52 protein-coding genes and 1 riboswitch are annotated in these 55,897 nt (G+C 35.1%); of the genes, 11 read left to right on the top strand and 41 right to left on the bottom strand.

Annotated features, from left to right (window positions below):
* Window positions 1-221 precede the first annotated feature (221 nt).
* Window positions 222-827 (top strand): metallophosphoesterase family protein, encoded by a 606-nt coding sequence (locus ACLTBU_RS15650; protein WP_177672076.1) that lies wholly within the window; start codon window positions 222-224, stop codon window positions 825-827.
* A 43-nt stretch (window positions 828-870) separates the two neighbouring features.
* Here the strand turns inward: ACLTBU_RS15650 and ACLTBU_RS15645 are convergent, their stop codons facing one another.
* The 3 genes from ACLTBU_RS15645 to ACLTBU_RS15635 form a co-directional block, all read right to left on the bottom strand.
* A complete protein-coding gene (locus tag ACLTBU_RS15645; RefSeq protein WP_412219857.1) occupies window positions 871-2,838 on the bottom strand; it encodes a BMP family ABC transporter substrate-binding protein in 1,968 nt (655 codons plus the stop codon).
* A 97-nt stretch (window positions 2,839-2,935) separates the two neighbouring features.
* Window positions 2,936-3,292, bottom strand: a complete 357-nt coding sequence (locus ACLTBU_RS15640) for a hypothetical protein (RefSeq protein WP_249334589.1) — start codon at window positions 3,290-3,292, stop codon at window positions 2,936-2,938.
* Window positions 3,293-3,391: 99 nt separating this feature from the next.
* A complete protein-coding gene (locus ACLTBU_RS15635) occupies window positions 3,392-4,162 on the bottom strand; it encodes a DUF3298 and DUF4163 domain-containing protein (RefSeq protein WP_249334591.1) in 771 nt (256 codons plus the stop codon).
* A gap of 204 nt (window positions 4,163-4,366) precedes the next feature.
* On the opposite strand from ACLTBU_RS15635, the gene ACLTBU_RS15630 reads away from it, so the two are divergent.
* Window positions 4,367-5,734, top strand: coding sequence for an aldehyde dehydrogenase family protein (locus ACLTBU_RS15630; RefSeq protein WP_412219855.1), 1,368 nt, complete (start codon window positions 4,367-4,369; stop codon window positions 5,732-5,734).
* 45 nt (window positions 5,735-5,779) lie between these two features.
* Here ACLTBU_RS15630 and ACLTBU_RS15625 read toward each other — a convergent pair whose 3' ends face one another.
* From ACLTBU_RS15625 to ACLTBU_RS15465, 33 genes are all read right to left on the bottom strand, one after another.
* Window positions 5,780-6,022 carry a hypothetical protein gene (locus ACLTBU_RS15625; protein WP_412219853.1) on the bottom strand — a complete coding sequence of 81 codons (243 nt, stop codon included), beginning with the start codon at window positions 6,020-6,022 and terminating at the stop codon, window positions 5,780-5,782.
* Window positions 6,023-6,078: 56 nt separating this feature from the next.
* Window positions 6,079-7,044 carry a tyrosine-type recombinase/integrase gene (locus ACLTBU_RS15620; protein ID WP_412219851.1) on the bottom strand — a complete coding sequence of 322 codons (966 nt, stop codon included), beginning with the start codon at window positions 7,042-7,044 and terminating at the stop codon, window positions 6,079-6,081.
* 74 nt (window positions 7,045-7,118) lie between these two features.
* Window positions 7,119-7,952 (bottom strand): formate/nitrite transporter family protein, encoded by an 834-nt coding sequence (locus ACLTBU_RS15615; RefSeq protein WP_412219850.1) that lies wholly within the window; start codon window positions 7,950-7,952, stop codon window positions 7,119-7,121.
* A 58-nt stretch (window positions 7,953-8,010) separates the two neighbouring features.
* Window positions 8,011-8,856, bottom strand: coding sequence for a hypothetical protein (locus ACLTBU_RS15610; protein ID WP_412219848.1), 846 nt, complete (start codon window positions 8,854-8,856; stop codon window positions 8,011-8,013).
* Between the two features lie 902 nt (window positions 8,857-9,758).
* On the bottom strand, window positions 9,759-11,003 hold the full coding sequence (locus ACLTBU_RS15605) for a dicarboxylate/amino acid:cation symporter (protein WP_249333584.1): 1,245 nt from the start codon (window positions 11,001-11,003) through the stop codon (window positions 9,759-9,761).
* Window positions 11,004-11,116: 113 nt separating this feature from the next.
* Window positions 11,117-12,349 carry an NAD(P)/FAD-dependent oxidoreductase gene (locus ACLTBU_RS15600; RefSeq protein WP_412219846.1) on the bottom strand — a complete coding sequence of 411 codons (1,233 nt, stop codon included), beginning with the start codon at window positions 12,347-12,349 and terminating at the stop codon, window positions 11,117-11,119.
* Between the two features lie 119 nt (window positions 12,350-12,468).
* Window positions 12,469-13,029, bottom strand: coding sequence for a CDP-diacylglycerol--glycerol-3-phosphate 3-phosphatidyltransferase (gene pgsA / locus ACLTBU_RS15595; RefSeq protein ID WP_177672087.1), 561 nt, complete (start codon window positions 13,027-13,029; stop codon window positions 12,469-12,471).
* 29 nt (window positions 13,030-13,058) lie between these two features.
* Entirely contained in the window at window positions 13,059-14,393 is a 1,335-nt protein-coding gene (rimO, locus tag ACLTBU_RS15590) for a 30S ribosomal protein S12 methylthiotransferase RimO (RefSeq protein WP_283246246.1), read from the bottom strand.
* A gap of 14 nt (window positions 14,394-14,407) precedes the next feature.
* Window positions 14,408-15,250 carry a bifunctional methylenetetrahydrofolate dehydrogenase/methenyltetrahydrofolate cyclohydrolase FolD gene (folD, locus tag ACLTBU_RS15585; RefSeq protein ID WP_177672089.1) on the bottom strand — a complete coding sequence of 281 codons (843 nt, stop codon included), beginning with the start codon at window positions 15,248-15,250 and terminating at the stop codon, window positions 14,408-14,410.
* Window positions 15,251-15,270: 20 nt separating this feature from the next.
* On the bottom strand, window positions 15,271-16,941 hold the full coding sequence (locus ACLTBU_RS15580) for a formate--tetrahydrofolate ligase (RefSeq protein ID WP_177672303.1): 1,671 nt from the start codon (window positions 16,939-16,941) through the stop codon (window positions 15,271-15,273).
* The gene (locus ACLTBU_RS15575) at window positions 16,941-19,253 is read right to left on the bottom strand and encodes an FtsK/SpoIIIE family DNA translocase (protein ID WP_177672090.1); all 2,313 of its coding nucleotides are present in this window, start codon (window positions 19,251-19,253) and stop codon (window positions 16,941-16,943) included. Before ACLTBU_RS15575 ends, ACLTBU_RS15580 begins: the two co-directional genes overlap by 1 nt.
* A 99-nt stretch (window positions 19,254-19,352) precedes the next feature.
* Window positions 19,353-19,571 (bottom strand): YlzJ-like family protein, encoded by a 219-nt coding sequence (locus ACLTBU_RS15570; protein WP_249333581.1) that lies wholly within the window; start codon window positions 19,569-19,571, stop codon window positions 19,353-19,355.
* The gene (locus ACLTBU_RS15565; protein ID WP_330597744.1) at window positions 19,572-20,315 is read right to left on the bottom strand and encodes an ATP-dependent Clp protease proteolytic subunit; all 744 of its coding nucleotides are present in this window, start codon (window positions 20,313-20,315) and stop codon (window positions 19,572-19,574) included.
* Window positions 20,316-20,378: 63 nt separating this feature from the next.
* Window positions 20,379-21,578, bottom strand: coding sequence for an aspartate kinase (gene dapG, locus ACLTBU_RS15560; protein ID WP_177672093.1), 1,200 nt, complete (start codon window positions 21,576-21,578; stop codon window positions 20,379-20,381).
* Between the two features lie 78 nt (window positions 21,579-21,656).
* Window positions 21,657-21,902, bottom strand: coding sequence for a TIGR03905 family TSCPD domain-containing protein (locus ACLTBU_RS15555; protein ID WP_249333580.1), 246 nt, complete (start codon window positions 21,900-21,902; stop codon window positions 21,657-21,659).
* A 285-nt stretch (window positions 21,903-22,187) separates the two neighbouring features.
* Window positions 22,188-22,907, bottom strand: coding sequence for a LytR/AlgR family response regulator transcription factor (locus ACLTBU_RS15550; RefSeq protein ID WP_177672095.1), 720 nt, complete (start codon window positions 22,905-22,907; stop codon window positions 22,188-22,190).
* Between the two features lie 81 nt (window positions 22,908-22,988).
* Window positions 22,989-23,183 (bottom strand): hypothetical protein, encoded by a 195-nt coding sequence (locus ACLTBU_RS15545; protein WP_177672096.1) that lies wholly within the window; start codon window positions 23,181-23,183, stop codon window positions 22,989-22,991.
* A gap of 61 nt (window positions 23,184-23,244) precedes the next feature.
* Window positions 23,245-23,808 carry a bifunctional adenosylcobinamide kinase/adenosylcobinamide-phosphate guanylyltransferase gene (gene cobU / locus ACLTBU_RS15540; protein WP_249333579.1) on the bottom strand — a complete coding sequence of 188 codons (564 nt, stop codon included), beginning with the start codon at window positions 23,806-23,808 and terminating at the stop codon, window positions 23,245-23,247.
* Window positions 23,809-23,827: 19 nt separating this feature from the next.
* The gene (locus ACLTBU_RS15535; protein WP_177672098.1) at window positions 23,828-24,595 is read right to left on the bottom strand and encodes an ABC transporter ATP-binding protein; all 768 of its coding nucleotides are present in this window, start codon (window positions 24,593-24,595) and stop codon (window positions 23,828-23,830) included.
* A complete protein-coding gene (locus tag ACLTBU_RS15530) occupies window positions 24,592-25,623 on the bottom strand; it encodes a FecCD family ABC transporter permease (protein WP_177672099.1) in 1,032 nt (343 codons plus the stop codon). Before ACLTBU_RS15530 ends, ACLTBU_RS15535 begins: the two co-directional genes overlap by 4 nt.
* A 3-nt stretch (window positions 25,624-25,626) precedes the next feature.
* Window positions 25,627-26,589, bottom strand: a complete 963-nt coding sequence (locus tag ACLTBU_RS15525) for an ABC transporter substrate-binding protein (protein ID WP_412219841.1) — start codon at window positions 26,587-26,589, stop codon at window positions 25,627-25,629.
* 16 nt (window positions 26,590-26,605) lie between these two features.
* Window positions 26,606-28,153, bottom strand: coding sequence for a cobyric acid synthase (locus ACLTBU_RS15520; RefSeq protein ID WP_412219840.1), 1,548 nt, complete (start codon window positions 28,151-28,153; stop codon window positions 26,606-26,608).
* Window positions 28,154-28,270: 117 nt separating this feature from the next.
* Window positions 28,271-28,447: riboswitch (cobalamin riboswitch) on the bottom strand.
* Between the two features lie 52 nt (window positions 28,448-28,499).
* The gene (locus tag ACLTBU_RS15515; RefSeq protein WP_177672101.1) at window positions 28,500-29,060 is read right to left on the bottom strand and encodes a CDP-alcohol phosphatidyltransferase family protein; all 561 of its coding nucleotides are present in this window, start codon (window positions 29,058-29,060) and stop codon (window positions 28,500-28,502) included.
* Between the two features lie 129 nt (window positions 29,061-29,189).
* The gene (locus tag ACLTBU_RS15510; protein WP_177672102.1) at window positions 29,190-29,510 is read right to left on the bottom strand and encodes a DUF1540 domain-containing protein; all 321 of its coding nucleotides are present in this window, start codon (window positions 29,508-29,510) and stop codon (window positions 29,190-29,192) included.
* Window positions 29,511-29,521: 11 nt separating this feature from the next.
* Window positions 29,522-30,064, bottom strand: a complete 543-nt coding sequence (locus ACLTBU_RS15505) for an NADH peroxidase (protein ID WP_177672103.1) — start codon at window positions 30,062-30,064, stop codon at window positions 29,522-29,524.
* Window positions 30,065-30,141: 77 nt separating this feature from the next.
* Complete coding sequence (locus ACLTBU_RS15500; protein WP_177672104.1) at window positions 30,142-30,492, bottom strand: single-stranded DNA-binding protein; 351 nt, start codon at window positions 30,490-30,492, stop codon at window positions 30,142-30,144.
* A gap of 124 nt (window positions 30,493-30,616) precedes the next feature.
* Window positions 30,617-31,990, bottom strand: coding sequence for a dihydropyrimidinase (gene hydA / locus ACLTBU_RS15495; RefSeq protein ID WP_412219837.1), 1,374 nt, complete (start codon window positions 31,988-31,990; stop codon window positions 30,617-30,619).
* Window positions 31,991-31,994: 4 nt separating this feature from the next.
* Window positions 31,995-32,957 (bottom strand): uracil-xanthine permease family protein, encoded by a 963-nt coding sequence (locus ACLTBU_RS15490; protein ID WP_412219835.1) that lies wholly within the window; start codon window positions 32,955-32,957, stop codon window positions 31,995-31,997.
* A gap of 24 nt (window positions 32,958-32,981) precedes the next feature.
* Window positions 32,982-33,920 carry a carbamate kinase gene (gene arcC, locus ACLTBU_RS15485; protein WP_334309110.1) on the bottom strand — a complete coding sequence of 313 codons (939 nt, stop codon included), beginning with the start codon at window positions 33,918-33,920 and terminating at the stop codon, window positions 32,982-32,984.
* Window positions 33,921-33,939: 19 nt separating this feature from the next.
* Window positions 33,940-35,133, bottom strand: coding sequence for a knotted carbamoyltransferase YgeW (ygeW, locus tag ACLTBU_RS15480; RefSeq protein WP_177672108.1), 1,194 nt, complete (start codon window positions 35,131-35,133; stop codon window positions 33,940-33,942).
* An 18-nt stretch (window positions 35,134-35,151) separates the two neighbouring features.
* On the bottom strand, window positions 35,152-36,351 hold the full coding sequence (locus tag ACLTBU_RS15475; protein ID WP_249333520.1) for a YgeY family selenium metabolism-linked hydrolase: 1,200 nt from the start codon (window positions 36,349-36,351) through the stop codon (window positions 35,152-35,154).
* A 13-nt stretch (window positions 36,352-36,364) separates the two neighbouring features.
* A complete protein-coding gene (dpaL, locus tag ACLTBU_RS15470) occupies window positions 36,365-37,567 on the bottom strand; it encodes a diaminopropionate ammonia-lyase (RefSeq protein ID WP_249333519.1) in 1,203 nt (400 codons plus the stop codon).
* A 12-nt stretch (window positions 37,568-37,579) separates the two neighbouring features.
* Window positions 37,580-38,227, bottom strand: a complete 648-nt coding sequence (locus ACLTBU_RS15465) for a transcriptional regulator (RefSeq protein ID WP_249333518.1) — start codon at window positions 38,225-38,227, stop codon at window positions 37,580-37,582.
* A 200-nt stretch (window positions 38,228-38,427) separates the two neighbouring features.
* On the opposite strand from ACLTBU_RS15465, the gene ssnA reads away from it, so the two are divergent.
* From ssnA to ACLTBU_RS15420, 9 genes are all read left to right on the top strand, one after another.
* Window positions 38,428-39,747 carry a putative aminohydrolase SsnA gene (gene ssnA / locus ACLTBU_RS15460; RefSeq protein ID WP_412219832.1) on the top strand — a complete coding sequence of 440 codons (1,320 nt, stop codon included), beginning with the start codon at window positions 38,428-38,430 and terminating at the stop codon, window positions 39,745-39,747.
* An 18-nt stretch (window positions 39,748-39,765) separates the two neighbouring features.
* Window positions 39,766-42,747: a putative selenate reductase subunit YgfK gene (ygfK, locus tag ACLTBU_RS15455; RefSeq protein WP_412219830.1), complete on the top strand. Its 2,982-nt coding sequence runs from the start codon at window positions 39,766-39,768 to the stop codon at window positions 42,745-42,747.
* A gap of 19 nt (window positions 42,748-42,766) precedes the next feature.
* Window positions 42,767-45,334 carry a selenium-dependent xanthine dehydrogenase gene (xdh, locus tag ACLTBU_RS15450; protein WP_412219828.1) on the top strand — a complete coding sequence of 856 codons (2,568 nt, stop codon included), beginning with the start codon at window positions 42,767-42,769 and terminating at the stop codon, window positions 45,332-45,334.
* Window positions 45,331-46,698, top strand: coding sequence for an 8-oxoguanine deaminase (locus tag ACLTBU_RS15445; RefSeq protein WP_412219825.1), 1,368 nt, complete (start codon window positions 45,331-45,333; stop codon window positions 46,696-46,698). The genes xdh and ACLTBU_RS15445 overlap by 4 nt, the downstream gene beginning before the upstream one ends.
* Window positions 46,695-48,980, top strand: a complete 2,286-nt coding sequence (gene xdhA, locus ACLTBU_RS15440; RefSeq protein WP_412219823.1) for a xanthine dehydrogenase subunit XdhA — start codon at window positions 46,695-46,697, stop codon at window positions 48,978-48,980. Before ACLTBU_RS15445 ends, xdhA begins: the two co-directional genes overlap by 4 nt.
* A gap of 12 nt (window positions 48,981-48,992) precedes the next feature.
* Window positions 48,993-49,880, top strand: a complete 888-nt coding sequence (gene xdhB / locus ACLTBU_RS15435) for a xanthine dehydrogenase subunit XdhB (RefSeq protein ID WP_412219820.1) — start codon at window positions 48,993-48,995, stop codon at window positions 49,878-49,880.
* Window positions 49,873-50,364 (top strand): xanthine dehydrogenase subunit XdhC, encoded by a 492-nt coding sequence (gene xdhC / locus ACLTBU_RS15430; protein ID WP_177672118.1) that lies wholly within the window; start codon window positions 49,873-49,875, stop codon window positions 50,362-50,364. Before xdhB ends, xdhC begins: the two co-directional genes overlap by 8 nt.
* A 673-nt stretch (window positions 50,365-51,037) precedes the next feature.
* Window positions 51,038-51,463 (top strand): dipicolinate synthase subunit A N-terminal domain-containing protein, encoded by a 426-nt coding sequence (locus tag ACLTBU_RS15425; protein WP_320650151.1) that lies wholly within the window; start codon window positions 51,038-51,040, stop codon window positions 51,461-51,463.
* A 56-nt stretch (window positions 51,464-51,519) separates the two neighbouring features.
* Window positions 51,520-51,666 carry a helix-turn-helix domain-containing protein gene (locus ACLTBU_RS15420; RefSeq protein WP_412219817.1) on the top strand — a complete coding sequence of 49 codons (147 nt, stop codon included), beginning with the start codon at window positions 51,520-51,522 and terminating at the stop codon, window positions 51,664-51,666.
* A 74-nt stretch (window positions 51,667-51,740) separates the two neighbouring features.
* On the opposite strand, the gene ACLTBU_RS15415 is transcribed toward ACLTBU_RS15420, so the two are convergent.
* The 5 genes from ACLTBU_RS15415 to ACLTBU_RS15395 form a co-directional block, all read right to left on the bottom strand.
* Window positions 51,741-51,905, bottom strand: a complete 165-nt coding sequence (locus ACLTBU_RS15415; protein ID WP_320650150.1) for a hypothetical protein — start codon at window positions 51,903-51,905, stop codon at window positions 51,741-51,743.
* 336 nt (window positions 51,906-52,241) lie between these two features.
* Window positions 52,242-53,426 (bottom strand): M20 metallopeptidase family protein, encoded by a 1,185-nt coding sequence (locus ACLTBU_RS15410; protein ID WP_412219815.1) that lies wholly within the window; start codon window positions 53,424-53,426, stop codon window positions 52,242-52,244.
* Window positions 53,427-54,303: 877 nt separating this feature from the next.
* A complete protein-coding gene (locus tag ACLTBU_RS15405; RefSeq protein ID WP_412219814.1) occupies window positions 54,304-55,173 on the bottom strand; it encodes a stalk domain-containing protein in 870 nt (289 codons plus the stop codon).
* Window positions 55,174-55,329: 156 nt separating this feature from the next.
* On the bottom strand, window positions 55,330-55,545 hold the full coding sequence (locus tag ACLTBU_RS15400) for a hypothetical protein (protein ID WP_412219812.1): 216 nt from the start codon (window positions 55,543-55,545) through the stop codon (window positions 55,330-55,332).
* A gap of 164 nt (window positions 55,546-55,709) precedes the next feature.
* Window positions 55,710-55,897: hypothetical protein (locus ACLTBU_RS15395; protein WP_412219810.1), on the bottom strand; the 188-nt coding region annotated here is incomplete at its 5' end.

Raw genomic sequence — 55,897 nt, 5'->3', positions numbered from 1 at the left:
GTAGTACTGACTTGTCACATAATGTGACTTTATGAATCGACTGGTTTAATGGTTATATTATTTAATTGTAAGTATACTTATCAAACAAGTACTCGTATATATTAGCAAGATAACTTTCTAATGTCAACACTCTTTTTCATATTTTCAATTTTTTGCACTTTAATATTTCATCTTTTTATAGTATAATTAAGACTGCACTCTTAAAACAAAGGATGAGTAGAATGAAGATATTAATAGTTTCAGATCAAGAAAATACATATATATGGGACCACTTCGATAAGGAAAAATTTAAAGATATAGAACTCATCATTTCTTGTGGTGATCTAAAAGCTTCATATTTATCTTTCCTTGTAACGATGATTCCAGTTCCTCTTTTATATGTACCTGGTAATCATGATATTAAATATTTACAAGCTCCGCCAGAAGGCTGTATTGATATTGACAATCAGATTATAACCTATAAAAATATAAAAATTGCTGGTCTTGGTGGCTGTATTGAATATACAGGAGGACCTTTCCAGTATACAGAAAATGCTATGCGCAAGCGCACTAAGAAACTTATACGTAGTTGTCAGCGCAAAGGTGGTTTAGATATTTTTGTCACCCATGCTCCTTCCTTAGGCGTAGGTGATGGAGATGATTGGGCACACAAAGGCTTTGAATGTTTTCATGATGTTTATAAAACACTTGCTCCATCATACCATCTGCATGGACATCAGCATCTTAACTATGGTGTAAATCAGAAACGCATTTTAACTGCGCAAGAAACAACTGTTATTAATGGTTTTTCTTATTACATATTAGACTATACGCCAAAAGAATCTTAATTCTAAAAAGGTGTCAGCCGCTCTGAAAACGTCTGACACCTTTTTAAATATCTGCTTTTACAATATTTTTCATATAAGAGAAAGGATCTGTAGGTTTTAAGTCCTCATTATTAGGAAGCTCTCCTTCTACACCATCTACTAACCAATCCATATTGATAATATCTTCATAATCACATTTCTCACCTGTTTTAACACGTAAAACTTTATTTTGATCATAGATAGGACCTGTGAAAATATCAAATTCATTGCGTATGATAGCACTTTTAATGCCTTCGATTAAATATTTCATTTGGCTATTCACATTTCTATTAGAATAAAGAATATCGACAATACCTGTATTCATACCTAACCAGAAATTAAGAGGACTTTGATCTCCTGATGAAATATCAGAAAGGGTTTTCCATGTTCCACTTAAAATATTGCGAATAACTTTTTCGTAAAATACACCCCAGTTCCAAATCGCCATGGCATAATGTTTCTTTTCTAATTCATCTTTTCCTACACAATAAACTCCATATTCTTTAGACATATCTTCAGGTACAGGCAAGTCTTCATTTGAAATAATATCTACTCCTGCTTCCATAAGATGTTTAGCAATGTCTTTTCCCTGTTCAGGATTATCCCATCTATAAGTCCACATCGCTTTAACTGTTGCATAAGGGTTAACCGCTCGTACACCTAGTGTAAAGGCATTAATACTTGAAATAACTTCAGAAATAGGATAAGGCGCAACATAACCTATAATATTGGTTTTTGTCATAGCACCTGCTATCATTCCAAGTAAATATCTTGGTTCATGTATACGTCCAAAGTATAAAGTAAGTGATTTGTAAGAATGTGTTCCTGCACAGTTAAAAAATTTAACATCTGGGTACTGCATAGCTGCTTTTAAAGCTGGTGCTACAAAAGTTGGGCTTGTTGTAAAAATAATATCATATTTTTCTTTTGCTAAACGTTCTAATATATTATAAGCTTCTGCACTTTCCGGTACATTAACGATTTTTTCTGTATGAATTTGATCTTTAAAAACATTATTTATATGCAATCTACCTAATTCATGGCTATAAGCCCATCCAGATGTTTCAGGTGCTTTAGCATAGACAAAAGCAATTTTAAGTGTTCGTTTTCCACTTAAACGGTCAGCAAGGGAACTAAAAACACGTTTTCTTCTACTTGGTGCTTCTATTGTATCTGTTTCTACATTAACCTCATCTTGCTCAATCACATCTAGTTCAGAAATAAGTTTTTGAATATATTCTTTATGTGTCTGAGGAGAAATAGTCTGAGGCAAACCATAAATTTTAAGGAAGTTAAGGAAAGCATCACCTGTTGTAAGCTTTAGGTGACTTCCTCCTTCTTTTAAATAGAGTGTACGAAATGGTCTATAAACCTCTGCTGTAAATTGCTTTTCTTTTGTATTATAAAAAGGCTTGTCAAATTTATATTTTTCAATAAACTCATATAATTCTTTAAATCGTCCTGATTGAGAGAACCAAATTGTATTAATCTGTGTCTTCTTATAAAAATCCATAAATTCATAATAGATGGTATTTGTTTTACTCGTCGGATCTTTTTTAGGTACCATTCGAATAACATAAGCATTAAAAGATATTGCTCCAACATATTTTAGTACACTTGCTCTTTTATTACCTTCTATTACAAAGAAACGATTTAAATATTCATAGACTTTAAGAGGTTCTCTAATGCCTTCTTGTACATGCGCATTATATAAATTCATCCATTTATTTGCAAATTCCGTATCTTTACTCATAAGTGGCATAAAATTATGTGCAAAAGAGATACTACGTGAATGGGTATAAGTACCTATAATTTTTTGAATAGGAATTTCTACTAGTCCTAATGAAACCTCTGAAAGAATTTCACTAGGCTGGACAATTCCATCTAACGAAGGCAGATAGCCCATTTCACCTTTGCTCGTCATTGTATTCCAAGATTGTTTAGCACTTTTTTGAGCCTGTTCATAAATTCCTTCAAGTTCTAATTGATTCATGTATACACCTCTTTAATCCTATTAATCAATATTATTTTATATTAATACAAAATAATAAACAAGTATAAGGATTTCTATTTAATTTATGTAAAGAACTTTATTTGCGTTTAAATATTTCTGCTTGCTCTTTAGATATCCCCCAATATAAAGAGCGTCCATCTAATTCATAATAGGTTTCAAATTCCTTATCTTCTACTGTATAAAGCATTTTATTAGGTGCAGTAACCTGAAATTTAGGTATATAAATTGCTTCATTAAGCGTTACTGTGCCATCTTCATTAAAAACAATTTCTTCAAGCGTCTCTGTAGAAATCCATTTTCCATGCAATTCTGGATTATTGTATTGTTCTACTGTATATAAACTACATGTACCAACCCCTATTAATAAAAGTGTACCTATAATCATACGGCTTAACGATTTGGGCGATTTTTTATTTCTTTTATACGTTGTCATTCTTTTTCCCCCTTTGAAGTATTTCAAATTATACTATAAATTACTGTATTTTTCAATGTACTTAATCTATGAAAAAAGCCTAATTATAAGCATTAGGCTTTAATTATAATCCACTCTATATCCCTTTAAGTCTTCTTTTTTAATAGTGAACTCTACAACGCCTGTTGAATAAGGTGCAATTTCATATACATTAAAGACAAGTACAAGATCCCCTGCAGGTGTTATATAAAAGTTCTGATTTTCTTCAATATGAATTAGATCATAGAAATCATCAAAAAATTTCTCTTTTTTATCCGTTCTCTTCTCAATTTGATTAGTAATGAGTTCTTTAAGCTCTGTTTTATAATCCATTTTTTCATCGAACAATTGATTAAGTGTGAGGACTTCATTCTGACTTAAGTCTAGGGTTATATAGCTTTGTTGAGGTAAGCCATGTGCACCACCTGTATAAATATAATCAAATAAGCCAATAACTAAATATTGTTTAAGACTTTCTTTAGTTTTATAATTACTAATTAATTCATATTTATATAAGGGTGTATCAGAGGCTTGTTCCTTATACTGTTTCTTTGCTTCTTTTTTAATCTCTTTTTGTAACTGTATAACATGATTTTCAAAATAATGATTCATCTTCTTTTGAAATTTTTTATCTAGTAATCCTTCTAATTGCGGATAATGAGTCTCTATATTAAGATAATTTCCTGTACTTTTATAATGCTGATCTTCTATATGAATTTCAGTAGGTACGGCCATAACAAATATAGCTGTACCTGGTGTTTCTTTTGTTTCTTGTTTAGTATTAGCATAAGTAAAACAAGGTGTGATAAAAAGTGTACTCATAAGAAAATATGCCATTATTTTTTTTATCATTATTTTATCCCCCTATTATCAATGAAGTTACATTTTTAGTATGTACTTATGAAAGCAGGTTTATAATAAGTAAACTTTTGCAGAACTGACTTGTATTTCTTTGTATAGCCACTTTCTAAGGTTTAACGTTATAAACTTGGATAAAGAATGTTTTGGTAGTATACTATGAAAGATAGAATAATTAAACTATTCGAGGTGTAATTCATGAAAGATATGACAGAACAAATCCAATCTATGCATCGCTTTTTTAAAACATATAAAACTTATGATGTTCATTTCAGATTATACTTTTTAAAAAAACTTAAAAAAAATCTTTTAGCTCACCAAGACCTCCTTGTTCAGGCACTTTATAAAGATTTTAAAAAGCCTTATTTTGAAACTTATACAACTGAAATTTATATGGTTCTTACCGAAATAGAGACTGCCATTCACAACCTTAAATATTGGACAAAACCTAAAACTTATAGTGCCCCCTTCCCTATATTAGCTGGATCAACTAAGGTTATACCTGAACCTTATGGTATAAGCCTTATTTTCGCTCCTTATAATTATCCTATCCAACTTGCGCTTTCTCCTTTAATTGGAGCCATTTCTGCTGGGAACTGTGTTGTTTTAAAGCCGTCCGAATATACACCCTATACCTCAAAAGCTCTTAAATGCTTACTAAGAGAAGTTTTCCCTACGCACTTAGTATGGGTTATTGATGGCGGTCCAGAAATTTGCCAATCCCTACTTAAACAACCTATTGACTACATCTTCTTTACAGGAAGTATTGAGACCGGCAAAAAGGTTATGGCAGAGGCTTCAAAAAATCTTATCCCTATCACTTTAGAATTAGGAGGAAAAAACCCAGCCATTGTTGATGCCAAATGTGACCTTCAGTTAGCAGCTAAACGTATTGCCTGGGGGAAATTTATGAATTCAGGCCAAACATGTGTAGCACCAGATTATGTGCTTGTACATGAAGATGTTGCGAAACACTTCTTAGGGTTACTCGCTAAAGAAACAGCTAAAATGTTTGAAAATCCTAGCCAATCTTCTAGACTGATTCATGAAAAACATTATGTTCAAGTATTAAAATATATTGATGAAGATAAAATTTATTATGGCGGTCATTTTGACCATGAAGACCTTTATATCGAACCTACTATTCTTTATCCAGTCAAGTTAAAAGATGAATGTATGCAGCAAGAGATTTTTGGACCTATACTTCCTGTTATCCCCTTTTCCAAACTTGCTTTAGCTATCGAAACAGTTCAACGTTTTCCAAAACCACTTGCTTGTTATATATTCAGTCATGATAAAAAGCGTATAAAACATCTGCTTAAACATCTCTCATTTGGTGGTGGGTGCATTAATGATACTATTATGCATCTTACTCATCCTAAAGCACCTTTTGGTGGTGTAGGTTATAGTGGTATGGGTGCCTATCACGGAAAATATTCTTTTGATACATTTAGCCACTACAAGACCGTATGCTATAGCTCTAGAGTAGAACTTCCTCTTCGTTACCCACCCTATGATAAAAAGCTTGAATTTATTAAGCGCTATATTGCTATGCGATTTAGATAAGTTAAAACAGCTATTCCTTCAGTTTTTTCAAGGAATAGCTGTTTTTTAATCATCTGTTTCATACCCTGTACAAATACAATCACAACCGGTCTTTCTTTTCACCTCTTCAAGATTATCTAAGAAGTGCTCCATCTCCCCTATTTCCATCCTATCATTACTACTTATGGTATAAATTTTTCCTTTATCAAAATTTCTTAAAGTATAAGTACATCCTTTAGTCGTATCCTTGTGTATGCATCTATACCCTTCCTCATATTTATCACTAAGCTGTTTGAAGTTTTCGTACATAAAAAAACCTCCTTTAGTATTATATTTATCATAACACTTTTAAGGAGATTTCATACCTATGAACGTTTATCAAAATTTAACTTTTTAATTTCATTTTGTTTTTGAGTAGACTCGATTTCATGTGTATAAATGGATAAGGTAATAGATGGATTACTATGCGAAATCAGAGATGATAAAGTGGTAATATCCATATTAGCTGCAATACAGTACGAAGCAAAGGTATGTCTAAACAAATGGGCATGTATATGTCTACCTAATACGCCTGAGAGTTTTAGCATTAAATCATGAAGCGTACGCGTTGCTAAATGCGCACCACTATCCTGTCTACTTGGGAACATATAAATAGACTCATCTATTACTTTAAGAATATCAACATTCTTTAATAATTGTATTTGTTCATCATAGCCTTTTAGCAAGGTTAAAAGTTCTGGATGAATAGGCACCACATTATATTTAAAGCCCTTTGCCAGTAATAGTATGGTATTATTTTTCATATTAATATCTGCCTTTTTTAAGCTTACAGCTTCATTAGCACGACAGCCTGTATAAAGCAAGATACCTACTATAAGTTTGTTACGGATCCAGCAGTAATATAAATAATCATAATGGTTACTTGTTCCTAAAAGTGCTTCATTTATAGCAATCTGTCCATCTATGTAATCAAAAAGTTCTTCAATCTCTTCCGTAGACAAGACTTCTTTAGGTGCCTTATGCTTTCTCATTTTGATTGGATCAATATAATCATAAAACTTTTCATCACAGAGCCTTTTTTCATAGCAAAAAGTAAGAAAACGATGTAAAACAACACGTTTACGTCTTAAACTTGTAGGCTTAAGCCCTGTAGATTGTAAATGCATTAAATACTCTTGCAAGACTTCAAAACTTAAGTCTTCTAATGATTCTACATTTACAAAGGCTTGCCACTGCGCTAAATCCTGCAAATAAGCTTTGATGGTATGAGACGAAAGCTGCATACTTTCTAAAGATGCTTTAAAATAATGAATACTCTTTTGTATAGTCATAAGGGTTCCTACCTTTTCTAGATTCAATAAAATAAGGCATGGGATCATCTCCCATGCCTCTATTATACTCAATTTTATTGTGCAGGTTTAGTAAATTTTTTAAAGATAAGATAATACATTACACCAATGATAACACCACCAATAAAGTTACCAAGTGTTACTGGAATAACATTGTTTGTAAAGAAGTTACCCCATGTTAAAGTATCTAACTTATCTGCAGCAACACCTGATAATTGTACAAGTTCAGGGTTGTTTTTAATAAACATACCAACTGGCACATAGTACATATTTGCTACGATATGCTCTGCACCACTAATAGCAAATGCAAAGATTGAGAAGAATCCAGCAAGGATTTTTCCTGTTACATCTTTTGCAGAGTACATCATCCAAATACCTGCACATACAAAGATATTACAAATAATTGCAAGACATAAAGCTTCTGTGAAAGGAAGATTTGCTTTTGAAATAGCTGTTTTTAAAGCATAAGCAGCAAAACCACCATCACTCATTCTAAAAAGACCTGTATTAGCTTGTAGGAAAGCAATGAAAAATGCACCTACACAGTTTCCTGCAAGAACAATTGCTAAATTCTTAAAGAATTCACTTACTTTATTACGTTTTTCAAGAGTTGATAAAACAATTAAACAGTTTCCTGTAAAAAGGTCTCCCCCGTTAAGTACTACAAACATAAGACCAATAGGGAATACTGCACCTGTTACTAATTTTGCTACACCTTTATCTGCAATTGCATGTGCTGCAGTTGATGAAGCAAGCCCTCCTAAAGCAACATACATACCAGCCATAACAGCCATAAGGAATACTGCCATTGCTGTACGGTTAACTTTTGCCTGACCGCCTTCGATTGTGTAATCTAAAATCTCATTTGGTGCTAAATAATTTTTCGCCATGAATATACACTCCTTTTCCAAGGACAGAGTATATCATTATATGACAAGTTTTTCAACACTATTTATTTTCCATTTTTATACCTAGAAGCAAATTTTGTATCTTGTTATTTAATTCCTGTTGCTCTTTATGTTGTTCTTCTTTTAACACTTCAATTTTATTCGTAAAAATGAGCTTCTGCTCTAATAAGCTATTTTGAAGTTCTAAATCATATTTTTCTTTAAGCGCAGTTAATTCTTTATTCTTCCCATCTTCCTCTTGTTTCAATGATTCTTTAAGCTTTTCAACCTCTCTTTGTGCAAACCATAATTCAGAAGATACTTCATCATTTCTAACTTTAAGACGTTCATTTTCCTCATTACGTTCTTCTATTTCAACTTCTAGGCGTTCCCACTTACTATTTTCCTCTTTAAGTCCTACAATTTGTTCTTCATATTTCTCGCATAGCGTATGATGTTGTTTAATTTGTATTTTCTGCTCACTGATTTGCTCTTCCAATTCACTATATGCTTTTTCTAAAGCCTCATATCGATCTTTAGCCTCCTCTTTTTCTTTTAATAAGTTATCTATTTTTTCTTCTAATAAGGACTTTTCCTTAATTAATGCTTCTTTTTCTTCTTCTTTCTGTACAACAACTGCCTCTACTTCTCCTATACGCTCTTCTACTATGAGACCGACACGCTCACTTACATTTAAATACATTGTTTGAATACGCTGGAGCAATCTTTGCAATTCATCTATATCCTTTACTAATAAATCTTCAGCTTGTTTCTTTTGCTCTAATTTATATGTAGTTAATAATAGCCCCATAAACTCTTTTCCTGTTAATTGGGTGCTTTTCATGATCTCTGCTAATTCATTTTTCATTTCTTCTGGAACTTTTACACCAAATGTTACATCTGCCATTATATTTCCTCCTGTAAGGTTAACCTTTTATATTACGGTTAACTTCTTTATTTTACTTGCATGTTAACCTTAGTTAACCTTTAATATATGTTAACACTAATTCCACAAACTAAGCAACCCACCACAGATAATTATGTATTATCTGTGGTAGGTTATGAATCAGTAAGAGGTAAATATATAGAAAAGTATTAAAAAAGAACCAAAAGTAAAATGGGGATAAATTAAGAGTATTTTTCAGTAGTGGTAAAAGTTTTCTGAAATCAACTTTTAATGTAGTGTGCAGAAAGCTGCATAGATTATAAATAAGTTAATATATACTTAGATTATCCCAAAATCCATATTATTAAATAGCTTATATACTAATAAAATTTATAGATGATTTCAAACAAAAAAAGATACATATCGCCCCTATACTCTGTAGAGGGAAAATAGAGTATCTACTAAAATAATTACTAGTTTGTTACATAAACTTGTCTTAAGATTTGATTCAAGCGTTAAAAAGCAGTAAATAGATAGATATGAAGCTGAAGCATATCTATCTATCAAAAATATATTTAAGGATACTGTTTGCATCTATGATTATCATAGATTAAAATGGTGATTTTACAGTATATACACCTTTCAACCACTATAGATTCCTACACAAGAGGTATAGTAGCCTATGCTATAGGTAATAGAAAGAATATCAAATTTGTTAAAAATTTTTTAGGTAATAGATCTATAGAGAGTTTCCATAGCTCACTTAAATAAGAATCACCTCGTAGTTATAAGCTGAATATAAATCACTGACTCAAAATTGGTTAGAAAACTATTCTATAAAAAGAGTAAAATAACAACAAAAAATAGACACGGTTTTCTTTTACCGTGCCTACTAAAAATGTAGCATTATCCTTTTTAACCTTTTATTCTATTTCTAAAGCACCACTTAAGTAATTCTCTTCTGTTACTTGTGCATCACAACTCGAAACGAATACGCAAGCTGATAAATCACCTGTTACATTAACAGAAGTTGTAATCATATCTAAGATACGATCCACCCCAGCAATTAAAGCAATGGCTTCTAATGGTAAGCCAATAGAAGTAAGTACCATTGTCATCATGACAATAACTGTTCCTGGAATAGCAGCAGCCCCTACAGAAGCAAGCGAAGCTGTAATAAGTAAAATAATAAGCTGTGTGAACGAAAGTTCAATACCATAAAGTTGAGCAATAAATACAGCACATGCTGATTGATAAATAGCACCGCCATCCATATTAATTGTAGAACCAATATTAAGTACAAATTGAGCAATTTCTTGTTTAATACCTAAATTTTCTTTAGCGCATTTAAGTGATACTGGTAAAGCTGCAGCACTACTTGCTGTAGAGAAGGAAATCATTTGAGCTGGTAGTACACTCTTAATAAATTGCATAGGATTCATACCTGCAAATATTTTTGCACTTCCTACATAAACCACTAGACATTGAATAAGACTTGCTACAAGAATCACAACAATAAGTTTGATAAGTGAAATAAGAATTCCCCATCCATTTGTTGCTACAACATCTGCAATTAAAGCACATACTGCAATAGGTGTTATTTTCATAATCATTTCTACAATTTTATACATTACATCTGCAAAATCATTAAAAACCGCTTTTGCATATTGAGCTTTATTTCCTAAACTATTAATAGCTATCCCCGTAAAGGCACCAAAAATAATAACTTGAAGTGTATTACCTTCTACTAAAGCTTTAAAAGGATTTGTTGGTACAATATCTACTAGCATTTGCATTAAAGGTGTAGCTTCTGGAATATTGGCTTGTCCTATTTCAAGCGTAATCCCCATACCTGGTTTAATAAAGAGTGCTAAACTCATTCCAATAAATGCCGCCATTAATGTCGTCCCCATATAATAGAGCAATGTCTTTTTACCTATAACGCCTAGTCTGTTCATATCTCCTACATGGGTCATACTAGATACTAATGTACATAAAATAAGTGGTACAATAACCATTTTCATTAAATTTAAGAATATAGTACCTGTAGGTTGAATGATATATGTAAGTAGTGCATTTAACTGCATAAATTGAATAACCATTCCTAAAAATACCCCTAATATTAGGCCGATAAAAATTTTACTTGATAATCCTAATTTGTTTTTCATCTGTCATTCTCCTCTTTCGGTATAATTGTATACAATTATACTTTATGTAGAAATATATAGCAAGCTATTTTTTAAAAAAAGATAAAAAAATAAGAAGTAATGATTTTTTATCATTACTTCTTATTTTTTGTAATACTTTTGGCACATAAATACCCCATAGAAAAAGCAGCCTGTATATTATAACCACCTGTATCTCCATCAATATCTAGTACTTCTCCAGCAAAATAAAGGCCTTTTTGTTTACGACTTTCCATAGTTGTAGGATTAACTTCTTTAAGAGTAATACCACCTGCTGTAACCATAGCTGAGTTCATACCACCTGTCCCTGATAAATTAAATTCACATTTAGTAAGTTTTGAAACTAAATCTTCTCTCTCTTTCTTTGAAAGACGTGCACAACTTTGTTCAGGTAACACCCCTATAGACTCACAAACAACTTCACAAAAACTTCTTGGTAAATTATAATTTTTAAGATAATTTACAACAGATTCCTTACCACGTACTGGAATTTCCTCAGCAAAACGCTTTCTAGCTTCTTCGTAGCTTAAAGGATAAAGATAATTAACAGTAATTTGATCACCTGGTACAATCCATCTAGTGGCATCAAGAATAACCGGACCTGATAGGCCCTTATGTGTAAAGAGTAAGCTTCCTATACGTTCTGTAATCTTCTTTTTCTCATGCCATAATGTAATTTGAGCATTTTTAAAGGATATCCCTGATAACTCACAAAAGTTTCTTTCATGTGTCGTTACATAGGTTAATGCTGGTCTAGGTTCCACAATAGTATGTCCAAAACTACTTGCTAGAACATAACCATCTCCTGTACAACCGAGATGAGGAAAAGATTTGCCTCCAGTAGCAATAATCACATTATCACTAAAGTAGCGATCTCCGGCCTCTGTTTCTAGAGTAAAAATACCATCATACACTTTAATCATTTTAACTGTTTGATTATATTTAATTAAAACATTATGCTTTTTACATGATTGAAGCAAAGCACCTCTTATATCTGCACTTTTATGACTTTTAGGAAAAACCTTATTATTTTCTTCTCTTACATAGGTTGCAACACCTTCATTTTCAAAGAAGTGAATAGTATCTTCATTAGTAAAAGTCAATAAAGCTTTTTTAATAAATTTACCATGCTCACCATAACGATCAAAGAAATCTGTAACTGAGCCACTATGTGTAAAGTTGCACTGTGCACCTCCTGAAACAAGCAATTTTCTGCCTGCTTCTTGATTCTTCTCAAGAACAAGTACTTTTTGATTCTGTTTCCCTAGCTCCTGTGCAGCAAATAGTCCTGCTGGACCCGCACCAATAATGATTGTATGATAATGCATAGTAACCTCCTTATAAATCAGTAACTTTTATATAATAGCAAGATTGTTCTAGAATTGCAACTTATATTTTTGTAAAAAAATCCAGGCTAATGCCTGGATTCTAAAATAGGTTCTTCTTATTATTGCTCTTTGAAAACTTGCTTATTCTGCCATAGATATTGAATGCCTGAAATAATAGTTAAAACTAATGCAACATAAGCAAGAATTAGCCCTAAATATTGCCATACTATATGTGAAACAGGTGTTAAATAAACAATAATCATGAGCATTTGTATAGTTGTCTTCCATTTACCTAGTGGATTGGCTGCAATAACAACCTGATTATTCGCTGCTAAAAGTCTTATACCTGATACAGCAAACTCTCTTAATAAAATAACAACAACAATCCATGCTGGTAAAACACCTGCAGGTAATACATGTGATAAATCTACAAGTGCAATCATTGCTGCTGTTACAAGCATTTTGTCTGCTAAAGGATCCATAAACTTTCCTAGATTTGTAACCAATTTATATTTTCTAGCTAAATAACCATCTAAAAAATCTGTCAAACTTGCAATAACAAAAATAGCAAGTGCAATCCATAGTGTTGTTTCTAAAGGAAGCCACGGATTCCATATAATACCCATAAATACAAATACTAGAAGAACTCTCCCTACAGTTAATTGATTAGCAATATTCATACCTTATATCCCCATTTCCTAAATAGCGCTTATACTAATTCACCTATAAGGTCATAGTCGCTTGCACCTGTAATTTTAACATCTACATAATCACCTGAAATTAATTCACCTTCATATTGAACAAATACTTGTCCATCGATATCTGGTGCATCTTGGTAAGTACGTGCAAGATAAACTGGTTCATTTGCAAGTTTACCTTCAATAAGTACACGCATTGTACGACCAATTTTCTCATGTGTTAAGACTTCTGAAATATCATGTTGCATGCTCATAATAATTTCTTTACGCTGCATTTTAACTTCTTCATCAATTTGATCTTTAAGTCTTGCTGCAGGTGTACCTTCTTCTTGTGAATAAGTAAATACACCTAAACGATCAAAACGCATTTCTTTTACAAAGTTGCAAAGTACTTCAAAGTCCTCTTCTGTCTCACCTGGGAATCCTACAATAAGTGTTGTACGAATTGCAATACCTGGTACTTCAGCTCTTAATTTATTCATTTTTTCAATAAGTTCAGCATGTGTACTCTTTCTTGCCATGCGTTTAAGAACTGGGTCTGCCGCATGTTGAATTGGAATATCTAAATACTTACATACTTTATCATTTGTCTTAATTTCTTCAATAAGTTCATCAGTAATATTTTCTGGATAGCAATAAAGAATACGAATCCACTCAATACCTTCTACACTTGAGAGCTCTCTTAACAGAGTAACAAGTGTAATATCACCTTCAAGGTCTGTTCCATATAATGTTGTATCCTGTGCAACTAAAATAAGTTCACTTACACCATCTTTTGCTAATTTTTCAGCTTCTTTTTTAAGCTGTTCAATTGGTCTACTTCTATATTTACCACGTAATGATGGAATGATACAATAAGTACATTTGTTATCGCAGCCTTCTGCTATTTTCATATAAGCGAAGTATCCTGCTGTTGTTAAGATACGAGGCATATTTTCTAAGTGCTCACGGTCAATGGTATCAAATTTAGAAACTCTCACGCCTTTAGCTTCTAAAGCTTCTGTTACTGTTTCTACAATTTTATCATAAGAAGTTGTTCCAACTACAGCATCTACTTCTGGCATCTCTTCTAAAATCTCTTCTTTATAGCGTTGCGCCATACATCCTGTTACAATAAGTGCTTTACACTTACCAATTTCTTTATATTTAGCAACTTCTAAAATCTGCTCAATACTTTCTCTTTTAGCATCTTCAATAAAACAGCATGTGTTTACTACGAGAACCTCTGCCTCAGATTCATCTCCTATAAGTGTAAAGCCTGCTTCATGTAAAAGGCCTAACATATGTTCGCTGTCTACTAAGTTTTTGTCACATCCTAAGGATACAAAGGCTATTGTATTTGTCAAAATAATTCTCCTTCCTAATGTGTTGCTGCAAGTACACAGTTGTACATCAGCATAGCAATGGTCATAGGCCCTACACCTTTAGGTACTGGTGTAATCAGACTCGCTATACCTTGAGCAGAATCAAAATCTACATCTCCACAAAGTTTGCCATTTTCATCTCTGTTCATTCCAACATCTATGACAACGGCTCCCTCTTTAAGCATATGTCCTTTAACAAATTTTGCTTTTCCAACTGCAACTACAACCACATCAGCTTGTTTAATTTCTTCTTCTAGATTTGTCGTCTTTGAATGACATATAGTTACTGTAGCATTTTCTCGTAATAAAAGCAAACTAATTGGTTTACCAACGATATTACTTCTTCCTACTACAACACACTTTTTACCTTCTAAAACTACCTCATAACGTCTTAAAAGTTCTATAATTCCTGCTGGTGTACAGCTTATAAAACCTGGAGCACCTACTAAAAGCGCTCCAGCATTTTCTATATGGAAACCATCAACGTCTTTATGAGGTGCAATGGCTTTAATAACTTTTTGCTCATCCATATGTCTTGGAAGTGGCATTTGAACAAGAATGCCATGAACTTTTTCATCTTGATTTAAAGTATCTATGAGTTCAAGCAAACTATCTTCGCTTGTATTTTCAGGGAGTTCATATGAAAAAGATTTAATCCCTACGTATTCACAAGCTTTTTTCTTATTACCTACATAAACTTTTGAAGCACTATTATCTCCAACTAAGACAACTGCAAGTCCAGGTGTAAGTCCCTTTTCTTTAAGGTCTTCTACTTGCTTTTTAAGATCCTCTTTAATTTCAGATGCGATCATTGCTCCATCAATAATTTTAGTTTGCATATACTCTCCCCTTTTCTTTATTAGAATAAGCCTGTAATTGTGCCTTTTGCATCAATATCAATAGCTTCCGCTGCAGGTTTTTTAGGTAGACCTGGCATAGTCATAACACTGCCTGTAAGGGCTACAATAAATCCTGCTCCTGCTGATATTCTAATTTCTCTTATTGTTGTTGTAAAGCCCTCTGGTCTACCTAAAGCTTTTGGATCATCAGAAAGAGAGTATTGGTTTTTAGCCATACATACTGGTAAATGGCTAAGTCCTAAACTATTAATTTTAGCAATAGCTTTTTTAGCATTTGGTTCGATATGAATATTTGCTGCACCATAAATTTCAGTTGCAATTGTGCGGATTTTTTCTTCAATGCTAAGTTCATCTTCATAGAGATAATGGAAATTACTTGTTTTATTTTCTAAAACATCCATTACTTTTTCAGCAAGCTGAAGGCCGCCTTCACCGCCATGCTCCCATACTGTAGCAGGTGCAAAATCACATCCTAATGCTTCACAGCTTTCTTTTACATAAGCAATCTCTGCATCTGTATCTGTAATGAACTGATTAAGTGTTACAATAACTGGCACACCGAATTTATGTACGTTCTCGATGTGTTTTTGAAGATTTGCAATACCTTTTGTAAGGGCTTCTACATTTTCTTCTTTTAAGTCTTCTTTTGCTACACCACCGTTGTATTTAAGTGCACGGATTGTTGTTACAAGAACAACTGCGTCTGGCTTTAAACCTGCTTTACGGCATTTAATATCAAAGAATTTTTCAGCACCAAGATCTGCTCCAAATCCAGCTTCTGTTACAACTACATCTCCAAGTTTAAGTGCTAGGTTAGTAGCTCGTACACTGTTGCAACCATGTGCAATATTAGCAAATGGCCCACCATGCATTACAACTGGTGTATTTTCAAGCGTTTGAACAAGGTTTGGCTTAATAGCGTCTTTAAGCATAGCTGCCATAGCACCTTGAGCATTTAAATCTCTTGCTGTCACAGGATTTCCTTCATAAGTATAACCAACAATAATATTTCCAATTCTTTCTTTTAAATCTACAAGATCAGTTGCTAAACATAAAATGGCCATAATTTCAGATGCAACTGTAATCATAAAACCATCTTCTCTTGGCACACCATTAAGCACCCCACCAAGTCCTACTACAATATCACGAAGCGCGCGGTCATTAAGGTCTACACAACGTTTCCATGTTAATGTTCTAGCATCAATATTAAGTGCATTACCTTGATGAATATGATTATCAATCATAGAAGCTAAAAGGTTGTTCGCTACTCCAATAGCATGAATATCACCTGTAAAGTGTAGGTTAATATCTTCCATTGGAACAACTTGTGCATAGCCACCACCAGCTGCACCACCTTTAATCCCCATACATGGTCCTAAAGAAGGCTCGCGAAGTGCAATAATAGCATTTTGTCCAAGTTTACAAAGTGCTTGTCCAAGTCCTACAGTAATAGTTGTTTTTCCTTCACCTGCTGGTGTTGGGTTAGTTGCTGTTACAAGAACAAGTTTACCATTTTTTTTATCTTTAACTGTTTCAAAAAGTTCATGTGTTAATTTTGCTTTGTAATTACCATAGAGCTCTACGCTCTCTTCAGGTATTCCTGCCTTTTTAGCTACCTCCATAATAGGTAACATTTTTGCCTCTTGTGCAATTTGGATGTCTGACTTAATCATAGTTCTTCTCCCTTACTAAGTTGATTTTGTTGTAATACTTTACGTGGTTTACTCCCTTCATCAGGACCTACAATGCCCCTTGCTTCCAACATTTCCATTAGTCTTGATGCTCTATTAAAGCCTATTCTAAAATATCTTTGTAACATAGATATAGAGAGTTTCTCTTTGCCACTTGCTAATTGAATCGCTTGTGTTAATAATTCATCTTCACCATCACCCTCAATGGCAATGGCCGGAGCATGGATACTTTCCATGACCGTTTCTTCATATTGCACTTCACCACTCATTTTAACAGCTTCTACAATAGCTTCTACTTCCTGATCTGAAACAAAGGCTCCTTGAATACGTAAAGGTTTAGATTCCCCTATTGGACAGAAAAGCATATCTCCTTTTCCAAGTAGTTTTTCTGCACCATTTGAATCTAAAATGGTTCTTGAGTCAATACCAGAAGAAACAGCAAAAGCAAGTCTTGATGGAATATTAGCCTTAATAACCCCTGTAATAACATCTACAGATGGTCTTTGGGTTGCAATAACAAGGTGAATCCCTGCTGCCCTTGCCATCTGAGCAAGACGACAAATTGCATCCTCTACTTCTTTTGCAGCTGTCATCATAAGGTCTGCAAGCTCGTCTATAATAATGATAATACTTGGCATTTTAAGATTTTCATCGGTTACTTTATTATTATAACCTTTCATATCTCTTACATTATTATCAGCAAATAGCTGATAACGTTTCGTCATTTCATTAACAGCCCAGCATAGAGCTCCTGCTGCTTTTTTAGGATCTGTTACAACTGGAATCATAAGATGTGGAATACCATTATACACATTTAATTCTACTACTTTAGGGTCTATCATAATCAGTTTAACTTCTTTTGGACTTGCTTTATATAAAATACTTGTAATCAAAGTATTGATGCAAACACTTTTCCCTGAGCCAGTTGCCCCAGCTATAAGTATATGTGGCATCTTTCCAATATCAGCTACAATAGGTTTACCTGCAATATCTTTTCCTAATGCAAAAGCAAGTTTAGAAGGAAATGCAGCAAATTGGTCAGATTCAATCACATCTCTTAAATAAACCATTTCACTTGTATCATTAGGCACTTCAATACCTACAGCAGCTTTTCCTGGAATAGGCGCTTCAATACGAATACCTGACGCTGCTAAATTTAAAGCAATATCATCTGCTAAATTAACAATTTTACTTACTTTAACACCTTGCTTAGGTTGCAATTCATATCTGGTTACTGTAGGCCCTTTATTAATTTGAGTCACCTTAGCTTCTACACCAAAGCTTAAAAGTGTATCTTCTAATTTTTTAGCATTGCTTAATGAAGCACGTGAGCTTGTCTTTTGAGAACTACCTTCACCTTTTTTAAGTAATTGAATAGAAGGGAATATGTAAGTATCATCTTGATGTATGGCTACATCTAGTTCTTCCTCTGCTTCAAAAACATTCATTTCAGCTGCTACAGGCTGATTTTTTGTATGTGTTTCTTGTGCACCTTGAGCTGCCTCTACTTCTACAGGAACTTGTTCGTCTAAAACAATAGGTGGATGTTCATAGAATGTTTCTACTTGCTCACTTGTTACAGCTACTTCTTCAAGAAGTTCCCTAGCAATAAGTTTTTCTTGGTTTATACTTTCCACTTCTAATTTTTTAGGTCTATGTACTTTTTCCTTACGTTGACTATTAAATTGCGCAAAAGCTTCTTTTAAGTGTTCTAAAAACCTTATGCCTATGTCACTTAACCATGCAAATATAGGAAATTTAGTAACTGCCAAAATCCATATACCTGCTAAAACAACTAGTATAATATAGCTTCCATATAAGCCTAGTAGCGTTAAAAGTAATTCTCCTACCAAGGCTCCTATTAGGCCACCATTTAAAAATGAAGGTTCTTTGAAAAAATCTAATCGCCACAAAGTAAAAAATTCATCTTTCCCAAATATCAGCAAATGACCAAAACTCATCAAGATTAATAGGAACGGAATGCTATACGCTAAAAATCTATAGAGCTCATTGATAGCATTTTTAAGGTAATAGTACCCTATTATAATAATAGCAAAAGGTAATAAATATCCTGCCATTCCAAAGCAACCTACAAATAAAGTTTTAATACCTGTACCTACTAATCCTGCTTGATCCGTAAAAAGGCTGACAAGAATGAGTAAGCTTATTCCAATCATGCTTATACCAATCATTTCGCTTATTAGGTCTACTCCCATTTTAGAAGTTTTTTTACTTCTAGTCTGTGTCTTCTTATTTTTTGTACTTTTATTTTTTGTTGTATTTTTTTTCATATGTAGAAAACCCCTTTATTATTTCACCTCAATCGTTCTCATGATAATGCTTTTTAAAAGACAATAGACGTATGCATGAAGCATACATCTATTATTATATCATCGAATAATTTTATTGATAAGATTATTTTGCAATAAAGTTCCTGGTTGTAAGGTATCAATCAGAAAATCACTTGGATTACTAGAATAAATTCTATCTAATATATAACCATTTTCCGTCTTACAAGCTAGCACTTGTAGCCCGTTATAATCAAGCATTTCATATTCTGGTGCCTGCTCATCAGGCATGTAAATAGGCAATATAGAATAGTATGCCATCTATACTTCACCTTCTTTAGCTAGAATCATTTCATGAAGCTTATGAAGTGCTTCCTTAAGCCCTCCTACTTCATGAATAATTTTTTCTTCTACAGCTTGTTTACCTACAAGAATAGTTCCCATATCTTTAGCAAGTTTACCTGTATCTAACATAAGTTCTCTAAAACGTTCTGGGGAAATACCTGAATTACTTGAAACAAACTCTACAATACGTTCTTGCATTTGATCAAAATATTCAAAAGTTTGGACGACACCTAATACTGTTCCATTCATTCTAACAGGATGAATCGTCATAGTTGCACTTGGTGTAATAAATGAATAGTCACTAGATACAGCAATAGGTACACCTATAGAATGTGCACCACCTAATACTAAGGATACAACAGGTTTCTCAAAAGATGCAATAAGCTCTGCAAGTGCTAGTCCTGCTTCTACGTCCCCTCCTACTGTATTTAAGATAACAAGTAAGCCCTTAATTTTAGGATCATCTGATAAGGCTACAAGTTGCGGAATAATATGTTCGTATTTAGTTGTTTTATTTTGAGGTGGCATACTTACATGACCTTCTACTTGGCCAATAATAGTAATACAATGTATGCCACTTCCTTCTTCTGTATTTACAGGTACTTGTCCAAACTCTTTAATTTGATTATTTTTTTCATTTTCTGACGGCATTGGATTCTTTGGTGCCTCTTCCTTATTAGGATTATCGTTATTTTGTACAGATTGTTTTAAATTAGTCATTTTAAGCCTCACTTTAATTTGCTTTTAAATTTAGTATGCAAAAAAAAGTGAGGCTTATACCTATTAAAGATTAAATTCTTGATGAAGTGCTGTAATGGCTTTTGAAACATGCACTTCACTTATAAGACATCCAATAGTTGTAAGAGAATCTGCTGTTTGGAGAACTTCTACACCTGCTTTATGGAAAGCCTTCATAATACGAGACATAACACCTGGTACACCTGTCATACGTTCACCAATAGCAGTAACTTTACAGCATCCTTCAAGAAGCGTATATTCATAATGATACATTTGAAGGAGCCTTTCAAGTTTTTCCTTATCTTCTTGATCAATGGTAAACACTTTATAAGTTGGGAAAATATTAATAAGGTCTATGCTAATTTGCTCTTCTGCAACACATTCTAATAAATCTTTTTCTTCTTGATCATTTTCCATAATCGTAAACTGTATACGACCTAATCGATGTGCTACACCTGTAATAACTTTTGTATCTTTTTCACTGCTTGTAAGCCCTTTTACACTTTGAACAATATACGTACCTTCTGCATTTGAGAAGGTATTTTTAATAACAAGAGGAATATTAGCACGCATAGCATACTCTACAGCTCGTGGATGAATAACCTTAGCACCACTATCTGCCATTTGGAATACCTCATTATAACTAATAGCTGGAATAATATGTGCTTGCTCACATACACGTGGGTCAGCTGTCATAATACCATCTACATCTGTAAAAATTTCAATACGATCAGCTTCTAACAGTCCACCTAACATAGCTGCTGTTGTATCGCTACCACCTCTCCCAAGTGTTGTAACCTCTCCCTCTATAGTCATCCCTTGAAATCCTGCTACAACAGGAATAATCTCTTTTTCTAAATAACGTTTAACAGCTTCTGTTTTACCATATAGCAAATCAGCTTTCTTATGTGCATTATCTGTAATAATACCACTTTGCCCTCCAGTAAGTGCTACAGCAGGGTAACCTTCATTTTGAAGCATAGTGGCAATAGTAACAGCTGATATAATTTCTCCACAAGATAATAAAAGATCATACTCCCTATCTTCTATCTCTCCTGCTTCTTCTTTGACAAATTGAAGAAGTGTATCTGTTGCATAAGGTGAAGGCATTCTACCCATAGCAGATACCACCACCACGGGTGCCTCTCCTTGACTTTTTGCCTCAATAATTTTATTTAAAACTTCTTTTCTTGCCCCGCTTGTTGCAACGGAGGTTCCTCCAAATTTTTGAATAATTATTTTCATATGCTTAATCCTTTCGAAACATCTAAGCTCACTTATATATATATTATAAACATAAAAAAAGTAGACTAAATCTACTTTTTATGCTTGTATGTATTCTTCTAAAGCTTTTGCAAGTTGATCTGGACAAGAAGTACCACGACCACGGCAATCAATACCTTTTAATCTTTTGATAGCTTCATGTACTTCCATCCCTTGGATTAAAGATGCTACACCTAAAGTATTCCCAGGGCATCCTCTAACAAAAGTTACTTCCTTAACAATGTTATCTTCTACCTCAAATAAAATTTCACTTGAACAGACACCTGATGTTGTATACTTTTCCATCTTCAACACTCCTTATATGTAATCATTTTGACTTTAGTAGTATATCATATTTACGGAGAGAACGAAATAAAAAACAGCTATAAATATAAACTTATAGCTGCTTACCCCTTATTTTATACGTTCATTGTGGACTCAAATAGCAATTTAAAATTTCCGTTCAACAATCTGCTGTTTCCCTTTTTGTTTGGATATCCGTAATTTGAATATATCATTCTTATCCATCTTCTTCAAGATTCTAAACATAACTGGACAAAAATATAACATAATTGGACATTTCCCTTTTACTTACATTCTAATCTCTAAACTCTTAGATAATCTTTCTCTTACTGCCTTTTGTTTATATTTACTCAAAAAGACTGAAGTGCCATCTTCTAAAATGACTTCAGAGTTTTTAATTTCTTTTACTTTTTTACTATTTACAATAAAACTTCGGTGGGTACGTATAAACCCCTCAAAAGCAAGCATTTCTTCTAATTTATTAATATTGTAGTGGCAGATGTAATCATGATCTTCCAAGTGTATCGTTGTTTTACGATGGTTACTTTCTACATAAAGAATATGACTAAGATCCAGTTTAACACTCCCTTGAGTTGTAGGGAAAATGTATATATTATTCTTTGAATAATGTGTTTCTAAATGTTTATAAATATCTTTTAGATTTAGATTAAAAGTTTCAGCATCAAGTGGTTTTAAAAGATAATCATAGACATGTACTTTATAACCCATTAAAGCATACTCCGTGGTGTGTGTTACAAATATAAGTGTTGCCTGCCTATTACATACTCTAACCTGCCTTGCCAATTCTATTCCTGAGCACTCTTTCATATCTACATCTAAAAAAACAATATGATAAGGATCTTCTTTGAGCTGTTCTAAAAAGGATTTCCCACTTTCATATTCATATATCTGAGCAGGTATCTCATATTTTTGATTAAAATTTTTAATATAGCACTTTAAAGTCTGCCTATCTTGAATATTCTCATCACAAATTGCTATTTTTATCATTGTATCACCATGTTACTTCTTATTTTCGTTTCTATTATATAAGGATGTCCTATAAAATGTAAAGAAAAAAGGCTTTAGTCTTTATCCTAAAGCCCCTTTTCTTGATTCCCAATGTATGCATTCTGAATCTATATTGTGATTTGGGCAATTAAACTGCTTTTGGCAACCACTTCTATAGCATTCCACCATTCGATTATCATGTGTATAATATTTATAATAACCCTCTTTAAAATGTTTACACGTATAACAAGTCATTTCTTTAACTTGTACTGCCATTTAATCCCCCACCTCCCTCTTCCTACTTTATGTGGGGGCATTTAAATCTATTCCTTATTTTTTATTTAAGTTTTAAAGGTAACCCTGAAGCTAAGAAGAATACTTCATCAGCTTCTTTTGCAAGACGTTGATTAATACGCCCTGCAATATCTCTAAAGATATTACCCAAACGATAGGCTGGCACTACCCCTAAGCCTACCTCATTTGAAACAATAATAAGCTCTTTGCCATGTTGCTTACATATACTTAATAAATCCTCAACTTCTTTTAAAATATCTTGCTCAATTTCATCAATAACTGTTCTTTTGACATGGTCAAAGTCCACTTCATACTGCAGTAATAGATTAGTCACCATAAGAGTCATACAATCTAGTAAGATAATAGAACTTTGTTTAAAGTCTTCTTTTACTTCAAGTAAATTAAAATCCTTAAACTGTTCTATAGTATGCCAATGGTTAGGTCTAGCTGCCTGATGCTTTTTAATGCGGTCTTTCATATCTTCATCAAAAGCTATAGCTGTTGCAATATAAAGTACATGGGCACTCATTTTATCAGATAACTCATGTGCTTTCTGTTCTGCATAAGTACTCTTACCACTGCGTGCTCCACCTAAAATAAATAGCATAATGATACCTCCTTTACTTTTAATCGATTTTAGGAACAATATAAGTATGCGGAAAATCTTCAATAATTTTCAACTTATGTTTATAAACATCGTGAAGTTTTTCACTCTTAAGTACCTTTTCTTTTTCTCCTGCCAGTACAACTTCACCTTTTTCAAGCAAAACGATATGATCACAATACTGAAAAGCCAAATTCAAATCATGCAGTACCATTATAACTGTCAATCCATACTTTTCTTTAATAGCCTGTAAGCGACTTAAAAGCTCTATACTGTTATGGACATCTAACATAGAAATGGGTTCATCTAAGAGCAGAAGAGGTGTCTTTTGAGCGAGTGCACGTCCTATAAAGACTTTTTGCGCTTCTCCACCACTTAAGCTCATAATAGAGCGTTCTTTAAAGGGGCAAAGTGATAACTCTTCTATAATCTGTTCTACGATATTTTGATCTTCTTTATTTTGACTTCCTAATAAATCTAAATAAGGATAACGTCCCATAGCAATCATTTCTTCTACTGTAAAATCTACGTCTCTTGCATTTTCTTGAAAAACGAAGCTACACTTTTTAGCATAATCTTTTGTTCTAATTTTAATAACATCCTGTCCCTCAAAGAAAATAGTCTGTTTTGCCGGCTCAATAATACGCATTATATGTTTAAGCAGTGTACTTTTACCTGCACCATTAGGGCCAATCATACCATATATTTTATTCTTTTCAAACTGTAAGTTAATATCCTTTAAAATCTGTTTTTCTCCTATTGTATAATGGAGATGCTCGACTCTAATCATGTTAGACTCCTTTTGCGCTCTCTATAAATTAAATACATAAAATAAGGTGCTCCAAATAAAGATGTAATAATGCCTAATGGTATCTCAGAAGATGAAAGAAGACTTCTTGAAAGATTATCACATAGCAAGACAAAAATCATACCTAAAAACCCACTGATTGGAAGGGTTTTAGAATAGTTAGATCCAAATAGTAAACGCACCATATGAGGAATAATAAGCCCTACAAAACCAATTGTTCCTGTAAAACATACTGTTGTAGCAATAAGGATACTGCTTAAAATCAGAAATATTTTTCTTAGCCTATTTACATCAAGCCCCATTGCCTTTGCAGCTTGTTCACCCATAAGTAAAAGATTAAGCTCTTTTCGATGAAGAAGAAAAATAAAAAGAATTGGGAAAGTTACACAGGCCAAAATAATGACACGTTTATAAGACGCACTTGCTAAAGAACCCATCCCCCATGAGAATAAGGTAAGGTTTTTATCATCTGAATAAAGCCTTATAAAGGAAAGAATTGCTGAAAAGAAGTAATTAATAGCAATACCTGATAAAAGAAGACGTATGGTTGAAGTTTTACCTTTAAGCCCTGATAGCATGCCTACAAGTACATTGGCTACAAGTGCACCTAAAAAAGCATAAAAAGGTGTAAACCCTCCTAACATAAACCCAATTCCAGCACCTAATGAAGCCCCTGAGGAAATACCCAACATAAAGGGATCTGCCATATCATTTTTAAAAAGTGCCTGATAAATAGCTCCTGTTACAGCTAAATTAAGCCCTGTTAAAAGAGCCATTAAAATACGTGGAATACGCAGGTTCATAATAACCGTTATCTGGCCCTCACCTACTGCTAGATTCTTCGGAAATCCCAAAAGCTGCTGACTTATAATTTTAAAAACATCTAAGGTCCCTATTTTGGAAACACCTATTGTTACGGAATAGAGACCTAATAGAATAATACTTATAATAAGTAGGCAATATAGAAAACCTATATTGCCTACTTTATAATTCTCCCTTATCCTTTTCATTGCTTACTTTGTTTCAGGGTGAATTATTTGAGCAAGAGCTTCAAAAGCTTGTGCCAAACGTGGACCTTGTCTTGAAATCATAGCATCATCAATCTCATAAATATGCCCTTCCTGAACAGCACGTAAATCTTTATAAAAATCTGTTGTCATAAGCGTTTCTTTTAACCCTTTTCCAGCAGGTATAATAATCATATCTGGATCACCTTCAACAATTTTTTCTTTAGAAATACTCCAACCTTCTACGTCTTTAGCAATATTATCTCCACCTGCAAGCTCAATCATCTGACCGATGAAAGTATCACCGCCTGCTGTTGAATCACTATCTCCTGCCCATACTGCATAATAAACACGAGGTTTTACTTCATCCTCATCTAAATTGTTAATACGTTCTACAACGCTTTCAACTGTTGCTTTCATTTTACTTACAACAGCTTCAGCCTCTTTAGAACGTCCTACTAAAAGACCAATATTCTCAATTGCAGAATATGTGCCGTCAAAGTCCTCTTGTTCATTTAAAAAAGCTACTGGAATATTGACTTCTCTTAATTTATTAATGACTTCATCAGATACATGCGTAGAAGCTACAACTAAATCTGGATTTAAAGCTACAATTGTTTCAATATTAGGATCAGAAGTCCCACCTACTTCTTCTGCTGCTAAAGCTTCTGTTGGGAAATCACAATATCTTGTTCTTCCTACTAGTTTATCTGTTACTCCTAATGCACCTAAAATCTCTGTTGTACTTGGTGCTAAAGAAACAATACGTTCAGGTGCTTGTGTCATAGTAATTTCTGTACCTGTAGAATCTGTAATCGTAACGGGGAAAGCCTTTTCCACCTGCTCAGTTTGTCCCTGCGCACTTTCTTCTCCTGTTACTTCTTTTGGTTGTTGGCTACATCCTACTGTCCCAAATAGCATAGCGCCTGCTAGGCCAAGTAATGTAAGTTGTTTTAAAAATTTCTTCATGTTTTTCCTCCATTATCTACTCATTTTCATATAAAATATGTTTAATAGCTTCTAAGTCAAGATGGTCTCTTAAAATATTAGCAAGCTTGGTGTACTCATGATCTTTAAAACGTGCATAATCCTCTTCGTAACCATTCCTAATTTTAATAGGCCCTTCCATTTTTCCTCTTTTTTGAGCCAATTCCTTAAGAAAAGCTAGTGTAAAATGCACTTGATCAAAGATACCATGTATATAAGTCCCATAAACATCTGCCTCTCTTGCTTTATAACCTTCTATTCTAGAAGCTTTCTCACCTAAACAAGTCTGAATTTCTACAAAAGGCACCACGCCTTCACCTTGCCAAATAGTCTGTCCCATATGGATTTCATAGCCTTCTATATAAGTATCTTTACAGTTTTTAAGTAAACCTGTTTTATTTACAATACATCCACTTACTTGTGTTGTTGTCTTTTCACATTCAAACTGTGTATCGATTTCTAATAGATTAAGTCCTTCCATATGCTCAATATTATTTTCAATATAATACGGATTATAGAGCATACGTCCTAGCATCTGATAGCCTCCACATATACCAAAGATAGCCACTCCTGCTTCTTTAAGTTCCTGCAAGCATTCGTCATAGCCATTCTGTTTCAAATAATTAAGATCCTTAATGGTATTTTTAGAACCTGGTATAATAACAAGATCAGCTTCTTTTAATTCTTCTTTAGCATGTGCATAACTTACATGGACACCATCTAATGAATACAGAATATTAAAATCTGTAAAGTTAGACATATACGGCAGGCGAATGATTTTAATAACTAAATCATTTTCATTTTTTGCTTTTTGTGCATAAAAAATATCACTTACACTATCTTCATCATCAAGTGCTAGCTTAAAATATGGCACCACCCCTAATACGGGTATTTTAATAATATCCTCTAGCATTTTAAGTCCTGGTTTTAAAATCTCTACATCTCCGCGGAACTTATTGATAACCACACCTTTAACGCGCGCCCGTTCTTCCTCTGAAAGAAGTAACAGGGTTCCTGCTAATGATGCGAATACTCCACCTCGATCAATATCGCCAATAAGAATAACTGGTGCATCTACTAGCTCTGCCATTCCCATATTAACAATATCGCCTTCTCTTAAATTGATTTCTGCCGGACTACCTGCTCCTTCTAAAATAATCGTATCAAAGGAAGCTTCAAGCTTTTCATAGACTTCTTTGACTTTATGTTTGAGCTTAGGTTTAAACTGATGATAATCCATGGCTGTCATATCCTTGTACACTTCGCCCTCAATAATATATTGTGCTTTCATTTCACCTGTGGGCTTAATAAGTACCGGATTCATCAAAACAGAAGGCTTAACACCTGCAGCTTCTGCCTGCATAACTTGAGCTCTTCCCATTTCCTTCCCATCTTCTGTAATAAAAGAGTTTAAACTCATATTCTGAGATTTAAAAGGTGCTACCTTATGCCCTTCTTCGTATAAAATACGGCATAATCCTGCAACAAGTACACTCTTACCTACTGAAGATGCTGTTCCTTGAAACATTAAATTAGGCTTTCTCATAAAAACCTCCTTATAAATGGCTACAATAAAAAAAGTTAGCAAGTATCCTCCTTGCTAACTGAAAATATACGTACAGATTTGTGCCTCATTTTACCCATACGTCTTTCCCACCGAAAGAATACGTTTATCCTATAAGGCAGGTCTCCTGGCTAATAGTTCATCCTCCGGTGAGCCTTACCATAACTTTGTTACAGTGGCATCTTTCACCTTTGTCCCTATCAACAGTAGCGGGGGCTGCAGCTTTTAACTTTCCCTATTAAGCTTTTTAAAAGCACCTTATATTCTTGTCTGTTTTCGATTGTCGTGCCTTATCATGACATAAGTTGTATGAATTGTCAAGTATGTACTACTGTTTCTTCATATGAATAAAGATAAGCATATACATTAAAAAGGCAAATAGAAGCATGATTGTGGCCACTGCTATAAAAATATTTACACTGGTAAGGTTTAGAGATGGAATGGCAATAAGAATAATCATGGTAAAATAAAATACTGCTGTACACACTTTACCATACCACAGAGCACCATCTAGCTTTTTACCTTCTCTTAAAAGCACCAGACAGCTAATAGCCATTGTAATTTCTTTAATAACAAATACTATAAGTAACATCCACATCCACTCAAATCGAAACACTAGCACAAATGCAATAGCTGCTTGGGTCAATTTATCTGCGATAGGATCAATAACCTTGCCAAGTTCTGTAACTTGATTAAATTTCCTTGCAATAAAGCCATCTAGAAAATCTGTCAATCCAGATGCAATAATAATACCTGCTGCTCTATAATAATCTTCGGGTCTTACTGCTGTCATATAACACCATATAAAAAGTGGGATAAGTAATATTCTTACATAGCATAAAAGATTAGGAATACTACAAGCTTCTTTCAAAGTTATTTTATCTTTCATTTGTACATAACTTCCCTTCATATATATTCAATAGTCCGCGCTTTAATGCTAGCTTACGCGCAATCTATGAATAAAATATAAAAATCCCCGAAAAGTTTACCATTATCTTAATAACTTTTCGGGGATTACTTATTGAGGTTTAAAGCTTGAACAGCATGTTTCTATATAAATAGCAGCATGACCTGAACCATCTACATCAATACTATTAAGTGTACATTGATGGTCTGCATGATAGGTGCAAGTTGCAACACTGCAGGTTACACTTAAACAAGGGGATTTATATTCTGTGTGCTCTGCTAAGTTACTATACACATCTTGGTTTAAAAAAGTGCCGCAGCAAGTTGCTTCATCTTCTACTGCTCCTTGCCCACCAATAGCCACACGCTGAGCATAGCATACGCGATCATTATTATAAGAACAATTTGTTACACTACAATGTACTTTTGTCATCTTATGTCCTCCTAGCTAAAATACCTATCTAGTAAGCCTTTAAAGGCACAACCATGTCTTGCTTCATCTTTAGCCATTTCATGCACGGTATCATGAATAGCATCTAAGTTTTGCTGTTTAGCAAGTGTAGCAAGTTTCTTCTTACCCTCACATGCACCAAACTCTGCATCTACACGTACTTGCAAGTTTGCTTTGGTATCTGCTTTAACAACTTCACCTAAAAGTTCTGCAAATTTAGCTGCATGGTCTGCTTCCTCATAAGCAATACGCTTATAAGCTTCTGCCACCTCTGGGTAGCCTTCTCTATCTGCTTGACGACTCATAGCTAAGTACATTCCTACTTCACTACATTCACCTAAGAAATTAGCTCTTAAGGCTTCAATAATTTCTGGATCTACACCATCTGCTACGCCAATACGATGTTCATCTGCCCATGTGAGCTGATCATCCATTAGGTTAAATTTACTAGCAGGTGCTTTACAAATTGGACATTCATCCGGTGGCATGTCACCTTCATGAATATAACCACAAATGACACATACGTACTTTTTCATTTGTTCATCTCCTTTTTAATAATGCTTACTACCGTTAGTATTTCCTGCAACTTCTACTTTATACTCTTCTAAAAAAGTTATGAAACAGCTTCTTCACTTGCTTCTTTCTGTACTGGCTTACGTCCTGTAAGAGAAAAATCTTCTAGTACTACTTTTGTTGTATAAACCTTTTCACCTTCTTTATTTATATAGGAATCTGTTACGATTTTGCCTTGCACTAAGATCTGTTGACCTTTTGTAACACTACGAGTAATTAAAACAGCCTGCTTATGAAAAGCTACAACCTCGATAAAATACGTTTTCTTCTCTTTTCTACTCGTACGTTCATGTACTGCTAGAGTAAACTGTGTGTAAGAAACATCTGTATCCTTAGATTTTTTTAGTTCAGGATCCTTTGTTAAATTGCCTAATAAAGTAACTTGATTCATACTAACCTCCTTATATTTTTTCTAAAGTATGGCCTAACCCCTTGATTTTATACAGCTACCTGCTATTTTTTTATATTTTCTAAAAAATAAGCAGCTGTGTTCTTTTTCAACAGCTGCTTATGCTTTATTTCATATTTAAAGGTGGTTTTCTGAAAATATAGCGACCTTTCTTTTCCTCAACTATTCTACCTTCTTCTACCACGTGCATACCTCTTAAGAAGACGTGTTCGGCTCGGCCAATAACTTTAAATCCTTCATATGGTGTATAATCTACATGCTGTAACTGCGTTTTAGCAGAAATCACCCCCCTATAACCCGGATTCCATACAACAATATCTGCATCGCTACCTACAGCTAAAGTACCTTTTTGAGGATACATGCCAAAAAGTTGTGCTACATGAGTACTGAGTAAATATGCCATTTCCTGCAAACTTAAACGTCCTTTTGTTACACCATAGCTATAAATAAGTTGTGGCCTATGTTCAATCCCAGGTATACCATTTGGAATTTGAGTGAAATCATCAATCCCTATTTTTTTCTGACTTTCAAAGTTAAAAGCACAATGATCTGTACTGATTGTCTGGATTTCTCCTTCTTGAATACCTTCCCATAAGGCTTCTTGATCTTGTTTACTTCTAAGAGGTGGTGATAATACATACTTGGCGCTTTCAAACTGCTTTAAGTGATACAGTTTTTCATCTAAAAGTAGATACTGTGGACATGTTTCTACATAAACTCTTTGCCCCCTTTTTCTAGCTCTTCTTATACATTCCAATCCTTTTTGTGTACTCAAATGTACAATATGCACTGGAACATCTACCATATAAGCAATATCTAAAAATCGACTGATTGCTTCAGCTTCTATCATATCTGGCCTAGATAAGGGATGTGCTAAAGGGGTCCTTTGCTCTTGCTCAAGTAGCATTTTTGTATATGCCTTAATGAGATCTCCATTTTCACAATGTACGCCCACTAATCCTCCTAAGTTTTTAGCACTCTTTAGAATTTCATAAATAGCCCCATCATCTAATCTTAAAGCATCATACGCCATATACAGTTTAAAAGATGTAATGCCTGATTCTCGCATAGTAAGTAGCTCACTTTTTATTTCATTATTCCACTCTGTAATAGCCATATGAAAACCATAGTCACAACTGCACTTTTCATCTGTTTTATGACGCCAATTTTCTAAAGCATTTATAAGGGTTTCACCTTTATTTTGGGTAGCAAAGTCTATAATGCTTGTTGTCCCTTGTATGAGTGCTGCTTTTGTGCCCGATTCAAAGTCATCAGCTGTATGGGCCATTCCAGTATCCATATCTAAATGCGTATGTGCATCTATAAAGCCTGGAAACAGAATCATGCCACTTGCATCAAGTATGTGGTCTGCCTTATCAATCTTACCTATTTTTTTTATAACGTTTCCTTCAACAAGTATATCTACAGGTGTATATCGGTTTTGCTCTGCGATAATACCGCCTTTAATCAAGTAAGACATAGCATCACCTCGTTTGTTTTTTCTTTCCTATTAGATTGAAGGCAATATTTGTAACCATTCCTACAATACATACACTTGCTACTGCATCACCAAATACAAACTGTAAAAATGTTGGGAATTTACCAATAATTTCTGTCACAGCTGTCAAACCATACCCTACTGCAAAAGTAATAGAAAGCACTTTTACATTCCCCTCAGAAAAACCAGCTTGTGCAATCATTTTAAAGCCATTTACTAAAATCATACCAAATACCGTTATAACAGCACCTCCTAGCACACTAGAAGGAAGTGCTGCAAAAATAGCACCTACTTTAGGCATAACACTTGCTAAGACCAGAACAGCTGCCCCTGTAGCAATACAGAATTTGTTAACTACTTTTGTCATCGCAATAATCCCTGCATTTTGCCCAAAAGCTGTATTAGGCATACAATTAAAAAGTCCTGCTAACTGTGAACCAATCGCATCTGCTAAAAGTGCTCCTGAATTTTCTGAGGCTGTTGCTTCTCTATTAAAAGCAGCCATTGTAATACCACTTGTATTACCTAATGTTTCGAGTCCTGATACAATATAAACAGCAGCAAAAGCAACAATGGCACCTACCAAAATACCACCAAAAACAGCCGGCAATCCATAAGCTGCTGCAATGGTAGATAAGGTTGGTACAAAAGCAAATGCTGTTCCCATTACAATAGGAAGGCCTGCTCCAATTTGAAACTTATTTCCAAATTTAATAGGATAAAGTTGAACAAATGTGGTAAATCCAGATACTAGCATAGCACATTGAATCATCAGTACACGTTCCTCCATAGGAACCCCAGCAATGCCTGCGACAATTAAAATAGGTGCTAAGTTACCCGTAAACATGGCCAGAACATGCTGAAGTCCTAGTGGCACAGCTACCCCTAAACTTGGTCTTCCATCTAACTGGTAAATAAGTTCTTGATCACTACTACGTTTTAAGTGCATACTTCCCCTCCCCAGGCTAAGCCTCTAAAGTTTAATCCTTGTTCCAGTTTCTCCTCTTATGCCTGCTTTTGCTTTTTCAAGTAAAGTAATAAGTGTATATCTTCCTTCCTTTGATCTTGCAAAATTAGTAGCTGCCTCTACCTTAGGTAGCATAGATCCAGGAGCGAACTGGTTTTCTGCAATGTACTTTTCAGCCTCAGCTACTGAGAGTGTATCAAGCCATTTTTCATTAGATTTCCCAAAGTTAACAGCTACTTTCTCCACTGCTGTTAAAATAATAAGGCAATCTGCATGAACAGCTTTAGCCATTTCACAGCTTGCAAAATCTTTATCAATGACAGCGCCTACACCGGATAAATGATTACCATGTGCTACTACAGGTATACCCCCACCTCCTGATGCAATAACAACTTGCCCTGCATCTGCTAGTGCCTTAACTGTTTCTATTTCTACAATACGTATAGGTTTAGGAGAAGCAATCACTCTTCTATAACCTCTACCTGCATCTTCCATCACACTGTATCCTTTTTTCACCAAAAGATCTGCTTCTTCCTTGGTCATAAATCTACCAATAGGTTTAGTAGGATGTAAGAAGGCTGGGTCTTTTTCATCTACTTCTACTTGTGTAATAAGTGTAACAACTGATTTTTGTATACCTCTATTAAGTAACTCTTCTCTTACAGCATTTTGAAGATCATAACCAATATAACCTTGACTCATAGCTACACAAACAGACATAGGAATCACGCAAGTATCTGGATTAGATTTATGCACTTCTCCCATTGCTAGATTAATCATTCCAACTTGTGGACCATTGCCATGAGATAAAATAATCTCATAGCCCTCCTCTACTAAGTCTGCAATGGCTTTTGCTGTATGCTTAACAGCTATCATCTGCTCTGCTAAATTGTTACCTAAAGCATTTCCCCCTAAGGCAATAACGATTCTTTTTGCCATATGCATCCCTCCCTAACAAAGCTTTCTATTTATACAAACGGTCTTTTCTTTCTTTTTCAAGTTTTCTAAGTACAGCTACTGGATCCCCTACTTTGGCAAGAAAAATCATGGCTGCAATAATATAAGGCTTAAAAGATGCTTCTTTATAAAGTTCATCACGATAACGATCAAAGACACTTGCAGCTACTTCTCCTTCTTTGCAACTTACACCTGAGATATCAGCCGGTAAGCAATGCATATAAAGTGCTTTGCCATTCTTTGTAGTTGCCATAAGCTCTTCTGTACATTCCCAATCCTTATGCTGTGCATTTTGCATAAGGAGCTCTTGCTCAAGCTTATAAATGCCTTCCATATCACCTTTACCATATAAGTCTGTACGTACTTCCATAGCCTGGTAAGGTGCCCAGCTCTTTGGATAAACAATATCTGCATCTTTAAAAGCTTCTGCCATAGAATGGGTCTTAGTAAAAGAACCACCTGACTCTTTAGCCTGTTTTTTAGCTAACTCCTCTACGTCACTCATGATCTCATAACCCTCTGGATGAGCAAGCACTACATCCATACCCATACGTGTCATAAGCCCTATAATACCTTGTGGTACAGATAATGGCTTACCATAAGAAGGAGAATACGCCCATGTCATGGCAATCTTTTTACCTTTTAAGTTTTCAATGCCACCAAATTCATGAATAATATGAAGCATGTCTGCCATAGCCTGTGTAGGATGATCAATATCACATTGTAGGTTTACAAGCGTTGGGCGTTGTTCTAGAACACCTTTTCTAAATCCTTCTTCAACAGCATCAGCTACTTCATGCATATAGGCATTACCCTTACCAATGTACATATCATCACGAATACCTATAACATCTGCCATAAAAGAAATCATATTAGCTGTTTCACGTACTGTTTCACCATGTGCAATCTGGGATTTACCTTCATCTAAATCCTGTACTTCAAGCCCTAATAGGTTACAAGCAGAGGCAAAACTAAAACGTGTACGTGTTGAATTATCTCTAAATAATGAAATACCTAGTCCGCTATCAAACAGGCGTGTAGAGATATTTTGACTTCTTAAATAACGTAAGCTGTCTGCTACTGTAAAAACAGCTTCTAATTCTTCAAAGCTTTTTTCCCAAGTTAAAAAGAAATCATTTTGATACATATTTCTAAAATGTAACTGTTCTAATTTTTTAAGTACAGCTTCAAATGTATTCATGTTTTCTCTCCTTTTTATTTAAAGATTTTGGTAGTAAAGCGTTGGCATCATTGCATAGACTGCTGCACATTTTACAAGGTCAGCTTTCCATGTTTTTTCATTTGGTGCATGAGCTTCACATTCTTTTCCTGGACCAAATCCAATACAAGGAATACCAAAGCGTCCCATTATAGAAACACCATTTGTAGAGAATGTCCATTTATCTACTAAAGGCTCTCCATACATACCTTTATAAGAAGCTACTGCTGCCTGCGCCGCTGGGTGCTCCTCGGGAAGGACCCAGGCTGGGAAATAGCAATCTGTTGGATAAATAAGCTCTGTCCAACTCGGCCTGTCATATTTATACATAGTGACTTCTGCTTGATATTTTTGAACGGAAGGAAGCTTACGAATCTCCTCTAGTGCCATTTCATAAGTTTCTCCTGCTGTTAGCCTTCTATCTATAGAAATAGCACTCATATCTGCTACTGCACAACGTGATGGAGAATTATAAAAAGATTGAGAAACAGTTAAGGTACCTTTACCTAAGAATGGATCTACATGTAACTTATCATTCAGTGCTCTTACCTCATTAATAATTTCTGCCATTTTATAAATAGCATTATCTCCTCTTTCTGGTGCGGAACCGTGACAAGAAATACCTTTTACTTCTACACGAATTTCCATACGACCTCTTTGACCTCTATAGATATTACCATCAGTAGGCTCTGTAATCACTACAAATTCGGGTTTAATCTGACTTTCTTGAATAATGTACTGCCAGCATAGCCCATCACAGTCTTCCTCTTGTACTGTTCCTGTTACAAGTATGCTATATTGCTCTGGGAGAAGTCCTAAATCTTTCATAATTTTTGCACCGTAAACGGCTGAGACAATACCACCTAATTGGTCAGATGCACCACGCCCTCCAATTTCTTCTTCTGTTTCATATCCTTCATAAGGATCAAAAGTCCAGTTACTTCTTTCTCCAATACCAACAGTGTCAATATGTGCATCATAAGCAATTAACTTCTCACCTTTTCCTATATAGCCTAACACATTACCCATAGGGTCAATATCTACCCTATCAAATCCCAGTTCTATCATTTCCTTTGTAATACGCTTTATAACGCCTTCTTCCCTACAACTTTCTCCTGGAATAGCAATCAAATCTCTTAAAAATTTTGTCATAGCACCTTCATAATTTTTTGCAGCTTCCTTTACTTCCATAAAACCCATCTTTATTTCCCCCTTAAAATGATAATTTCATTTTATGATTCCAAACAACATCTCTATAATGCTCGGGATCTGTATCCCCCTCTGTTGAAAACATTAAGATAACAGAATGTTCGTCTAAATTAAGGGCTTGTTTAAGTGATTTCATCTCTTCTATTTCCATAATACTTGCTAGAAGTCCCATACTCACTGCACCTGATTCACCTGATATAACTCTTGTATCATCTTTTAAAGGAGCCCCTAACATACACATGCCTTTTGCAGCTACCCAATCAGGGCAAGATACAAAGAAACTACTATTATTTTTTAGAATTTCCCAGGAAATGGTATTCGGTTCTCCACATGCAAGCCCTGCCATAATCGTTGGCATATCTCCTGTTACTATACGTATATTGCCATCTCCCGCCTTTGCAGATTTATAAAGGCAGTCTGCCTTAGAAGATTCAACAATAACCGTTGTAATTTCTTCATTTGGGTAAAGATTAGAAAAATAGCCTTGAACTGCTCCTGCTAATGAACCTACTCCTGCTTGCACAAAAATATGAGTAGGCTTCTTTCCCAGCTGGCTAGCTGCTTCCATAGCCATTGTGCCATAGCCTTGCATAATCCATGCCGGAATCTCCTCATAGCCTTCCCAAGCTGTATCTTGAACCATTACACCACCTGGTGTGCGATTAGCATGGGCACTTGCAAGACGTACACATTCATCATAGTTAACCTCTTCAATAGTTGCTGTAGCACCCTCTTTTTGGATATTCTCAAGTCTAATTTGCTGAGTACCTTTAGGCATATAAACTACAGCTTTTTGACCCAGTTGACGTGCAGCCCAAGCTACCCCTCTTCCATGATTACCATCTGTTGCTGTAAAGAAAGTAACTTCTCCAAGCTGCTTCTTAAGATCTTTTGAAGTAAAGGTTTGATAATCTAATTCACCCACATCTTTTCCAAGCTGTTTAGCAATATGTTTAGCCATTGCAAAGGAGCCACCTAAAACTTTAAAAGCATTTAATCCAAAACGATACGATTCGTCTTTAACATAAATGCCTCCTAAATGGTAAAAGTCTGCAAGATGATTAAGGGCTACTAAAGGTGTTTCATTATACATTGGAAAACTCTCATGAAAATGTTTTGCTTTTTGTACCTCATCTACAGACATAATAGAAAGATGATCACCATTTGTATGTACCATCTTGTTCTCTATCCATTTAATTTGTTCCATTAAAAGATCCTCCTACTTGCCATTTTTAGTTGCTTTCTTTTCCATATAATTATAAAGTGTGTATTTTGAAATACCGAAGTACTCAGATACCTTATCACCTGATTTAGTAATTAAAAAAGCTCCTGCTTCTTCTAAAAATTGTATGGCTCTTATTTTATCTTCTTTATTCATAAGTGCGACGGGTTTTCCTATAAGCTGGGTGGCTCTTTCTATAAGATCTTCTAGTAAGTCCTCAACTTTCGTGGTAATTTTAGCTGCAGGGGCAGAAAGCTGCTTCGTATCCCTAATTAACTGACTCAGTACATTTTCAGCTAGCATGAGCTTTGTTATATCATAGTTAATAGAGAAAATACCCTCAACCTCGCCTTTTTCATTCTTAATGTATATGGTACTAGATCGTAACAATCTCCCATCTTCTGTACTAACACAATAACCAATCTGGTCCTCTCCCTTATGATGTCTTAGCGTTTCAAGCACCACTTCAGAAGCACCATCTCCTACTTGACGATGTGTAACATGACCATTTTCAATTTGTACAATAGTATGTTCTTTATCATCAAGTGTCAAATCATGTATAGTTACTTCACACTCTAACCCAAATTGTTTACCTAGCGCTTCTGCTAACCTGCTTATAAATTCTATAGGTATCTTATTTTGCATCAACCTTTCTCTCCATTTCAGTGAACTTCTAATAAGAGTATATGCGCACTTTTTCAGAATAGAAAAATTATATACACTTTTTATAAAAAAATTTTAGGTATGCTAAAAAATTTTGGTATATGGTTCAGTTCTGTCTCATTCCATCATAAACATAAACAGAGACTTAAATGTTTTTCTAATTTTCAAGAGAGGGGTAGGAAATGTTACTCATTGGAAATGGTTATTTAGTTTCAAGAGATGAAAAACAACCGTTTTTACAAGATGGCTGTGTTGCCATAGAAAAAGATACCATTATGGCTATAGGTCCTACAGCGCACCTTAAGACGCAGCACCCTTCTGCTACTTTTATCGATGCTAAAAAGGGGCTCATTATGCCAGGGCTTATTAATACGCATAATCATATTTATAGTGCTTTTGCACGAGGTGCTTCCTTAGGTGGTCCACCACCTCGTAACTTCCTAGATATTTTAGAGCACACCTGGTGGAAACTGGATCGCCACTTAACTTTAGAAGATACTAGATATAGCGCTTATTGGACTTATCTAGATTGTATTAAAAATGGTGTGACAACTATCTTTGACCATCATGCAAGCTATGGTGAAATTACAGATAGTCTATTTGCTATTTCTGATGTGGCTAATGAATTAGGCCTACGTACATGTCTTTGCTATGAAGTTTCTGACCGTGATGGACAGGATAAAATGAAACGAGCTGTTAAAGAGAATGAAGCTTTTATAAAAGCTTCTCAAAACCATCCTATGCAAAAAGGATTGATGGGGCTTCATGCCTCCTTTACACTTTCAGATGCTACCCTCGACTACTGTCGTAGCCACCTTCCAAAAGGTAGTGGTTACCACATTCATGTAGCTGAAGGTATAGAGGATGTCTATGATAGCCTTAAAAAATATGGTAAACGTGTACTTCATCGTCTGTTTGACCAAGATATATTAGGTCCTCATACGATTGCCGGACATTGTATTCATATTACTCCAGATGAAATGGACCTTCTTAAAGAAACAGATACTGTAGTGGTCCATAATCCAGAAAGTAATATGGGTAATGCTGTAGGGGCGCCACCTGTATTAGAACTTTTTAAAAGAGGCATTTTAATAGGACTTGGTACAGACGGTTATACCAATGATCTATTTGAATCTTTAAAAGTAGCAAATATCCTTCAAAAACACCATACATGTAATCCAGCTGTAGCTTGGGAGGAGATTCCCACCATGCTCTTTGAATACAACCCTAAAATAGTTAGCCGTTTCTTTACAAAATCTGTAGGTGTCTTAAAACCTGGCTATGCAGCTGATGTGATTGTAGCTGACTATATCCCTCAAACACCACTTAATACGCATACCTTAAACGGACATCTTTTATTTGGATTAAATGGCAGGTGTGTAACGACAACTATAGCAAATGGCAAAGTCCTTATGAAGGATAGGCAAATTCTTATAGCCGATGAGGAGCGTCTTATGGCTAAATCTCGCCAGCTCGCGCAGGCACTTTGGAATCGTGTTTAAAAGAGGGGAGTTAATAAAATGAATGATCGTATGACACCTATTCCTTTTCCCAAGTTAATGGAATGGATTCTAATAGAAAAAGAACATGTCTTTGGTATTAAACAGATTTTTAAAACAACATCTCATAAATATTTAAATTTATTTAACGAAAAACTTGAAATACCTTGCGGACCTGCTGCTGGCCCCCATACACAGCTTGCTCAAAATATTATTGCTGCCTATCTAGCTGGTGCTAGATTCTTTGAGCTCAAAACTGTACAGACTTTAGATGGAGAAGACTTACCTGTTGATAAGCCCTGCATAAGGGCAGAGGATGAGTGCTACAATGTAGAATGGTCTACTGAGCTTACTGTACCTGAGGCTTTAGAAGAATATATTAAAGCTTGGTTTGCTTTAAAACTTATGAGTAAAGAATTTGACTTAGGTGACCCTAACGGCTTTATTTTCAACATGAGTGTAGGCTATGACTTAGAAGGGATTCGTTCTACTAAAATTAATACCTTTATTGAAGGGCTTAAAGATGCTTCTTCTACGCCTATATGGCATGCCTGTATAGAGTGGGCTAAGTCTCATCTTCAAGCATTTCAATGTATTGATGAAACCTATCTTTTAGGCATCTCTTCTCATATTTCCTCTTCTGTTACCCTTTCTACACTACATGGCTGTCCACCTGATGAAATTGAACGCATTGCTACTTATCTTTTAAAAGAAAAAGGACTGCATACTTATATTAAATGCAATCCTACACTTCTAGGCTATGATTTCACACGCACCATTCTTAATCAAATGGGCTACGACTATCTTGTTTTTGATACTCATCATTTTGAACATGATCTTCAGTTTGATCAGGCTGTTCCTATGCTTGAAAGATTAATCGCCCTTTCGAATAAACTGTCACTTACCTTTGGTGTTAAATTGACAAATACATTCCCTGTTCAAATCACACGTTCTGAACTTCCTGGTAAAGAGATGTATATGTCTGGACGTGCACTTTTCCCACTGACTCTTTCACTTGCTTACAAACTTGCTCATACTTTTAAAGGTAACCTTAATATTTCTTTCTCTGGTGGTGTAGATGCCTACAATATTAAAGAGCTATTTGAACTGGGTATTTATCCTATCACCTTTGCAACTACACTGCTTAAACCTGGTGGCTATAACCGATTTTATCAAATTGCCTCTCTTCTTAATACTTCTAAAGAGGTGCCTCATAAACCTATAGCTCTTTCTAGACTCTACACCTTCTTACAGACAACTTATACAGATACACACTATACGAAAGCCATTAAACCTTTGCCTGCTCGTAAAATAGAAAGTTCTGTTCCACTGCTAAACTGTACTTTTGCCCCTTGTCAAAAAGGTTGCCCTATTGAGCAAGACATTCCTGAATATATACGTCTTGTAGGTGAAGGACAATATTTAGAAGCTCTTAAAGTGATTACTTTAAAAAATCCACTACCTTTTGTGACAGGTACTATCTGCAATCATACTTGTACTACTAAATGTAGACGTAACTTTTATGAAGAGGAAATCTCTATTCGTCAGGTAAAGCTAGAAGCAGCGACTCAAGGTTTTGATGCCCTTCTAGAGACTCTTACTCCTCCTTCTATTCAAAGCCCTCATAAAGTAGCTATTATTGGAAGTGGTCCTGCTGGGCTTGCAGCTGCTTACTTCTTAGCACGTAGTGGTATGGATGTTACAGTATTTGAAAAACGTAAGGCACTTGGTGGTATTGTACGTTTTGTTATTCCAGATTTTAGAATAACTAATCAGGCACTTTATAAAGATATTCGCCTTATTTGCCAGTACGGGGTTAAATTTGAACTTGGTCGTGAAATTACCTCTCTTGACGCACTTAAATCAGAAGGTTTCCAATATATACTTATTGCAACAGGTGCATGGCAACCAGGACATCTCAATTTAGAAGGTGATGTACCACTTAATGTCATCCATTTCTTAGAACAATTTAAATCAGACCCTAGCGTTCTTAACCTGGGAAAGAATGTTGCTATTATAGGCGGTGGTAATACAGCTATGGATGCTGCTAGAGCTGCTAAGCGTGTACCTGGTGTAGAGAATGTGTACTTAGTTTATAGAAGGACAAAATGTTATATGCCTGCTGACACAGAAGAACTTGAACTGGCACTTAAAGACGGCGTATTGTTTAAAGAATTGCTTAGCCCACAGCAATTTAAGGAAGGTATGCTCACCTGCATCAAAATGAACTTAGGTCATCCTGATGCCTCTGGCAGACTACAGCCTATTCCAACTGAAGAAAAAGTAAATCTTCCTATTGATACACTCATTAGTGCCGTAGGCGAAAAAGTGGATACAGATTTCTTTAAAATGAATGGACTTCCTATTGATACTAAAGGCTTTATAATTCATGACCCTTTCACCACAGAGCTACTGTCTAACACCTTTGTTATAGGCGATGCACGTAGTGGACCTTCTACAGTTGTATCTGCTATTCATGATGCAACCCTTGCTGCTAAAACTATTTTAAACCGTGAAAACTTAATATTTTCTTCTATACCAACTTCTACTCACTCGCTTAGAACGGATGAAGTCTATAGCAAGAAAGGTATATTAAAAACTAATGGTTCAGTAGAGGATGAATCTATTCGCTGCTTAGAATGCGATAAAATCTGTGAATGCTGCGTAGATGTCTGTCCAAATCGTGCTAATGTGACATTAGATGTAGAAGGCAAAAAACAAATTCTTCACATTGATTGTATGTGTAATGAATGTGGTAACTGTACGATTTTCTGTCCTTACAATAGTGCACCATACCGAGATAAATTTACCCTATTCCATACATTAGAAGCATTTAACAGTAGTACAAATTCAGGCCTATTTGTTGCGGATTTTACTACAAAAGCTATTAAGTTACGTATAGATAAAAAAATAAGCGTTTTACATGCTCATGAACTAGATGATCGCTTTACACTTAAGCCTTTCATTTTAGCACTCTTTAATGAGTATGCTTATCTTATTTAAATCTAAATAGGAGGTACACATGTCTACATTCTTTGTTAACGGCGAGCAAGTTACACCCCGTCGTAATCAAAAACTTCTTACCTTTTTGCGTGAAGACCTAAATCTTGTCTCTGTTAAGAATGGTTGCTCTGAAGGAGCCTGTGGCACTTGTATGGTACTCATTAATGGCAAAGCCACTAAAGCTTGTATTCCTCAGACTGACAGATTAGATGGAAAACATATTATAACTGTAGAAGGGTTAACTCAACGTGAGAAAGACGTGTATGCCTATGCCTTTTGTGAAGCAGGAGCCGTACAATGCGGCTTCTGTATTCCTGGCATGGTTATAAGCGCCAAAGGACTTTTAGACCAAGTTCTAGACCCTACACCTGAACAAGTTAAAGAAGCTATTAAAAACAATATTTGCCGTTGTACTGGCTATAAAAAAATCGAAAAAGCTATCTTACTAGCTGCCTCACTTTTAAGGAATCACATACCACTTCCTTCTGCTACTTCATCTGGTCAAGTAGGTGATCCCCTCGGACGTATTGATGCTATGAAAAAAGTTCTTGGGCAGTCCGAATATGTAGATGATATGCGCATAGACGGCATGATTTACGGATCTGCTTTAAGAAGTGCCTATCCACGCGCTATTGTGAATCATATTTCTACTGATGAAGCATTAAAGCTTGATGGTGTACTCGGTATTATTACATCTAAAGATATTCCTGGGGCACATAAAATAGGCCATCTCAAAAAGGACTGGGATGTACTCATTGAGGAAGGTGGTACAACGAGGTACTTGGGGGATGCTATTGCACTTATCGCTGCACGTTCACCAGAGATTGTAGAAGCTGCCAAGAAACTTATTCGGGTAGACTATACACCACTAACACCTATTACAAGTCCTATAGAAGCTTTAAAAAATGATGCACCTCTCATCCACGAAAACGGAAATGTCCTTCAGATTGAACATCTTGTAAGAGGTCAAGCAGATGAAAAGATTAAACAAGCTAAATATGTTGTAACGCGTCACTATAGTACGCCGTTTACAGAACATGCTTTTTTAGAACCCGAATCCGCTATTGCCTTGCCAAACGAAGATGGTATCCTCATTTACTCTGCAGATCAAGGTATTTATCAAACCCGTACAGAATGTGCTGCTATGCTAGGACTTGAGCCAGAGCAAGTTAGAGTCATTGCTAAAACTGTGGGAGGTGGTTTTGGCGGTAAAGAAGATATGAGTGTACAACATCATGCAGCTCTCCTTGCCTATCTCCTTAAATGCCCTGTAAAAGTATCCTTATCCCGAAAAGAAAGTCTTATTGTCCATCCTAAACGCCATGCCATGGAAATGGATTTTACAACAGCTTGTGACGAAAATGGGTACCTCCTTGCACTAAAAGCCACGATTATTTCAGATACAGGCGCTTATGCTTCTCTTGGTGGTCCCGTTCTACAGCGTGCTTGTACCCATGCAGCTGGTCCTTACAGTTATCAAGATATTGATATTTTAGGCAAAGCTGTCTATACCAATAATCCTCCTGCAGGTGCCTTTAGAGGCTTCGGTGTTACCCAAAGCTGTTTTGCTATGGAATCTAATCTTAACCTCTTAGCAGAAATGGTTGGCATCTCTCCTTATGAAATACGTCTGCGTAATGCTATACGTCCTGGGCAGGTATTACCAAATGGCCAGATTGCAAGTGATGATACAGCTCTCGTCGAAACACTTGAAGCCGTGAAACCTTATTATGATTCCCATCCTTATGTAGGGATTGCCTGCGCTATTAAAAATGCTGGTCTTGGTGTAGGGATTCCAGATACCGGACGTTGTAAACTGGTGATTATAGATGGTAAAGTGCATATTCGTACAAGTGCTGCCTGTATTGGACAGGGGCTTGGAACCGTTATGACTCAGATTATATGTGAAACGACTCATCTTCAACCAAGTGATATCATCCATGAAGCTCCAGATACGAAACTTACCCCTAATGCTGGTAATACAACAGCTTCCCGCCAGACACTTTTTACAGGTGAAGCCACTCATCTTGCTGCACTAAAGCTTGCTAAAGATTTGCAAGTCGCTTCTTTAGATATCCTAAATGGCAAGGAGTATGACGGCGAATATAGCGGTATTACAGATAAAATGGGCTCTCCTAAAGAAAACCCTGTGAGCCATATTTCCTATGGCTATGCCACTCACCTTGTCATTCTAAATGAAGCAGGTAAGATTGAAAAAGTCATTGCTGCTCATGATGTAGGCCGTGCTATTAACCCTAAAAATGTAGAAGGGCAAATAGAAGGTGGTGTCACGATGAGTCTAGGCTATGCGCTTACAGAAAATTACCCGCTTACAAACTGCACACCTACTGCTAAGTTTGGTACACTTGGCTTATTTAAAGCACCAGACGTTCCTGAAATTGAAACCATTATTATAGAAAAGAATCACTCTGATCTTGCTTATGGAGCTAAAGGTATTGGAGAAATCTGCTCTATTCCTACAGCTCCTGCTGTAGCACTCGCTTACTGGCAATATGATGGCGAATTTCGAACTAGTCTCCCTCTTATCCATACTCCTTATTTTAAAGAAAGGAGAAAAAATAAATGAGTCGTTTATTAATTAAAAACATTCATACCCTTATAAGTTGCGATGATCAAGATACTATCTATCATCATGTTAACCTTTATGCAGAAAATGGTGTCATTCATTCCATCGGTCCTCAATCTTTTGAGGCTGATCAAGTGATTGATGGCAGTCATTATTTTGTTTACCCAGGTCTTATTAATACACATCATCACCTTTATCAAGCTTTTACAAGGAATTTACCTCAAGTTCAAAATTTAGAACTCTTTGACTGGCTTAGGGCCCTCTATGAAATTTGGAAAGAACTTACCCCTGATGCTATTTATTTAAGTAGTCTAGTAGGCATGGGAGAACTCATTAAAAATGGGTGTACGACCTGTTTTGACCATCATTATGTCTTCCCTCATTCAATGAGCCATAACTTTATTGATAGACAATTTGAAGCTGCAGATACGCTAGGTATACGCATGCATGCTTCTCGTGGTAGCATGTCTCTTAGTCAAAAAGATGGTGGTCTTCCACCTGATAGTGTGGTTCAAACAGTAGATGAGATTTTAGCTGATTGCGAAAGACTTGTTAAAAAGTATCATGACCCTTCCCCTTATGCTATGCACCAAATAGTTTTTGCACCTTGCTCGCCTTTTAGTGTAACAAAGGAACTGCTACGTGACTCTGCCAAACTTGCTAGAAAACTTGGCGTTAGATTACATACTCATTTAGCAGAAACTTTAGATGAAGAACGCTTTACTTTAGAAAGAACAGGTATGCGTCCATTAGAATACATGGCAAGCCTAGGCTGGATCGGGCAAGATGTATGGTTTGCACATGGTATTCATTTTAATGATGAAGAACTCCATATACTAGCTCAAACACAAACAGGTGTGGCCCATTGCCCTATTTCTAATATGAAGCTTTCCTCAGGTGTTGCACGTATTCCAGAAATGCTTAAACTTGGGGTACCTGTAGGGCTTGCTGTAGATGGTAGTGCAAGCAATGACGGATCTAATTTACTTGAAGAGTTGCGTATGGCTTACTTATTACATCGTCTTCATTCAAGCTCTGAAGCACCCACAGGCTATGAACTCTTAAAAATGGCTACCAAAGGTAGCGCAGGGCTACTAGGCCGCACGGATATTGGCACTTTAGCACCTTACAAGACCTGTGACCTTTTCATGGTTGATTATGAAAAGCTTGAACTTGTTGGAGCTACTTATGATCCGCAATCTGCACTAGCTACAGTAGGTCTTAAACAGCCTGTAGACTATACAATCATTGCAGGTAAAATAGTCTCTCAAAACGGAAAACTTTTAGGTATAGATGAAGAAAAAATCAGTAGTATGGCACGTATGGAAGTTAGCCAGCTACTCAAAAAAGGAGGGATAAAATGAGTGTTGGTGAAAGTGTAAAACGTGTGGATGCTTATGAAAAAGTAACAGGACGTGCAAAATATACAGATGATTTATGTCCACGTACTGCTTTAGTGGCTAAAGTCCTGCATAGCACCATTGCAAGTGGTTATGTCAAATCCATTGAGACAGAAGAAGCGTTAAAAGTAAAAGGAGTTGTCAAAATTGTAACTTGTTTTGATGTGCCTTCTCATACCTTTCCAACGGCTGGGCATCCCTGGTCTACAGATTCTAGCCATCAGGACGTAGCAGATAGGCGTTTGCTTAATACACATATACGTTATTATGGTGATGATATTGCTGCTGTTATTGCTGAAGATGAAGTGGCAGCCTCCCGTGCGCTACATCTCATTAAAGTTGAGTACGAAGCCTTTACACCTCTTCTTAAACCTAACGAGGCTATGCATGCTACTTCTGCTCCTCCTATTCATGAAAATTATCCAGACAATATTTTGTGTCATTCTGATTTTGAAATAGGTCATTATGAAGAAGCAATTAAAGATCCCGACCTTATATGGTTTGAGGGTGAGTACGATACCCAAATTGTTCAGCATTGTCATATTGAGCCTGCTGTTTCTTTCGCCTATGAAGACAATCATCGTATGATAGTTGTTTCTTCTACTCAAATTCCTCATATTATGAGGCGTGTCATTGCACAGGCATTAGGTGTACCTTTTGGTCAAGTACGTGTTATTAAACCTTATATTGGAGGCGGATTTGGCAATAAACAAGATGTACTCTATGAACCCCTTAATGCCTTTTTAAGTAAGCAAGTAGGTGGTAAATGCGTCAAACTTGAACTAAGCCGTGAAGAAGTTTTTACCTGTACCCGTACACGTCATAGCATTCAAATTAAGCTTAAAACAGGCGTACGAGCTGATGGGCGTATTGTAACACGTAAAATTGAAGCATTAGCTAATCAAGGTGCTTATGCTTCTCATGGTCACGCTATTGTTTCCAATGCTATAACAGGATTCAGGCATATTTATCAGCAAGAAAAAGCTGTAAAAGCTGATGCTTATACTGTCTTCACAAATCTACCTTGTGGTGGTGCTATGCGTGGTTATGGCATTCCTCAAGTTACTTTCGCTTGTGAATCTCATATGCAGGATATCGCCGAGGCCCTTCATTTAGATCCTATTGCTTTTCGTATACAAAACGCTATGCAGCTAGGTTATAAAGATCCATTTTTAGGTATCACCTGCTACTCTTCAGGTCTTAAAGAATGCTTAGAAAAAGGGATGGAGTATATCCACTGGCATGAAAAATATCCAGCTTATCAGAATCAAACAGGCCCTATCCGTAAAGGGCTTGGAATGGGTATTTTTAGCTATAAGACAGGGGTTTATCCTATTTCTCTTGAAACAGCCAGTGCACGTCTTATTCTAAATCAAGATGGTTCCGCACAGCTTCAAATGGGTGCTACAGAAATTGGGCAAGGTGCAGATACTGTTTTTAGTCAAATGGCCGCCGAGACAATTGGCTTTACTTTGGATCAAATTCATATTGTTTCTACACAAGATACAGATATTAGTCCTTTTGATACAGGGGCTTATGCTTCTAGACAAACTTATGTCAGTGGAATGGCCGTGAAAAAGACAGCAACACTCTTTAAAGAGCGCCTTCTCTCTTATGCTGCTTATCTTTTAAAAGCTCCTGAATCTACTTTAGATATTCAAAATAATGAGATCATTAATTCTGTTACCAAAGACTGTCTAATCACTTTGCCAGCTCTAGCACTCGAAGCTTTTTATAACTTAGATTATGCTTCTCATATTACTGCTGAAAGTAGTGTACAGTGTAAAAATAACACCATTTCCTTTGGTGTTTGCTTTGCTGAAATCGAAGTAGATCTTGCTCTTGGACGTATCAAAGTACTCGATATGATTAATGTGCATGATAGTGGTGTACTCATTAATCCTCAGCTTGCAAAAGCCCAGGTCCATGGTGGTATGAGTATGGGACTAGGCTATGCTTTAAGTGAACAGTTACTCTTTGATGCCAAAGGTAAGCCGCTTAATCCTAATTTACTAGATTACAAGCTTCCTACGAGCATGGATACACCAGACCTTGCTGTAGACTTCGTAGAAACTGTGGACCCAAGTGGACCTTATGGCAATAAATCCTTAGGCGAACCACCTGCTATTCCTGTTGCACCTGCTATAAGAAACGCTTTGCTTCAGGCAACAGGTATTGCTTTTAACAGTTTGCCTATTACACCACATAAAATGATTGAAAAATTTAAAGAAAACGGCTTAATTTAAGGGGGAAATGCTATGTATGATATTGAAAATATTTATGAAGCCGTAGATATACAAGATGCTATAAAGGCTTTAGTAGAAAATCCATCTGCTATACCACTTGCAGGTGGGACAGATATACTGATTAAAATTAGGGAAGGTAAATTAGCTGGAAAATCTTTTATCAGCTTACATCATGTAGATAGTTTAAAAGGCATTACACGAGATGAACAAGGAAATATTATGATTAGGCCACTCACCACTTTTTCTCACATTACTTATCACCCTCTTATTAAGACGTACCTTCCTATGCTAGGTGAGGCAGTCGACCAAGTAGGTGGTCCTCAAATTCGCAATATGGGGACCATTGGCGGCAATATATGTAATGGTGTAACCAGTGCCGACAGTGCATCTACTCTTTTTACCTATAATGCCCTTTTAGAAATTACAGGGCCCACTGCCATAAGAAATATACCTATTACAGCCTTTTATAAAGGCCCCGGACGTGTCCATTTACAACAAGGTGAACTGCTTACAGGCATATGTATTACAAAAGAAAATTATGAAGGATTCCATGGTCATTATATTAAATATGCTATGCGAGAAGCTATGGATATTGCTACATTAGGGTGTGCAGTTAACTGTAAACTAAATGCTTCCTTAGATCAATTAGAAGATGTTCGTCTTGCCTTTGGTGTGGCAGGTCCAACACCTATGCGCTGTAACAAAGCCGAAGCTGCTGTTATAGGTCAAACAATTTCTCCTTCTCTCTTTAAGACTTTTAGTGAAGTAGCTCTTACTGAAGTCAATCCTAGAACATCTTGGCGTGCTTCTCGTGATTTTCGTCTTCAGCTTGTTAAAGAACTGAGTAAACGTACACTTAAACAGGCTATTTTATTAGGAGGAGGGCATTTAGATGATTAAAGTCATTCATTGTATAGTAAACGGTAAAGAAGAAGAAATTCCAGTTGATATACGAGAGTCTCTAGCCGATATGCTTCGGAATAGACTCTGCTTAACCAGTGTTAAAAAAGGCTGTGAAGTAGGTGAATGTGGCGCCTGTACAGTTCTTGTTGATGATGAAGCTATCGATTCTTGTATTTATCTTGCACTATGGGCAGACGGTAAAAAAATTATTACTGTAGAAGGCCTTCAGCAGCATACTTCCCTTTTAACACCTATTCAGCAAGCCTTTGTGGATGAAGCAGCTGTACAATGTGGTTTTTGTACCCCTGGACTCATTATAACTGCGGTTGAAATCGTGGGAAGTGGGAAACACTATTCTCGAGATGAACTGAGAAAACTTATTTCAGGTCATCTTTGCCGCTGCACAGGGTATCACAATATTTTAAATGCCATGGAACGTATTGTAGAAGAAGCCCATAAGTTTGTAGGCAATGAGTACTAACCTCCCTATTAAAAGAGGCTCTATTTAAGCCTCTTTTTTGTATTTATGCTATTTAACCTTTTGCTTTTATCTTGTATGAAGCCAGCTCTTACGCTTTATGCTTCAAACAGCTCTCCTTCGAGCATCCAGTCCCTTGATGCCTATTATAAGCCAGCATAACATATATGAAAAGTAACTAGATTTCATTACTCAAACACTGTATACCAATAAGGTTGAAGGTAAATCTTCAAGTCAAATTATACAAGTTCTTAATTTTGCAAGGAAAAATATCGATTAACTTGCAGATTCTTTAAATGTACTGGAAGGAAATTATTCTTGTACTCTTATTAAGTCTTCTCGCGTTAAAACCTTAGTATCTTCTATGGACTTATTTAAATATATGACTGCTTTCTTACTTAATTATGCAGAACAAAATAATCCTCCATCTAATTTTAATGTTTTGCCAATTTACTTCAAATGAGATAACATGCTTGAACAAATTCTCACAGATTATAATACTCTTAAATAACCTCTTTTTTCCTTTCGCTCTAGAAAGACTTCTATCATCTCTTTCTAGAGTTTTTTATAGCCTATTTTCTTCTTTTATAAGCATTTCCTTTTATACATGCACTTTCCTCTTTAGTCCTTCATAATTTATAGTACTGACATTTATATAGGCTAGGAGGAGAAAGCTTTGAATAATATTTCAGTTGCCGTTGTTGGTGGTGATTTACGTTTTGTAAGACTGTGTAAGATTTTATGCGATAAAGGCTTTGATACCTGGGTATTTGGTATTACGCATCCAGATATCCCCAAAGGCGCACATATTGCTACTTCTCTTGAAGACTTAAAAGTATGTCAATATGTAGTAGGTCCTATTCCTTTTACACGCGATGGAAAAAATCTATTTACCCCACTTGGTAATACAAGTATCTCTATAGAAATGTTCATTGAAAATGTAAGCCATGCTTACTTATGTCTTTCTGTTATCAAAGAAGATATGAAAAAACTTTTTGAAAAATATAATCTTCACTATATTGATTTAATGGAAATGGATGAAGTAGCTATTCTTAATGCAATGGATACAAAAATGCGTATGGCACTATATCGCATACTCTAACCTATGAGAATACACTTTATAACCATGATGAGAATTCTATTGGATATAAGATTTACATGAGAAGAAAAGAGCTTAGGCTTAGTAGTAAATATGTTTGCCAATCAGTAGGTATTGCTAAAAACACTTTACGAAGATACGAACAGGGGCAAACTATCCCTTCTGCATCTATTTTAGAGAAGTTTAAGAAGTGCTTAAAACTCTAGGACAAAAAGAGCAGAGCCGAAGCTCTGCCCTTTATAATTTTCCGCTGTATGTAACTACTTAACAAATAATATTTTTATGTAGTCTTAATTTTTATAGTAATTTTATCTTCTTCAATTTCTACATCCTGAAACTCTATACTTCTATATTTGAATCCTTTTTCTGAACCTAGCTGCTTAAATTTTTCAATAAGCTCACTACTGTTTAAGTCGTTCTTAATCATCTCTTGTATGCTTCCCATCCCATCACTCTCCATAATAATTATTAAAGAATAATATCTGTCTTATTCCTCAATAATTATTATACTTAAGTTCATCCATTATTCAACTGTATACAACTAAAAAATAAAGCTAGAGCATAGCCCTAGCTAAATGATATTTTTATTGAAATAACTATTTTTTTGTACCTTACCTTAAGACTAATCTAATTCTTTTTTCAGTTTATTTGCAACTTTTTTAAGAGGTAGTAATGCAGTAGCTAGTCCTCTACTAAGACTTAGTACATTACTTAACGCAAGTAATACTAGCGAATTAGCATCAGCAAATATACACTTAATCAAAACGACTTATTATTATGCTTACTTATTATTTTTCAGCCACATGATAGCACTATATGCATGTATAGCTGCTCCTGTAGCTAGTATAGCTTCATTAAACACAACTTTTTCACTATGCATTGGCGCTCCGAATAAAGGATTTTCTTGTTTTGAACCTGCACCTAGCATAATATATAAACTTGGAACTTCATATGAATAGGAAGCAAAATCTTCTGACCCCATGCCTCCAGATTCAAATAAAATTACTGACTGTTCACCTACCAAATCTTTCATATAATTCGTTATTTCATATGCTAAGTGATTATCGTTGATTAAAGGTGGTACTGAAGATAATTCTATTAACTGTGCTTCCCCTCTAAACATTTTTGCAGTTGCTATCACTATATCATTCATCCTATTAAATATAAATGCTCCTATTTCTTTGTCTAAGCTTCTGATAGTTCCTTCCATAATAACCTCTTCTGGTATTATATTCGGTGCATCTCCTCCAACAAATTTACCTATTGTAACAACAGCAGGCTGTAAAGCTGCTATTTCTCGACTTATTATTTCTTGTAAAGATAAATAGATATGTGCAGCTATATTTATGGGATCTATTCCTGTTTCCGGCATTGCTCCATGACATCCAGCTCCTCTTACAACGATTCTAAATCTATTACATCCTGCTATACTTGTTCCTAAACCACATAATATAGTGTTTGAGGGTGTACCAGAATGCACATGCATTGCCAGAGCTGCATCAACTTTAGGATTTTCAAGCACCCCTGCTTGTATCATCTTCTTAGCACCTGTAAATCCTTCTTCATCTGGTTGGAATACTAATTTAATAGTGCCCTCTATTTGATCTTGATTTTGTTTGAGCAACTTTGCTGCTCCTAAAAGCATAGCTGTATGCATATCATGTCCACAAGAATGCATACAGCCATTAGTTGCTTTGAAATCACATGTAGTAGCTTCCTTCATTGGTAATGCATCCATATCCGCTCGTAATAAAAATGTTTTTCCTGGTTTATTTCCTTCAATTATTGCTACTATACCACTTTCACATATCTCTTTAGGTTCATACCCAAACTCCCTTAACTTATCCATTACATAAGTTTTTGTTTTAGGTAAGTCAGCTCCAACCTCTGGGTGACTATGAAGAGTTCGTCTATAAACCATCATATCCTCTTGTATTAATCTAGCTTGTTCCATAAATTTATTCATAGTTCTCTACCTCATTTGTTTCTAGTTTTTAACCTGTCTTTTAAACATTAACTTCTCATTTATTATAATAACTTATTGTGCTAGTTAGTTGTATTTTAAAAAGATAAATATGATAACACAAAAAATTTATTTTACACTTTCATTTATTATTGCTACTATGTAAAGTGTGTAATAATGATTTGATTGTAACGCCACCTCCTAGATGGCTGTACCTAGTTATAACTTATGTACTTTGCAAAAAAATATTCCTATATAAAAAATAAGGCTAGAACCGAAGATCTAGCCTTATTTTTTATATTATAAACAAAAAGTACCTTCAATTAAGAAAGTATCTCTTTATTTATAAAACGGTCTTCTTTATGCCACTAAATGGCGTTGTTTACAAATAATAAAAAAATAAAACCCTGCCTTAAGTCGACTACAGCACATGTAGCTTACAATTTCTTGCGATAATTAAGAACTTACACTGGCTTTGTATATACTCTTAAGTATATCTGTTTATTACTTATTTGTAAATAATAGATTTAAAGTAGTAAGTCTAAAATAAATGATATTCTAAGCAAAAAAAGAAGTCCATGTTGCCATGATCTAAAAACAAAAGATACTCCTACCATATGTGTAATACAATAGATAACTCCTGTAAGGGGGGGAGTTTGCATGATTATTACAGAACAAATGTTCGTATTTATAAATAGGGATTTGTCATTTTATGCAGAAAAATAGAACCAAGCTTTCACTTAGCCCTATCTAAAATGATATTTTTATTTGCTTATTAAATAACTATTTGGTCAGTTAAAAATTACCTCTCCTTGTCAATTTTCTGTAAAAACGCTCTGCTAGATGTCATGTTCCTAGTAGAGCATCTAATTTATACTACTTATACAACTGTATTAGATATCTCAACCCACTTTCCTATGTTTTCTAGGTCTAAGATATTTAAGTAGTTTTCTTCTGTACAACTATACCATTTGCTATTTGTAACATCTTCTATTGCATAAAGTCCTGTACTGTTTCCAAATGATTGATGAGAATATATTTTATACTGTGCTATTGTGTTATTTGAACTATCATTAAACTTATATTCCTTTAATTCATAATAGTAGTCAGGAGAATCTATATCATTGTGACTACCAAAACTACTAGGTATCTCCATTTCTTTAGTTTTCTTAATCTCAAATTCATTGTACATTCTACTTATACAAATATTAGTCTTGCTTTCTGAAATAACACTTCCCATAGTCATTCCAAATTCACTTTGAATAGTGGCTATCTGTATATCGTTTATTTTTAATTTAGGAAAAGTTATACCCACTTTAGCATCTTGATAATTTATACCTAAACCTAATTCTTCTGAGATGAAACGTAAAGGCACCATAGTTCTGCCATTTCTCACATAAGGTGAAGCATCTAACTTAATAGTCTGTCCGTTTTTAATGGCTTCATTTTCTCCAATAGTCAAAATAAGTTCAGTATTATTATAGTTTATAGTTATATGGGGGTCTTGCCAATTAATACTAACCCCTAAAAATTTTGTTATTGTACTGATTGGAACATAAGTTCTCTCATTTATTACTTGTGGTAACACATCCATGTAGTACTTACCTTCACGATTAAATACATTATAACTTTCTGTAGCAACTTTATGGTCATCCATGTACATTTCAACAGTTTCTGTTGCATATAAAGGTACAGTATAAAGTAATGTTACTGATAGTACTCCTGTAAGTATTTGTAAAATTTTTTTCATCGATATCTCCCCTTTACTTGGTTATAACAATAATTTACTTATTGAATAAAATATCTCTTCTAAATATTATCACATTTGTCTAATAAAATCAGTATTTGAGCAAAAAAATAAAGGATAAGCCCATCAGGACCTATCCTCAAATAATGTTTTTATCTTCTAGTTATCTAAAAATAATAAATATGTTTTTTCTTTTTTATCACCACTACTATGACTTTCCTCTTCTACTATAATAGGTTCTTTATAGTCTTGTTCTTTTAACTTAGCAATACTTTGACTTTTAACCTGTTCTTTAAGTTGACTTAAAGAATAAGTATTCCATCCCAAAATACCTATCAATCCAACCACTACAACTCTACTTATAAGTTTTCTCATTATTTGCCTCCTTATTTTAATATATTACTATAACTATTTTTTCTTATTTTAAACTTATCACATTTTTATATTTAAATCATTATTTTTTTAAAATAAAGTATAGTCTTATTATGACTAATCTCAAATAGTATTTTCAAGCAAAAAAATAAAGGGTAAGCCGAAGCTTACCCCAAATAACTACTAACCTTAACTATTAAATCTCTTACATTCTGTTCTGTATAATTCTTATCGCTCCAAATACTAGGGCTATTAATAATCTTAGCCTCTACCATCTTAGCTACTGCAGCATCATAAGTACTTACATCAAATAACCTAACACCTATCTTACTAATAAGTGCTGGCACATTCTTAA

This window comes from Zhenhengia sp., assembly GCF_046966505.1.
Taxonomy (GTDB): domain Bacteria; phylum Bacillota; class Clostridia; order Lachnospirales; family Cellulosilyticaceae; genus Zhenhengia; species Zhenhengia yiwuensis.
This window is presented reverse-complemented; position numbering and strand designations above follow the sequence as displayed.

What these genes read in the sequence shown, in the direction of transcription:
- ACLTBU_RS15650 (WP_177672076.1), top strand. Translation starts at nt 222, where the DNA reads ATGAAGATATTAATAGTTTCAGATCAAGAAAATACATATATATGGGAC.
- ACLTBU_RS15645 (WP_412219857.1), bottom strand. Translation starts at nt 2,838, where the DNA reads ATGAATCAATTAGAACTTGAAGGAATTTATGAACAGGCTCAAAAAAGT.
- ACLTBU_RS15640 (WP_249334589.1), bottom strand. Translation starts at nt 3,292, where the DNA reads ATGACAACGTATAAAAGAAATAAAAAATCGCCCAAATCGTTAAGCCGT.
- ACLTBU_RS15635 (WP_249334591.1), bottom strand. Translation starts at nt 4,162, where the DNA reads ATGATAAAAAAAATAATGGCATATTTTCTTATGAGTACACTTTTTATC.
- ACLTBU_RS15630 (WP_412219855.1), top strand. Translation starts at nt 4,367, where the DNA reads ATGAAAGATATGACAGAACAAATCCAATCTATGCATCGCTTTTTTAAA.
- ACLTBU_RS15625 (WP_412219853.1), bottom strand. Translation starts at nt 6,022, where the DNA reads ATGTACGAAAACTTCAAACAGCTTAGTGATAAATATGAGGAAGGGTAT.
- ACLTBU_RS15620 (WP_412219851.1), bottom strand. Translation starts at nt 7,044, where the DNA reads ATGACTATACAAAAGAGTATTCATTATTTTAAAGCATCTTTAGAAAGT.
- ACLTBU_RS15615 (WP_412219850.1), bottom strand. Translation starts at nt 7,952, where the DNA reads ATGGCGAAAAATTATTTAGCACCAAATGAGATTTTAGATTACACAATC.
- ACLTBU_RS15610 (WP_412219848.1), bottom strand. Translation starts at nt 8,856, where the DNA reads ATGGCAGATGTAACATTTGGTGTAAAAGTTCCAGAAGAAATGAAAAAT.
- ACLTBU_RS15605 (WP_249333584.1), bottom strand. Translation starts at nt 11,003, where the DNA reads ATGAAAAACAAATTAGGATTATCAAGTAAAATTTTTATCGGCCTAATA.
- ACLTBU_RS15600 (WP_412219846.1), bottom strand. Translation starts at nt 12,349, where the DNA reads ATGCATTATCATACAATCATTATTGGTGCGGGTCCAGCAGGACTATTT.
- pgsA (WP_177672087.1), bottom strand. Translation starts at nt 13,029, where the DNA reads ATGAATATTGCTAATCAATTAACTGTAGGGAGAGTTCTTCTAGTATTT.
- folD (WP_177672089.1), bottom strand. Translation starts at nt 15,250, where the DNA reads ATGCAAACTAAAATTATTGATGGAGCAATGATCGCATCTGAAATTAAA.
- ACLTBU_RS15575 (WP_177672090.1), bottom strand. Translation starts at nt 19,253, where the DNA reads ATGAAAAAAAATACAACAAAAAATAAAAGTACAAAAAATAAGAAGACA.
- ACLTBU_RS15570 (WP_249333581.1), bottom strand. Translation starts at nt 19,571, where the DNA reads ATGGCATACTATTCTATATTGCCTATTTACATGCCTGATGAGCAGGCA.
- ACLTBU_RS15565 (WP_330597744.1), bottom strand. Translation starts at nt 20,315, where the DNA reads ATGACTAATTTAAAACAATCTGTACAAAATAACGATAATCCTAATAAG.
- dapG (WP_177672093.1), bottom strand. Translation starts at nt 21,578, where the DNA reads ATGAAAATAATTATTCAAAAATTTGGAGGAACCTCCGTTGCAACAAGC.
- ACLTBU_RS15555 (WP_249333580.1), bottom strand. Translation starts at nt 21,902, where the DNA reads ATGGAAAAGTATACAACATCAGGTGTCTGTTCAAGTGAAATTTTATTT.
- ACLTBU_RS15550 (WP_177672095.1), bottom strand. Translation starts at nt 22,907, where the DNA reads ATGATAAAAATAGCAATTTGTGATGAGAATATTCAAGATAGGCAGACT.
- ACLTBU_RS15545 (WP_177672096.1), bottom strand. Translation starts at nt 23,183, where the DNA reads ATGGCAGTACAAGTTAAAGAAATGACTTGTTATACGTGTAAACATTTT.
- cobU (WP_249333579.1), bottom strand. Translation starts at nt 23,808, where the DNA reads ATGCTATTTATTTTAGGTGGAGCACGCAGTGGTAAGAGTACTTATGCA.
- ACLTBU_RS15535 (WP_177672098.1), bottom strand. Translation starts at nt 24,595, where the DNA reads ATGATTAGAGTCGAGCATCTCCATTATACAATAGGAGAAAAACAGATT.
- ACLTBU_RS15530 (WP_177672099.1), bottom strand. Translation starts at nt 25,623, where the DNA reads ATGAAAAGGATAAGGGAGAATTATAAAGTAGGCAATATAGGTTTTCTA.
- ACLTBU_RS15525 (WP_412219841.1), bottom strand. Translation starts at nt 26,589, where the DNA reads ATGAAGAAATTTTTAAAACAACTTACATTACTTGGCCTAGCAGGCGCT.
- ACLTBU_RS15520 (WP_412219840.1), bottom strand. Translation starts at nt 28,153, where the DNA reads ATGAGAAAGCCTAATTTAATGTTTCAAGGAACAGCATCTTCAGTAGGT.
- ACLTBU_RS15515 (WP_177672101.1), bottom strand. Translation starts at nt 29,060, where the DNA reads ATGAAAGATAAAATAACTTTGAAAGAAGCTTGTAGTATTCCTAATCTT.
- ACLTBU_RS15510 (WP_177672102.1), bottom strand. Translation starts at nt 29,510, where the DNA reads ATGACAAAAGTACATTGTAGTGTAACAAATTGTTCTTATAATAATGAT.
- ACLTBU_RS15505 (WP_177672103.1), bottom strand. Translation starts at nt 30,064, where the DNA reads ATGAAAAAGTACGTATGTGTCATTTGTGGTTATATTCATGAAGGTGAC.
- ACLTBU_RS15500 (WP_177672104.1), bottom strand. Translation starts at nt 30,492, where the DNA reads ATGAATCAAGTTACTTTATTAGGCAATTTAACAAAGGATCCTGAACTA.
- hydA (WP_412219837.1), bottom strand. Translation starts at nt 31,990, where the DNA reads ATGTCTTACTTGATTAAAGGCGGTATTATCGCAGAGCAAAACCGATAT.
- ACLTBU_RS15490 (WP_412219835.1), bottom strand. Translation starts at nt 32,957, where the DNA reads ATGCACTTAAAACGTAGTAGTGATCAAGAACTTATTTACCAGTTAGAT.
- arcC (WP_334309110.1), bottom strand. Translation starts at nt 33,920, where the DNA reads ATGCATATGGCAAAAAGAATCGTTATTGCCTTAGGGGGAAATGCTTTA.
- ygeW (WP_177672108.1), bottom strand. Translation starts at nt 35,133, where the DNA reads ATGAATACATTTGAAGCTGTACTTAAAAAATTAGAACAGTTACATTTT.
- ACLTBU_RS15475 (WP_249333520.1), bottom strand. Translation starts at nt 36,351, where the DNA reads ATGGGTTTTATGGAAGTAAAGGAAGCTGCAAAAAATTATGAAGGTGCT.
- dpaL (WP_249333519.1), bottom strand. Translation starts at nt 37,567, where the DNA reads ATGGAACAAATTAAATGGATAGAGAACAAGATGGTACATACAAATGGT.
- ACLTBU_RS15465 (WP_249333518.1), bottom strand. Translation starts at nt 38,227, where the DNA reads ATGCAAAATAAGATACCTATAGAATTTATAAGCAGGTTAGCAGAAGCG.
- ssnA (WP_412219832.1), top strand. Translation starts at nt 38,428, where the DNA reads ATGTTACTCATTGGAAATGGTTATTTAGTTTCAAGAGATGAAAAACAA.
- ygfK (WP_412219830.1), top strand. Translation starts at nt 39,766, where the DNA reads ATGAATGATCGTATGACACCTATTCCTTTTCCCAAGTTAATGGAATGG.
- xdh (WP_412219828.1), top strand. Translation starts at nt 42,767, where the DNA reads ATGTCTACATTCTTTGTTAACGGCGAGCAAGTTACACCCCGTCGTAAT.
- ACLTBU_RS15445 (WP_412219825.1), top strand. Translation starts at nt 45,331, where the DNA reads ATGAGTCGTTTATTAATTAAAAACATTCATACCCTTATAAGTTGCGAT.
- xdhA (WP_412219823.1), top strand. Translation starts at nt 46,695, where the DNA reads ATGAGTGTTGGTGAAAGTGTAAAACGTGTGGATGCTTATGAAAAAGTA.
- xdhB (WP_412219820.1), top strand. Translation starts at nt 48,993, where the DNA reads ATGTATGATATTGAAAATATTTATGAAGCCGTAGATATACAAGATGCT.
- xdhC (WP_177672118.1), top strand. Translation starts at nt 49,873, where the DNA reads ATGATTAAAGTCATTCATTGTATAGTAAACGGTAAAGAAGAAGAAATT.
- ACLTBU_RS15420 (WP_412219817.1), top strand. Translation starts at nt 51,520, where the DNA reads ATGAGAAGAAAAGAGCTTAGGCTTAGTAGTAAATATGTTTGCCAATCA.
- ACLTBU_RS15415 (WP_320650150.1), bottom strand. Translation starts at nt 51,905, where the DNA reads ATGGGAAGCATACAAGAGATGATTAAGAACGACTTAAACAGTAGTGAG.
- ACLTBU_RS15410 (WP_412219815.1), bottom strand. Translation starts at nt 53,426, where the DNA reads ATGAATAAATTTATGGAACAAGCTAGATTAATACAAGAGGATATGATG.
- ACLTBU_RS15405 (WP_412219814.1), bottom strand. Translation starts at nt 55,173, where the DNA reads ATGAAAAAAATTTTACAAATACTTACAGGAGTACTATCAGTAACATTA.
- ACLTBU_RS15400 (WP_412219812.1), bottom strand. Translation starts at nt 55,545, where the DNA reads ATGAGAAAACTTATAAGTAGAGTTGTAGTGGTTGGATTGATAGGTATT.